At 71.8% G+C, this 57671-nt stretch carries 54 protein-coding genes (1 of these 54 running past the window's edge); 15 read left to right on the plus strand and 39 right to left on the minus strand.

Annotation, left to right across the window (positions count from 1 at the left end):
- Positions 1-48: 48 nt before the first annotated feature.
- The 16 genes from ABH937_RS08905 to ABH937_RS08980 all read right to left on the minus strand — a co-directional run bounded on the left by ABH937_RS08905 (position 49) and on the right by ABH937_RS08980 (position 11928).
- Positions 49-315, minus strand: a complete 267-nt coding sequence (locus ABH937_RS08905) for a hypothetical protein (protein WP_370217787.1) — start codon at positions 313-315, stop codon at positions 49-51.
- Positions 316-334: 19 nt separating this feature from the next.
- Positions 335-700: a hypothetical protein gene (locus ABH937_RS08910; RefSeq protein WP_370217788.1), complete on the minus strand. Its 366-nt coding sequence runs from the start codon at positions 698-700 to the stop codon at positions 335-337.
- Complete coding sequence (locus tag ABH937_RS08915; protein ID WP_370217789.1) at positions 697-2247, minus strand: DNA cytosine methyltransferase; 1551 nt, start codon at positions 2245-2247, stop codon at positions 697-699. The genes ABH937_RS08910 and ABH937_RS08915 overlap by 4 nt, the downstream gene beginning before the upstream one ends.
- On the minus strand, positions 2244-2831 hold the full coding sequence (locus ABH937_RS08920) for a hypothetical protein (RefSeq protein WP_370217790.1): 588 nt from the start codon (positions 2829-2831) through the stop codon (positions 2244-2246). Before ABH937_RS08920 ends, ABH937_RS08915 begins: the two co-directional genes overlap by 4 nt.
- Positions 2832-2948: 117 nt before the next feature.
- A complete protein-coding gene (locus ABH937_RS08925; protein WP_370217791.1) occupies positions 2949-3443 on the minus strand; it encodes a single-stranded DNA-binding protein in 495 nt (164 codons plus the stop codon).
- Positions 3444-3584: 141 nt separating this feature from the next.
- Positions 3585-4016, minus strand: a complete 432-nt coding sequence (locus ABH937_RS08930; RefSeq protein WP_370217792.1) for an NUDIX domain-containing protein — start codon at positions 4014-4016, stop codon at positions 3585-3587.
- Positions 4017-4027: 11 nt separating this feature from the next.
- Entirely contained in the window at positions 4028-4528 is a 501-nt protein-coding gene (locus ABH937_RS08935) for a hypothetical protein (protein WP_370217793.1), read from the minus strand.
- A 12-nt stretch (positions 4529-4540) separates the two neighbouring features.
- Entirely contained in the window at positions 4541-4729 is a 189-nt protein-coding gene (locus ABH937_RS08940; protein WP_370217794.1) for a hypothetical protein, read from the minus strand.
- Between the two features lie 244 nt (positions 4730-4973).
- A complete protein-coding gene (locus tag ABH937_RS08945) occupies positions 4974-7103 on the minus strand; it encodes a hypothetical protein (protein ID WP_370217795.1) in 2130 nt (709 codons plus the stop codon).
- Between the two features lie 96 nt (positions 7104-7199).
- Positions 7200-8891, minus strand: a complete 1692-nt coding sequence (locus tag ABH937_RS08950) for a hypothetical protein (protein WP_370217797.1) — start codon at positions 8889-8891, stop codon at positions 7200-7202.
- Positions 8884-9120: a hypothetical protein gene (locus ABH937_RS08955; RefSeq protein ID WP_370217798.1), complete on the minus strand. Its 237-nt coding sequence runs from the start codon at positions 9118-9120 to the stop codon at positions 8884-8886. The genes ABH937_RS08950 and ABH937_RS08955 overlap by 8 nt, the downstream gene beginning before the upstream one ends.
- Positions 9121-9214: 94 nt before the next feature.
- Positions 9215-9496 (minus strand): hypothetical protein, encoded by a 282-nt coding sequence (locus ABH937_RS08960; protein ID WP_370217799.1) that lies wholly within the window; start codon positions 9494-9496, stop codon positions 9215-9217.
- A 20-nt stretch (positions 9497-9516) separates the two neighbouring features.
- Positions 9517-11031 carry a DUF2637 domain-containing protein gene (locus ABH937_RS08965; protein ID WP_370217800.1) on the minus strand — a complete coding sequence of 505 codons (1515 nt, stop codon included), beginning with the start codon at positions 11029-11031 and terminating at the stop codon, positions 9517-9519.
- A gap of 92 nt (positions 11032-11123) precedes the next feature.
- Positions 11124-11288, minus strand: a complete 165-nt coding sequence (locus tag ABH937_RS08970; RefSeq protein WP_370217801.1) for a hypothetical protein — start codon at positions 11286-11288, stop codon at positions 11124-11126.
- Positions 11285-11683 (minus strand): WhiB family transcriptional regulator, encoded by a 399-nt coding sequence (locus tag ABH937_RS08975; RefSeq protein WP_370217802.1) that lies wholly within the window; start codon positions 11681-11683, stop codon positions 11285-11287. The genes ABH937_RS08970 and ABH937_RS08975 overlap by 4 nt, the downstream gene beginning before the upstream one ends.
- The gene (locus tag ABH937_RS08980; protein ID WP_370217803.1) at positions 11683-11928 is read right to left on the minus strand and encodes a hypothetical protein; all 246 of its coding nucleotides are present in this window, start codon (positions 11926-11928) and stop codon (positions 11683-11685) included. Before ABH937_RS08980 ends, ABH937_RS08975 begins: the two co-directional genes overlap by 1 nt.
- Positions 11929-12699: 771 nt before the next feature.
- Here ABH937_RS08980 and ABH937_RS08985 point away from each other — a divergent pair.
- The 3 genes from ABH937_RS08985 to ABH937_RS08995 all read left to right on the plus strand — a co-directional run bounded on the left by ABH937_RS08985 (position 12700) and on the right by ABH937_RS08995 (position 14874).
- On the plus strand, positions 12700-13062 hold the full coding sequence (locus ABH937_RS08985) for a GntR family transcriptional regulator (protein ID WP_370217804.1): 363 nt from the start codon (positions 12700-12702) through the stop codon (positions 13060-13062).
- A gap of 319 nt (positions 13063-13381) precedes the next feature.
- Complete coding sequence (locus ABH937_RS08990; RefSeq protein ID WP_370217805.1) at positions 13382-14323, plus strand: AAA family ATPase; 942 nt, start codon at positions 13382-13384, stop codon at positions 14321-14323.
- Entirely contained in the window at positions 14320-14874 is a 555-nt protein-coding gene (locus ABH937_RS08995) for a guanylate kinase (RefSeq protein ID WP_370217807.1), read from the plus strand. The genes ABH937_RS08990 and ABH937_RS08995 overlap by 4 nt, the downstream gene beginning before the upstream one ends.
- Before the next feature lie 15 nt (positions 14875-14889).
- Here the strand turns inward: ABH937_RS08995 and ABH937_RS09000 are convergent, their stop codons facing one another.
- The 5 genes from ABH937_RS09000 to ABH937_RS09020 form a co-directional block, all read right to left on the minus strand.
- On the minus strand, positions 14890-15735 hold the full coding sequence (locus ABH937_RS09000) for a DUF1932 domain-containing protein (protein WP_370217808.1): 846 nt from the start codon (positions 15733-15735) through the stop codon (positions 14890-14892).
- The gene (locus ABH937_RS09005) at positions 15732-16373 is read right to left on the minus strand and encodes an HAD family hydrolase (protein ID WP_370217809.1); all 642 of its coding nucleotides are present in this window, start codon (positions 16371-16373) and stop codon (positions 15732-15734) included. The genes ABH937_RS09000 and ABH937_RS09005 overlap by 4 nt, the downstream gene beginning before the upstream one ends.
- A gap of 84 nt (positions 16374-16457) precedes the next feature.
- Positions 16458-17774, minus strand: coding sequence for a hypothetical protein (locus ABH937_RS09010; protein ID WP_370217810.1), 1317 nt, complete (start codon positions 17772-17774; stop codon positions 16458-16460).
- 660 nt (positions 17775-18434) lie between these two features.
- The gene (locus ABH937_RS09015; RefSeq protein ID WP_370217811.1) at positions 18435-18920 is read right to left on the minus strand and encodes a hypothetical protein; all 486 of its coding nucleotides are present in this window, start codon (positions 18918-18920) and stop codon (positions 18435-18437) included.
- Between the two features lie 519 nt (positions 18921-19439).
- On the minus strand, positions 19440-21278 hold the full coding sequence (locus ABH937_RS09020) for a glycoside hydrolase family 15 protein (protein WP_370217812.1): 1839 nt from the start codon (positions 21276-21278) through the stop codon (positions 19440-19442).
- Positions 21279-21526: 248 nt separating this feature from the next.
- Between ABH937_RS09020 and ABH937_RS09025 the strand changes: the two genes are divergently transcribed.
- From ABH937_RS09025 to ABH937_RS09040, 4 genes are all read left to right on the plus strand, one after another.
- Positions 21527-23221: a carbamoyltransferase gene (locus tag ABH937_RS09025; RefSeq protein WP_370217814.1), complete on the plus strand. Its 1695-nt coding sequence runs from the start codon at positions 21527-21529 to the stop codon at positions 23219-23221.
- A 26-nt stretch (positions 23222-23247) separates the two neighbouring features.
- Complete coding sequence (gene gntD, locus ABH937_RS09030) at positions 23248-24258, plus strand: guanitoxin biosynthesis L-enduracididine beta-hydroxylase GntD (RefSeq protein ID WP_370217815.1); 1011 nt, start codon at positions 23248-23250, stop codon at positions 24256-24258.
- A 92-nt stretch (positions 24259-24350) separates the two neighbouring features.
- A complete protein-coding gene (locus tag ABH937_RS09035) occupies positions 24351-24977 on the plus strand; it encodes an SMI1/KNR4 family protein (RefSeq protein ID WP_370217816.1) in 627 nt (208 codons plus the stop codon).
- A 61-nt stretch (positions 24978-25038) separates the two neighbouring features.
- Positions 25039-25731: a ribonuclease H gene (locus tag ABH937_RS09040; RefSeq protein WP_370217817.1), complete on the plus strand. Its 693-nt coding sequence runs from the start codon at positions 25039-25041 to the stop codon at positions 25729-25731.
- A 48-nt stretch (positions 25732-25779) separates the two neighbouring features.
- On the opposite strand, the gene ABH937_RS09045 is transcribed toward ABH937_RS09040, so the two are convergent.
- The 16 genes from ABH937_RS09045 to ABH937_RS09120 form a co-directional block, all read right to left on the minus strand.
- Complete coding sequence (locus tag ABH937_RS09045; RefSeq protein WP_370217818.1) at positions 25780-26565, minus strand: SDR family NAD(P)-dependent oxidoreductase; 786 nt, start codon at positions 26563-26565, stop codon at positions 25780-25782.
- Positions 26566-26665: 100 nt separating this feature from the next.
- Entirely contained in the window at positions 26666-27286 is a 621-nt protein-coding gene (locus ABH937_RS09050) for a class I SAM-dependent methyltransferase (protein WP_280690246.1), read from the minus strand.
- 53 nt (positions 27287-27339) lie between these two features.
- On the minus strand, positions 27340-28377 hold the full coding sequence (locus ABH937_RS09055) for an HAD-IIIC family phosphatase (RefSeq protein WP_280690245.1): 1038 nt from the start codon (positions 28375-28377) through the stop codon (positions 27340-27342).
- Positions 28367-29557, minus strand: coding sequence for an acyl-CoA dehydrogenase family protein (locus ABH937_RS09060; RefSeq protein WP_370217819.1), 1191 nt, complete (start codon positions 29555-29557; stop codon positions 28367-28369). The genes ABH937_RS09055 and ABH937_RS09060 overlap by 11 nt, the downstream gene beginning before the upstream one ends.
- Positions 29554-29877: a hypothetical protein gene (locus tag ABH937_RS09065; protein WP_370217820.1), complete on the minus strand. Its 324-nt coding sequence runs from the start codon at positions 29875-29877 to the stop codon at positions 29554-29556. Before ABH937_RS09065 ends, ABH937_RS09060 begins: the two co-directional genes overlap by 4 nt.
- On the minus strand, positions 29874-30761 hold the full coding sequence (locus tag ABH937_RS09070) for a 3-hydroxyacyl-CoA dehydrogenase family protein (protein WP_370217822.1): 888 nt from the start codon (positions 30759-30761) through the stop codon (positions 29874-29876). Before ABH937_RS09070 ends, ABH937_RS09065 begins: the two co-directional genes overlap by 4 nt.
- Complete coding sequence (locus ABH937_RS09075) at positions 30758-33832, minus strand: type I polyketide synthase (protein WP_280690241.1); 3075 nt, start codon at positions 33830-33832, stop codon at positions 30758-30760. The genes ABH937_RS09070 and ABH937_RS09075 overlap by 4 nt, the downstream gene beginning before the upstream one ends.
- Positions 33829-36303 carry a non-ribosomal peptide synthetase gene (locus ABH937_RS09080; protein WP_370217824.1) on the minus strand — a complete coding sequence of 825 codons (2475 nt, stop codon included), beginning with the start codon at positions 36301-36303 and terminating at the stop codon, positions 33829-33831. Before ABH937_RS09080 ends, ABH937_RS09075 begins: the two co-directional genes overlap by 4 nt.
- 82 nt (positions 36304-36385) lie before the next feature.
- A complete protein-coding gene (locus ABH937_RS09085; RefSeq protein ID WP_280690239.1) occupies positions 36386-37840 on the minus strand; it encodes an NAD(P)/FAD-dependent oxidoreductase in 1455 nt (484 codons plus the stop codon).
- On the minus strand, positions 37833-38867 hold the full coding sequence (locus ABH937_RS09090; RefSeq protein ID WP_280690238.1) for a phosphotransferase: 1035 nt from the start codon (positions 38865-38867) through the stop codon (positions 37833-37835). The genes ABH937_RS09085 and ABH937_RS09090 overlap by 8 nt, the downstream gene beginning before the upstream one ends.
- Positions 38864-40147, minus strand: a complete 1284-nt coding sequence (locus ABH937_RS09095; protein ID WP_370217825.1) for a hypothetical protein — start codon at positions 40145-40147, stop codon at positions 38864-38866. Before ABH937_RS09095 ends, ABH937_RS09090 begins: the two co-directional genes overlap by 4 nt.
- Entirely contained in the window at positions 40132-41172 is a 1041-nt protein-coding gene (locus ABH937_RS09100) for a transketolase family protein (RefSeq protein ID WP_370217826.1), read from the minus strand. The genes ABH937_RS09095 and ABH937_RS09100 overlap by 16 nt, the downstream gene beginning before the upstream one ends.
- On the minus strand, positions 41165-42034 hold the full coding sequence (locus ABH937_RS09105; RefSeq protein WP_280690235.1) for a transketolase: 870 nt from the start codon (positions 42032-42034) through the stop codon (positions 41165-41167). Before ABH937_RS09105 ends, ABH937_RS09100 begins: the two co-directional genes overlap by 8 nt.
- Positions 42031-42768, minus strand: coding sequence for a class I SAM-dependent methyltransferase (locus ABH937_RS09110; protein WP_280690234.1), 738 nt, complete (start codon positions 42766-42768; stop codon positions 42031-42033). Before ABH937_RS09110 ends, ABH937_RS09105 begins: the two co-directional genes overlap by 4 nt.
- Before the next feature lie 551 nt (positions 42769-43319).
- Entirely contained in the window at positions 43320-45731 is a 2412-nt protein-coding gene (locus ABH937_RS09115; protein WP_370217827.1) for a hypothetical protein, read from the minus strand.
- 6 nt (positions 45732-45737) lie between these two features.
- Positions 45738-46844, minus strand: coding sequence for a hypothetical protein (locus tag ABH937_RS09120; protein WP_370217829.1), 1107 nt, complete (start codon positions 46842-46844; stop codon positions 45738-45740).
- 231 nt (positions 46845-47075) lie between these two features.
- Between ABH937_RS09120 and ABH937_RS09125 the strand changes: the two genes are divergently transcribed.
- Both ABH937_RS09125 and ABH937_RS09130 read left to right on the plus strand, forming a co-directional pair.
- The gene (locus tag ABH937_RS09125; RefSeq protein WP_370217830.1) at positions 47076-48008 is read left to right on the plus strand and encodes an LLM class F420-dependent oxidoreductase; all 933 of its coding nucleotides are present in this window, start codon (positions 47076-47078) and stop codon (positions 48006-48008) included.
- 17 nt (positions 48009-48025) lie between these two features.
- On the plus strand, positions 48026-48805 hold the full coding sequence (locus tag ABH937_RS09130) for a class I SAM-dependent methyltransferase (RefSeq protein ID WP_370217831.1): 780 nt from the start codon (positions 48026-48028) through the stop codon (positions 48803-48805).
- Positions 48806-49062: 257 nt separating this feature from the next.
- Here ABH937_RS09130 and ABH937_RS09135 read toward each other — a convergent pair whose 3' ends face one another.
- Complete coding sequence (locus ABH937_RS09135; RefSeq protein ID WP_280690229.1) at positions 49063-50106, minus strand: Gfo/Idh/MocA family oxidoreductase; 1044 nt, start codon at positions 50104-50106, stop codon at positions 49063-49065.
- Between the two features lie 160 nt (positions 50107-50266).
- Here ABH937_RS09135 and ABH937_RS09140 point away from each other — a divergent pair, with 160 nt between their 5' ends.
- The 6 genes from ABH937_RS09140 to ABH937_RS09165 all read left to right on the plus strand — a co-directional run bounded on the left by ABH937_RS09140 (position 50267) and on the right by ABH937_RS09165 (position 56963).
- Positions 50267-51370 (plus strand): hypothetical protein, encoded by a 1104-nt coding sequence (locus tag ABH937_RS09140; protein WP_280690228.1) that lies wholly within the window; start codon positions 50267-50269, stop codon positions 51368-51370.
- A gap of 298 nt (positions 51371-51668) precedes the next feature.
- Positions 51669-52973, plus strand: a complete 1305-nt coding sequence (locus ABH937_RS09145; RefSeq protein WP_280690227.1) for a DUF455 family protein — start codon at positions 51669-51671, stop codon at positions 52971-52973.
- Entirely contained in the window at positions 52970-54340 is a 1371-nt protein-coding gene (locus ABH937_RS09150; RefSeq protein ID WP_370217833.1) for a hypothetical protein, read from the plus strand. Before ABH937_RS09145 ends, ABH937_RS09150 begins: the two co-directional genes overlap by 4 nt.
- Positions 54328-55398 (plus strand): ABC transporter ATP-binding protein, encoded by a 1071-nt coding sequence (locus ABH937_RS09155; protein ID WP_370217835.1) that lies wholly within the window; start codon positions 54328-54330, stop codon positions 55396-55398. Before ABH937_RS09150 ends, ABH937_RS09155 begins: the two co-directional genes overlap by 13 nt.
- A 13-nt stretch (positions 55399-55411) precedes the next feature.
- On the plus strand, positions 55412-56182 hold the full coding sequence (locus ABH937_RS09160) for an ABC transporter permease (protein WP_370217836.1): 771 nt from the start codon (positions 55412-55414) through the stop codon (positions 56180-56182).
- Positions 56166-56963, plus strand: a complete 798-nt coding sequence (locus tag ABH937_RS09165) for an ABC transporter permease (protein ID WP_370217837.1) — start codon at positions 56166-56168, stop codon at positions 56961-56963. Before ABH937_RS09160 ends, ABH937_RS09165 begins: the two co-directional genes overlap by 17 nt.
- 257 nt (positions 56964-57220) lie before the next feature.
- Here ABH937_RS09165 and ABH937_RS09170 read toward each other — a convergent pair whose 3' ends face one another.
- Positions 57221-57671 carry the 3' portion of a TetR/AcrR family transcriptional regulator gene (locus tag ABH937_RS09170; RefSeq protein WP_280690222.1) on the minus strand. The gene runs 299 nt beyond the window's last position, so the window shows 451 of its 750 coding nt (coding positions 300-750); its start codon lies off the right edge, out of view; it ends in the stop codon at positions 57221-57223.

The raw sequence follows: 57671 nt of genomic DNA on the forward strand, positions 1-57671 counted from the left end.
GTGCGGGCGGGCGCCGCCGGGGTGGCTGGCGACGCCCGCCCGGGCGGGTCAGGTGGTGGAGTCGAGGTGGAGGGACAGCTGTCCCTCCACCTCGAAGCGGGGTGCGGGCGGCAGCAGCGCGTCCACGGCAGTGCGGTGCTCCTCGTCCGTGGCGCGGCAGATCACCATGTGGTCGGCGGTGATGAGCCAACCGATGTGACGGGCGCTGGCGGCGGCCTCGGCGGGGCTGTCGTGCAGCGGGATCAAGTCGTCCATGTCGTCGTTGCCGCACACGTCGCAGGTGACGACGTGGAAGGTGCGGGGGCTGATCGGCATCGGTCCTCCTGAGGCCGGGTCAGATCTCGAACAGGGCGCCGGATTCGACCGGCGGCTCAGCGGTCTGCTGGGCCTTTCGGGCGGCGGCGAGGGCGGCCGTGTGGCAGTCGGGGCACCACGCGGCCAGGTCCCGCTTGGGCAGGGCGGCGGCGCGGTGCTGGGGCAGCAGCAGGTCGGCGGCCCGGCTCGGGGCGGCGATGAGGTGGATGCGGGCGCCGTTGCCGTGCCGGGTGCGGTAGCCGCCGTGGGTGTGGGGGCAGCGGCCGCCGTCCTTGTCGTGGTTCTTGCCGCAGGCGCCGCGGCATTGGCAGCGCCCGGACGCGGCTGCCATGACCTGTTGCCACAGGCCGGTGGTGTCCCCGAGCGGCGGGGTGCGGCCGGTCACGACATGCCCCGCTCGGGGAGGTCGTGGCCGGTGACGGCCTCGACCAGGGCGGACACGAGGACTTCGGCGACGGGCGGGGTGACGGCGTTGCCGTACTGGCGGACCTGCTCGCGCTTGTTGCCGAGCACGGTGTAGGCGCCGGGGAAGGCCATCGCCGCGCCGATCTCGCGCGGCTCCAGCATCCGGAACAGCACCTCGTCCACATCGACCTGGGTGTTCCTCAGTAGGGCGTAGCGGTCGTGGGTGGTGAGGGTGCCGACGGGGTCGGCGACGGAGCGCGGGGTGCCGGTGCTGTAGTACGGCAGGAGCAGGGATGCCCAGTCCGCTTTGGCGGGTGGGGTGGTGAGGCCGTGGTGATTGCCGGAGGCGGTCACGGTGGCGAGCGCGTCCAGGACCGGGCGCGCGTCGGAGGAGCCGCCGCGCAGTTCGGTGATGAACGGGGTCCAGGCCAGGCCGGTCTCGTTGCGGGCGGTCTGGGTGCGCAGCGGCTCGGCCGCCGGGGTAGCGGTCTTGCCGTCGCGGCCCTCGGTGGGCACCAGCAACGGGGGCACGGCGAGGCCGTCGTTCTCGCGGGTGGTGCGGGTGGGGGCGGGGTCGGTGACGGGGGTCGCGGTGTCGCGCCAGGTGCCGCCGGCCGGGGCGAGTAGCGGCAGCGCGTACTTCGCCAGCCCCGCCCGGATCCGCTCCACGGTGGCCGCCGCGTACGGGGTGTACTTGCGGCCGGGCTTGCCGTCGCCGATCCGCCGGCCGGGCAGGGCCCAGTCGATGACCGAGGCGGCTGGGAGGACCGGGGGCTCCACCACGCTGTTGCGGCAGGTGACGTTCGGGCAGCGGTACAGGTACTGCTGGCGGTAGCGGCCCATGTCGGTGCGGGGCTTCTTGAACGCCTGCACTGCGCGCACCACCTTCTCGCAGCCGGGGCACCACGCGCTGGGGCGCAGCCACTTGTCCCAGTCCGGCGTGCGGCCCAGGTCCCGGCGCCAGTAGGCGAGGTAGAGCCTGTCGCGGCTCTGCGGGGCGAGGGCGACGGTGCGGGGGCGGGCGTGCATGGAGTTCAGGGCGATCAGGCGGGTGTCGTAGCCGAGGTGGCGGATGTCGCCGACCCACTGGTTCCAGTCGGTCCAGGCGCGTACGTCGATGACGTTCTCGACCACCCCGGCGAGCACCGGGCGTCCGCGTGCGGCCATGGCCTCGAGGTAGCGGGGCACGTCCCACATCAGGGCGCGGGAGCGGTCGGTGGCCGCGTCGGGCAGGGTGTCGCCGAACAGGTCGGGCTGCTTGTCGAAGTCCCGGCGCACCCCGCGGGCGTTGGACCACTTCGGGCACTCGGGGCTGGCCCAGAACAGGTCGGCGGCGGGGAACTTGGCGACGTCGTGGTCGTGCAGGTCGCCCAGGAAGTGCTCCGCCTTGGGGAAGTTGACGGAGTGGCTCGCGATGGCCTTCTCCCAGTGGTTCGCGGCCAGCACGGGGACCACGCCGGGGACGGCGGCGGCGCCGGTGGAGGAGCCGCCGGCGCCGCAGAAGAAGTCGATGTAGGTCAGGCTCACCGCGCGCTCCCGGTCAGCTCGTTGACCAGGTGGGCGTGCCGGTTCAGGAGGTCGACCAGGGTGGCGACGCTCTCCTTGGCCTCGATCGTCAGCAGCGCACCGGGGCCCTTGGCGGCCGGCTCCTCCAGCAGCGCGCGGGGCACGGGGATGAGCAGGGTGGCGGTGGCCAGTAGCGCCGTGCGGGTGAGCCGCTCAGGCTCGACCAGTGGCCGCCAGGATCCGGTGTCGAACAGAGCCGGGCGTTCGGTGCTCCAGTTGGTCAGACCGGCCGGATGGTGGCCGAGCGAGGACTGGCGGATCGGCACGTCCACGCGCAGCACCAGCTTGTACTCCTCGGTGACGTGCGCGGTGACGGCGCCCAGGTCGGGGCGGATGCGCACGTAGCCGGGGGCCATGATCGGGCTGGTGGCGACCTGCCACGCCACGGCGGCGAAGGCGACCTCGTCCAAGGGGTAGCCGTCGTCGATGAACCGGTGGGCGTGCTGGTCGAGGTAGGCGCCGTAGCGGGAGGAGCCGTTGGAGGCGCGCTCGCGGTCGTAGGCGTCATCGATCAGGGCGAGCGTGCGGGGGCTGAACTCGGGCATGCTGGTTCCGATCTCGTTGTGAGCGGGATTGAGCGGGGCCCCGCAGCAGTCCGTCGTCCCGGCCAAGGTGGACGGCTGCCGCGGGGCCTCGCGCTGTACGGCGGGGGCGAACCGCCCCTAGAACGGCGGCTCTTCCCTGAAGCCGGAGCCGCCACCCGCCGGGGCGGCGACCGCAGTGGGGCCGGGCGTGGCGGTGGACCAGGGGTCGGCGGCCGGGCCGCTCTGGGCGGGGCCGCCGGCTGCGCGTTGGGCGCGGGTGACCTTGGCAGTGGCGAACCGCAGGCTCGGGCCGATCTCCTCGACGTCGAGGCCGAGCATGGAGCGGTTCTCGCCGGCCTCGGTCTTCCAGTTGTGCTGCACCAGGCGGCCGGTGGCGACCACGCGCATGCCCTTGGCCAGGGTGTCGGCGACGTGTTCGGCCGTCTCGCGCCAGGCGGTGCAGCGCAGGAACAGCGCGGTGCCGTCCTGCCACTGGCCGCTTGCCTTGTCGAAGGTGCGCGGGGTGGAGGCGATGGTGAAGCGGGCCATCGCGGCGCCGCCCTGGGTGAACTTGAGCTCGGGGTCGTCGGTCAGGTTGCCGACGATGGTGATCGGGGTGTCTCCGGCGGACAACGAAGCCTCCAAGGGCTGGTGGTTGGTCCGGGAGCGGATCCTGTCCGGTCCCCCGCACCGCCCGGGGCGCCGTCGCTGGCTGCGGCGGGTCCGGGCGGCACGGCCGGTCGGGCAGAAGCGTGTTGCTCGGGGCCTGGTGGTCTACCGGGCAGCGAGGAGGTGACGGCGGGCGGCGGCCAGGATCTGGGCGTGGTCGAACGCGAGGTGCTCGGGCAGGTCGGTGAGCGGCACCCATCGCACGGCGGCGGCGTCGTCCCCGGCCAGGGCCTGCGTAATTTCCGGCACCTCGACCAGGTAGGCGGCGCTGACGTACCGGCCGCGGGGGTCGCGGCCGGGCTCGCCGTACAGCCCGATCAGCGTCAGGTCTGTCGCGGCGACGCGGACGCCCGTCTCCTCCCGCAGCTCCCGCGCGGCGGCGTCCAGGGCCTTCTCGCCCGGGTCTACGTGCCCGCCCGGCAGCGCGAGCAGGCCCTGATGGGGCGGCCAACCGCGCTCGATCAGCAGGACGTGTTGGCCGCGGACACACACCACGTCGGCGGTGTACCGGATCGTCTCGAACGTGTCGTTGCTCATGGGGTTCCTCATCAGAAGTGGTTGGTGAAGGTGGACTTGCCCCGGGCGACCTGACGGCCGATCGAGGTGTTCTTGGTGGTGGCGTGGGTGGTGTGGAAGAGCGACATGGTGGTCGCGCCGTTGGCGCGGGCGCGGACCTTGGCGGCGGCGACGGCGGCCACGACCAGGCCAACGAATACGGCCATCCATTTGAGGACGTGGACAGCTCCGGCCATGGCGGGGGCAGCGGCGGCCAGGCCTTCGCCGACCATCCAGAACGCGCCGCCGGCGGCCGCGGTGGCCAGCGAGCCGTAGAGCACGTACTGACGTACCGCCAGCGACAGCCCGGGGTCGGCAGCCGGGGCAGCGTCAGTCTGCGGGGTGGTCGGTGTCGGCTCGGGCGTGGTGGTGGGCTCGGCGACGGGCAGGGCGACGATGCGGCCGTTGACGAGGGTGGCGATGTAGCCGGGCGGCATCAGGTAGGCGTCGGGGTCGGTGGTGGTCGGGGCGGGGGTGTCGTAGACGCTGTCCATGTCGGTCTCCGGTCAGTGGTGGGCGAAGAGGTGGACGAGCGCGGCGAGGAAGGTGTTGACGGGCCCGGCGGCGCCGGTGGAGGCGGCGGTGAAGCCGGACAGCCACAGGACGAGCGCGACTGGCAGGCTGACCCAGCGACCGCGTATCAGGACGGCACTGATGATGATGAAAAGGACGCTGAGCCCGATGGTGACGGCCACGGTGATTCCTCTCGCGGAGCGCGGGTTCGGGGTGTGAAGGGCCCCGCCCGCGACGGGTGTCGGGCGGGGCCGGGTGCTGTCGCCTTGCTGTCGTTGGAGCTGTCGTGTGTGCTGTCGCCGAGCTGTCGTGGCGACTGTCGTCACGACTGTCGCCTCCCAGGTCAGAGGGGGGTTTGCGGCCCTCGGACGGTCCAAGGCCCCTCGTCGGGTGGGTGGGGGCAGTTGGGGCGACAGTGGGCCCGTTTCAGCCCTCGGCGGGCGGCGGGGTGGCGTGCCGGCGGTGGACGTAGCGGGCCTTGTTGCCCTCCCCAGTCCGGACCGCGTCCCCGTTCTCGACCCACTCCTTGAGCCAGCCCGCGATGGTCTGGCGGGTGGTGCCGAACTCGGGCTTGAGGACCTTTTCCATCGCGGTGGCACCGGTGCCCTCGGGCCCGGCCTTCAGCAGGAGCGCCAGGGCGGCCTCGCGGGCGCCGGGCTCTTCGACCGCGGGGGTTTCGCGGCCGCTGGTCCAGGTCGAGGGGTCGGCCCAGTTGGTGGCGGTGGCCTGCGGGCCGGACGGCTCGTCCGCCGGGGGCAGCAGCCAGATGCTCTCCAGCTCGTCCTCGGGATCCTGGGCCGGGCGGTCCCATCCGGCGGTGGCCTTCCACCGCTGCTCGGCCGGGCCGGCGTCGCCGTTCTGGGCGGACGATGTCCCGTCAGGTCCGGTGGTGGAGGCGACCGCGGCCGGCTCGTGCCAGAGGTGGCCGCAGCGGTCCAGCAGCCATCGGTCGGTGTAGTCGGTGCCGGCCGCTGCCAGCGACGGCGCGTCCAGGGTGGGGCGGCGGTGGGCGGTGAGCGCGGTGATCTCCTCGATCTGCTCGGGCTTGATGCGCCACTGGCGGGCCTTGGCGGGCTGGGTGCCCTCGGTGCCCACCAGTAGCGAACCGGGGCCAGAGAAGGAGTCTTCGGCGCGAAGCGCCCGCCAGCCGAAGAGGTGGCCGAGTTCGGAGTCCTCGTAGGCGCCGGTGGCCACCCGGTTGGAGGCCATCTTGCGCACCAGCGGGTCGGGCATGACGTCCTGGGTGACGCGCAGGACGGAGACAACCACGCGGATGGCCATCGCGCGAGCGATTCGGATGACCTCGGAGATACCGGCCAGGACGGCGCGGGCCTCGCGGGTGGCGGCGACCTCGGCGCCCTCGTCCATGACGATCACGATCTCGGGGATCGTCGGTCCGACGGGCAGCTTGTCGTCGTTGGCGTCGCGCATCGCGTCCTGGTAGGCGGTCTTGCGCTTCTTGGCGATCCGCACCGCCGCCGCCAGCATCCGCTTGGCCTCGGCCGGGGTGGAGGCGACCCAGTCGACCCCGGGGACGGGGATGTCCGCGTCGGCCCAACGGGACCCGGTGCGGCCGAGTTGGGCGTCGCGCCAGGCGTTCAGCCAGGGCAGGCCGATCGATCCGGCGTTCAGGTCGATGACCCACACCAGGGTGTCGCTGGTCTGGTTCAGCAGGGCGATCAGGGTGTGCAGCCAGTTCGTCTTGCCCGACCCGGTGGGGCCGGTGACGATCGTGGACGCCTGCCGCAGATCCAGCTCCGCCCGCGCCCCGTCCGACAGGAGTGCGACACCGACCGGGTTGTTCACGGTCGTGATCTCGCCCATGTCCTCGATCGGGAAGGGCAGTTCGATGTCGGCGAGGTTCTTGATGGTGACCTGGATCAGGACCCGGCGCCGGGTGATGCCCGGGGTGATGGACAGGCCGCAGCCCTCGGCCAGGTCGAGGTCGGATCCGAGTTGCTCGGTGCGCTCACTGACTGTGCGGCGCACCGCGCCGGCGGGGAGTTCGATCTCCAGGGTGTATCCGGCGCCGGAGGGCCAGTGTTCGATGCCGAGCACGGTGACGTCGACGTTGCAGACGCGTTTGATTCGCTCGGTCCACTCGGCGGCGAGCTGGCGGCGGGCGCCGATCAGCAGCAGGTGCCGCCTGGCGGCCTGTTCGATCTCCTCGTGCCCCGCGGCGAGCGGGGCGATGGTTCCCGCGACGGTGCCGGCGGTGGCGAGGGCGGCGAGGTGGGGCCAGGTCCAGGGGCCGCCGTGCGCGAGCACGTAGGAGGACCAGCCGCCGGCGGTCAGCCAGCACGAGACCCGGAAGACGAGGGTGGAGCGGGTGAGACGGCGGCGCCATCCGGTGGCCACCGTGGTGAGGGCGATGCTGGCGCCGGCGCCGAGCGCCCAGCCGGCCGGTAGGCCGGTGGCGTGGCCGAGGCCGGTGGTGGTCAGGGTGCCGAGGGTGGCGTTCAGGGTGCCGGACAGGATGCCGTGTCCGGCGCTCCAGTCGATCCGTGTCCCCGGCGCGGCCTTGGCGCGGGTGTTCCGGCTGGTGGTGTTGGTCATGGGCGGGTCTCCCCCAAGGGGTCCGGGAGCGGTCAGGGCGCCCACGCGGTGAGCGTGGGCGCCCTGACGGCTGTTCAGGCGGGTTGTGGGGTGGGTTCAGACGTTCCACTTGCGTTCGGCTTCGACGCCGTTGCGGGGGTTCTCCACGCGCTCGATGTCGACCTCGTGGACGCGGCGGTAGACCTCGCCGACCTCCTCGAGGGACTGGACGACCTTGCCCATCGCGCGGTAGCCCTCGCCGATCTCCTCCACGACGGCGGGGTCGACGGGCAACTGTTCGGCGGACTTCTCGGCCAGCACCCGCAGCACGTCCTGGATCGTGGCGAACGCCACCGGCAGGTCGTCCACCAGGACCTGGAACTCGGACATGAACTCGGGGTCGAAGGTGGTGGCGGCCTGCAACATGACGTCGGCGGCCGAGGAGAGGGAGAACGCGGGGACGGTGGACTGCGAAGCGTCGGACACGGTGACCTCCTGGTTGGTGGGCTTGCCGAGGGTGACCGGGCCGGCCGCACCGGCGGGGGCACCGGCCGTGGCCGGGGTCTTGGGGCCGGAAGTGGTCTGGTGGCCGGGGTGGTTGACGTGCTCGGCGGGCACCGGGACCTGCCCGTCCACGCCCTGGCCGAGGATCGCCGCATCCCGCTTCTCACGGGCACTGCGGGCCCGGTCGGCCAGGAACCGCCAGGCGCGGCGGGTGTGACCGGCAACCCTGCCCCGGTGCCGCCAGTTGAACGCGGCCCCGGACAGCGCGCCGACCAGGCCGGCCGCAGCCCCCGAGCCGGCCATCCGCACTCCGTAGCGCAGCGCGGAGCGTTTCAGCCGCTTGCGCTGATCAGACGTCAGCTGCCGTTCGCCGGTGCTGTTCACGGCGTCGGAAGCGCCGGGGGTCTGCGTGGTGGGGGTGATTCCGGCGCGGCGCTCGGCGCGGGCAATGCCCTTGGCCAGGCGGCGGTTGGTGCGCTCGGCCGCCTTCGCCGCCCGCACCTGCCCCCGCGAGCCAGCGGGGCCTGAGGATCCCGCCGCCCGGGTCCCCACCGGCGCCACGCCACCACGCCGACCGACACCGGCCAGGCCGCCACCGCGCCGACGCTGCCCGGTAGTTGGCCCGCCTGCTCCGGAGCGCTGCCCGGACGTGTCGGTGGACCGCCGGAACATCCCACCCGAACGACCCCCGGCGCCAGCGGCAGCGCCGGGTGCGGTCCGGCCCGTGGCGGGCCCGGACCGGTCCTGAACACCGGCGCGTCCGCCGCCTACCGTGCGCCCGCGTCCACCGGTGGTCGACGCGGGCGAACCGGCTGGCTGGAGCTGCTGGTTGTTGCCTCGGTGGCGGCCGCCCTGCGCGGCCGTCTGGCCGTATCCGCTGCTCGCGGGCCCTTGGCGGTGCTGGGCGCCGCGCCGCGTGGACGGCACGCCCCCGAACATCGCCGACCCGGCCGCCGGGGATGCGTTGCCGCGGCGGCGAAAGGCGGTCGGGGGCCGGCCCGCGCTGACCGCGTTGCGGCGCTGCCTGGACCTGGATCCGGCGCGGGCGGCAACCGTGCCCAGGGCGGCCATGCCGACCACCGCACCGGCCACGGCCAGCGAGCCGGGGCCGCCCATCGACAGCGCGCCGCCGGCCAGGCCGGTCACCGCGTTCACCCCCGCGACCGCCAGCGGTACTCCCGGCACGACAGCCCCCTCCCCGGCGGGAGCGCCCTGCCCCCGCACCGGCGCCGGCGGCACGGGCGCCGCCGGCGGTTGGACGACCTCGACCACCGTGGCGGCGGCCGGGGCATCGACGTCAGGCACCGGAGTCACCCGCACCGTGGCGGGCGTGGTCGGTGGCGAACTCCTGGTAGCGGCGCTCGGTACCCGGCTTCAGGCCGCGCACCCGCACCCGCACCGTGCACTCGGCCACCGGGCACAGGAAGGTGCGGTAGCCGCCGAGCGCGTCCAGCAGGCGGCGCACGGGTCCCGGGCGGCGCGCCGGCGGGTCGTGCGGGAGGTGGTCGTGCATCCAGTCGGGCAGGTTTCCCATGGTCAGCACCCCTTTCCGGGGGAGGGCTCGGTGGTCGGTGGGGGCGGGGTGGGCTGCGGTTGGTGGCCGTAGCCGCCGTTGACGGAGTGGTCGCTCACTGCCGCACCCCCGTGCCGTTGTCGAGCCGGTCGGCGGGGGTCAGCTCGTCGCGCTCCAGCGAGAAGAACAGGACGACCGGCCGCTGGGTGGCGAGCACCGTGGCCGCCTGCTCCAGCAGGCCGGCGAAGACCTCGGCGCGGCTCTGGCCGGGCCGCAGGTAGGTGCCGCCGCTGAGGGTGTGGATGCCGCCGTTCGCCGTCTGGACGGTCAGCACCCAGTGGAAGGCGGTGGTGGTGCCGAGCGGCGCCGTGACGGCGCCGTGAGTGGTCAGGGACATCAGCTGTGCTCCTGTCTGGGTCAGGCGTTGGCGCCGGTCAGGACCGGGCGCGCGGGGCGGTAGCCGGCGGCGATCAGCTCGGCCGCGTCGGCGCGGCGCTGAGAGGCGGTGGCCACCGACACCCCCAGGGCCTCGGCGATGGTCTGCAGGTCGATGGACTCCGCGATACCGGCGCCGTCGGCCAGGATCATCCGGGCGACCTTGCGGGCACCGCGCTGAGACGGCGTCAGACGCGCCTCGTCCTCCATTTCGAGGACACGCAGCTCGATTTCAGCGGCACGCTCGCGCGCTTCAGCCGCGCCCAACCGGGCCTCCTGCGCGGCTTCCTGCTCGGCGATGCGGGCCCGCTCGGCGGTTGCCGCGTCCCGGTCGGCTTCGGCCGCGCGGCGGCGCGCTTCGGCGGTGGCCTCCTCCGTTTCGGCCAGAGCCCGCGCCGTTTCAGCAGCACGCAGCCGGGCCTGTTCGGCGGCCTCCTGCTCGACGGCGCTCGCCTGTTCTGCGGCCACCGCCTCCCGGTCGGTTTCAGCCGCGCGGCGCCGCGTTTCAGCGGCGGCCTGCTCCGTTTCAGCGGCGGCCCGGTCGGTTTCAGCAGCGCGCAGGCGGGCGTCGGCGGCCTCCTGCTCGGCCTGGGCGGCCCGCATGACCGCCTCCGCCTGGTCGGTGCGCTCGGCGGCCTCGGCCTCCCGGCCGGCGGCCACCGTTCGGGCATGGGCGTGGGCCTTGGCAGTGGCGGTCTCCGCCCCGACCTCGAACCCAGCCGCCTCCACCCGACCCACCGAGCGCAGGCGGGCGATCTGCCGGTGAGCGTCGCGCTCCTGTGCACGCTCGGCCAGATCGGCCTCGAAGCCGGCCTGGCGCTCCTCGCGCAGCATCGCCTGCTCGGCGGCCTCAAGCGGTAGCGCCAGGGCCTCGTCCACGCTCAGCCCGAAGCGGGCCATCGTGAGCGGAAGCCGCAGGTCAGCCGGGGCCTGGCCCACGTCGCCGTGGTCGCGCTCCAGCATCACCCGGTAGACCAGCCGCTCGCGCTCCAGCTCCACCGCCCGCGTGTAGGAGGGGATGCCGTATAGGCGCATCCGCCGGTACATCCGCCACGACGGCACAGGGGCCAGCAGCCACCGGTGCACCGGCACCCCCGCCGCAGCATGGCCGGCCTCGATCCGCGCGGTCACGATGACCAGGCGCCGCCCGGCCTCCACCGCCGCGACGAACATCAGCGGCACCACCGCGTGCATCGCGGTGCCGGTCGGATCGGCCAGCCCGGCGCCGTTGGACGCGGCGTTGAAATAGATCGTCGCGCCGGTGAAACCGTGCGCCAGCAACCTGAGCACCGGCCACGGCGTGCCGCGCCGGATCAGGTGCAGATCCATGGCCAGCAGCACCACGATCCCCGCGTCCACACCGACTGGGAACGCGTAGCTGAAACGCCCCAGCCCGTGGCTGAAACCCAGGTGCACCAGCGACGCGTAGGACCCGGTGAAGCCGATCCCCGCGAGCACCGTCCCGCCCGCCAGGGCCACCAGCGTCAGCGCCACCATCACCGCACCCGAAGCCGACCGCGGCGTGCCCGAAGTGTCAGGCGCCGGACCTGAAACCGGATCCGGCGTCCCCGAAACAGCCGTGGCCGCGCTCATCGCCCACCCCCGGCCGCACTCGGCGCCGGCGGGACGGGCGGCTGCGGGTGAAGCACCGCCAGGTGCCGCTCGACCATCGCACCCAACTGCTCGGTACGGGCCAACGCCTCCCGCATCGCCTCACCCGCCTGCGACGTGGCGGGCCCAGCCGCGGCGCTCATCGCGCCACCGCCTCAGCCAGTGTCGTGCGCTTGGCGTAGATGGCCGAGGTCAGGCGGCGGCGCTCGCGAGCGGTCAGACCACCCCAGACGCCCTCCGGCTCCTTGCGCTCCATCGCCAAGGCCAGGCAGCGGCCGCGCACCGGGCACGACCAGCAGATGGCCTTGGCCCGCCGCTCGGCGAACTCCCTTGCTGCGGTGTCCTCGTAGCCGTCCTCGTCCGGGTCGGGCCCGTAGAACAAGCCGGGATCGACGTCGGTGCAGGCGGCGCCGTGCAGGTCGCTCTCAGCGGGTGGGGTGGCCGCAGCCAGCGCCGCGATGACCGCGGTCGTCGGGCGGGCGGTGGCGTGAGGGGTGCGGGTGCCGACCAGGGTCAGCGTGCGGGCAGCGGTCGTCATCACGCGGCCGCCTTCCACGTCAGCACCCGACGCCGCTGGGCGGCGGTACGCATCAGCGAACGGGCATAGCGGGCCTCATCCGGCCGCAGGTCCGGCAGCACGTCGCGGGCGGCCGCCAGGCGGGCCAGACGCTCCTCGGCCGGCTCCTCGTCGGTGCCGGTGAACAGCTCCGTGTCGACACCGAGCGCGAGTTCCGTGAACTCGCGAGCCGTGCAGGCCTCGTGGCCTGCGACAATCAATCGCATGGGTCGTATCTCCGTTCAAGCGGGACGGCCCTGAGCGGCCCCGGTGCACCACCACCGGGGCCGCAGCCGTATCGGAATCGGCGCCCAACGAGCAGCCGCGGAACCCGACGCGCCACCGCCACCCCGACAAGGGGCAGGCGGTGCGCGCCGGGAGCCGTGATCACTGGTAGAGCGACCAGAGTTGAAGGCCCGTCCTACGGGCGTCAGGTCTCTCGGGCCTGGTCCGGTGCTTCCTCTCTGCTCAGCACGAGCAGGGCGGCACCCCCGATCGGGGGCTGCGTGGCTCGCTGCCGCCGGTGACATCACCCGGTCGCCACGGGGGCGGTCTCTCTCATCCCGCCACGTGCATTGGAACCCCGCTGGCTTGCTCCGCAACGCCATCCAGCCGTACGAATCGGCCTGGTCAGCGCCACCGTCCATCCCCACACCCCGCAAAGAGGTGGCACGCCACTGCGTAGAGGGAGAGCACGTATCGCGGCGGTCATCCCCCGGCCTCTCGGCCTAGGCGCCATACCGCGACCGCCGCCCTCGCGTCGGTCCCGCACGATCACTCTTCAGTTCTCAAGGAACAGCCGCTTCCTTTGAGTGGTCACCCACCCTCTGGGCGCGTTCTCACAGGTCAGGCGCCATACGAGGCATGGCGGTGTCCCGTGAGCGAAGCCCTCGTTTCGGGGGCTTGCTCATGAGCAAGCATGCACTAGCGCGCGCTTGCTCACAAGCCCTGTGCGTCAGTGCGTGGTAGTGCGCGGCGGCGCTGGATACGCTCAAGGCATGAGCCTCGCCGCGAACGACCCCACAAAGTTCCCGTCAGAGCAGGTGGCTGCCGAGATCCGCAGGAGGATCAGCGACGGCAAGTACCCGACCGGGCGCCTGCCCTCAACTCGGGAGCTGGCTGCCGAGTTCGGCATTGCACCGCAGACGTTGCGCAACGGCCTGCGGCCCCTGGTCGCAGAAGGCCTGATCTTCTCGGAGGGCAACCGCGGCTACTTCATCACCAAGCTGGTTCCCCGGGACTCTGCCGAAGGCACCGAGGCGGCGCCGACCATGACGGCAGGCATAGGAGAGGAGCTGGCGCGGGTCCGAGAGGAACTGGCGGACCTGCGGGAGCGGGTAGCTGCGCTTGAGGGCAGGTAGGTGCGGACGGCGGCAGGCAGCGTCCCTCGAAGCGGGGTGGCGATCGGGGATGCGAAGCGAACTGAGTGGCATCTGTGCTCCTCCTGGCTGGATGACTCAAGTCCACCGCAGCCAAGGGGAAATCAGTATCACTCGTTGTTACTCAAAACTCACAGAATTAATTTAAACGAGTAGTATCACGAGTTCTATCACGGTTTCCGGTGAGCTCAACGAGCCGCTACACTCGCGGCATCGAGCAGTTTCCTAGGAGGGGAATGTGTCTCGGCAGCACCCAGGTTGGGATCCGGGGATTCTCAAGAAGACGCGAGAAGCTCACGGATTGACTCTAGAGGAAGTTGGAGAGGGGCTCAGGGGGATCAGCGAGCGGCTCGGATTCAACCTTGCCGCGAACTTCCAGACGGTATGGAATCACGAAAAGGGTGATTCGTATCCCCGCCCTGATTACCGTCGCGCCTACCAGCTTCTCTACCACCTCAACGAGGCAGAACTGGGCTTCCGCCGACCGCTCCCCGGAGAGGTCACCACGGTGCCAAACCCTCGTACCCCTGACGCGCTTCCCGATCAGGTCACCGCGATCCGCGAGGCGCTCGGCAGCATCCGAGAGGGCGCAGGGGACGTAGACGCCGAGTCATTTCGGGACCGCGTGATAGATGCTTGGCGACGGCAGGCCAGCGGCGACTCCGCTCAAGGGCCGACCGTAGTACTAGTGGGCGGCTATGCCGGGAGCGGGAAGTCGGAGTTCGCCAAGTTCCTTGGCCGACTGACCGGATGGCCGATCCTGGATAAGGACTCGCTTACCCGGCCGCTGGTCGACCAACTCCTAATCGCCCTTGGCGGCGAAGCCAACGACAGAAGCTCAGAACTGTACCGGGAGAAGGTTAGGCCCCTCGAATATCGCTGCCTCATGGAATCGGCGTGGGATAACCTCGACTGCGGGATTTCCGCAATCCTTGACGCGCCATTCGTGGCAGAATTCTCGCAAGCTGAATGGATGCAGCGGTTCTATAACCGCTGCAGGTCCAAGCGCGTGGCAGTTGCCAGTATCTGGGTTCAGTGTGATCCCGACTCAATGCGTGAGTACATCGAGTTCCGGGGCGCCGCGCGGGACATGTGGAAGATGGAGAACTGGGACCAGTACCTGGCCACGATGGACCTGGAACTCCGGCCGCAGGGGCCCCACTTCGTGGTGGACAACCGCCTCGGTGCCGCGATCGCCGCAGCCGATCAGGCGCGCGATCTGCTGAGCGGGGGCGGACTGTGAACCGCCGGCGGGGCATCATCCTCTACGGCCCACCGGCAGCGGGCAAGGACACGGTGACCCGGGCCCTGCAAGAGCTGGATCCCCGCTACGAGCTCTTCTCCCGAATGAAGTTGGGCTCCGGAAAGTCCGCCGGCTATCGGATGGGTACTCTGTCGCAGCTCGCGGAGCTCGAAGCTGCCGGCGACGTGATCTACCGCAACGACCGTTACGGCAACGTCTACGTGGTTGACCGGCTGGGCCTCGACGCTGCTTTCGCCTCGGGCGTCCCCGTTCTTCACCTGGGGCAGGTCGCTGGGATCGAGGCAGTCCTCGCCGACTATCCGGCTGACTGGATCACGGTGCTGCTCTGGTGCTCACGGGAGCAGACTGCGGCGCGGTCGGCAGGCCGGGGCGACAGCGACACGGGCGACCGCCTGAGCACGTGGGATGCGACGAAGGCTGACATCGACGCTCATCCTGACCAGAAGTGGAACGTATCGCTGGACACCAATGAGCTGTCTCCTCAGGAGGCAGCGGGATACATCAGCGCCGCGCTGTCGCTCCACAGTTAGCTCCCGACAGAGCGTTCATCGCTCCGCGAGACGGTCAAGGGCCTCGTCCGGGGTCAACCCGGCGAGGTCCTTACTGCTCTCCCAACGCGCCAGCGTCTGTGCTGCGGCCCGCAGCAGCTCGTCTGGCAGTCCGTCAGCGGACAGCATGTCGGCGGCCTCGTCCATCTCCGGCCCCCAGCGCCACGCACGCGCCGCGGTCTTGGCGATGTATCCGGTCTCCACCAGGTAGCTGCCCTCGCGCTTGCTCGCCACGTCGAGCAGAGCCGCGTCAACGCCGTGGGCTCGGGCCGCACCGAACGCAATTGCCGCCAGTACGCGTGACGCCTTCTGGTATGAGCTGTACGACAGCTTCAGCGCTGATGCCTGGCCAACATCGCTGCCCAGTACCGGAGTCTTCACCGGGCTGTCTGCGAACAGCTCTTCCAGTAGCGAGACGGCGGCGAGCGGCCCGGAGAGATACAGCCGAGTCCCTTTGCCGCCGATCGGCGGCGAGCCGATGACAGCGCCGTCGACCACCGCACGAGCGGATCCGTCCAGCAGGGCGGCGATGCGCTTCGTCCGCTCCGGGTTGATGGCGTTGGCTTCCACGAACACGCCAGCGAATCGGTGCTCGGCGACGGTACGGGCCAACTCCTCGGCAGCGGCCGGCGGGCAAAGGCTGAGGACAATGTCGGCTTGGTCCAGCAACTCGTTCAGCCCGCCCACGGGCTCCAGTCCAACCTCTTCTGCCCGGGCCACTGTGGCAGTGCTGCGGCCCTTAGGACACCAGAGCACGCGTTCGGCATTCGGCCGAGCGCAGGCGGCGACTGCGGCGCCCATGCTCCCCGGGTGGAGGATGCCGACGGTCAGCTTGCTGGTCATCGCATGCCCTCCGAGAGTCCAAGTAGGAAGTCCGCCGCTTCGGCCGCAGTCTCGGCGATGTGATCCGGGGTCAACCCCGGTGTGGCCCACGCGCTGCCCGCCGAGATCCAGACGGTCCGCAGGCCGGCCGCAGCCGCCCCGGCGATGTCCGTCGCCGGGTTGTCCCCGACCATCCAGGCACCCGCAGGAAGCTCGTATCCGCAGCGCGCGACCGCTACTCGGAACGCCTCGACATCGGGCTTGCGGGCTCCTGCCTCATCTGAGATGCACACCGCGTCGAGCCGGTCGAGGAGGCCCGTGGCGGCGAGTTTGGCTAGCTGAATGTCCGTTGCCCCGTTGGTCAACACCCCGACCGTCCAACCAGTGGACCGCAGCAGATCAATCCGAGCCAGGACCTCCGGGCTGCACACCACCCCTCTAGCCATCCCGGTCACGTAGGCACCCCAAAGCTCTGCCGCCGACTCCGCCAGGCCAAAGGCGCTGCGCAGGTCCTCGAATGTCTCTGCGCTCGCCCGCTCACGAAGCGCTACAGATATGCGATCTGCGGCAGCTGCCGACAGCTGCCGCGCCGCAGCGAACTCGACGACCCAATTCGCCAGCGGGCCGCGCCGGTCTATCAAAGTGTTGTCCAGGTCCATCAGCACGAGCCTACTCATGAGACAGACCCTACTCGCCAGCTGTGGTGATCGCTCCAGACCATGAAGGAACAACTGATAGACACATCAGTTCTTCAGGATGCCACCTGTCACTTTTGCTGCGGCACTAATTCGGTCTCCAACCGATGGATCGACAACAATTGCAATCCCTCCAGCAACGATCATGAAGATGGGGCCCATACTGGCCCCGGAGAGAACCCTAGTCCACTCAAAGGGATGGAGAATAGTTAGCGCCCCTGCCGCCAATACTATCGCAATAGCCACCAGTCGTCGGAGACTGCGAAGTGCTTTTGTTAGCCTGCTTTCACGCACAGTGTCAATAGCCAAAGCACCCCATCTACCATCAACGGCATCAACAAGCGCAACAGCGAAGGACTCCCGCATGTGATCGAGGCCACTAATACCCGTGGCCGCCTCCCGCTTCCAGCTCCTAGCTGCGGCAGCGACACCATCTGCCAGTCTCACAACAGAGTAGTCGGCGACGCGATCCCCAGTAAGAATTGAGTTCTTCCATTGTGTTTCAGAGAATCTGGCGAGGCTCTCCAGCGAGTCAACGATCAGTAGCCTCCCCCGCCCAGCGAGGTAGTTTCCGAAAGCCAGGCTTCGCTGCGACTCCGTGTCACCGCTTTCGAAACCCTCTCGTTCCGCCAATAGTGCGAGTTCGAATAGGCGCTGTATCATTCGGGCGCACGAGGCAGTCGAAGTTGAAACCCTTCTGCGGATAAAGCCGACTATCTCGTCCGAAACTGATGAGACGAGAGGCAGGAGTGCCATAGCAAGTACGCCAGAAAGGCTAACAACGAATACTCTATCCAGCTCCGCAGTGCTGATACTTAACTGCTTCCAGTTCGGCCACCTGCGCCCTGCGACCAGTAGGCCGGATTCGTGGACCGACTTCATCCAGCCGTCCCTATAGCGGAGCAACAATGCAGCACTTGCCACGAGGCACAGCCGCCATAGATACGCGAGCCACCTTGAAGCGCGATCTAGGACTGAAAATACAAATCTGGTTACAAAAAATGCCAACGCAACGACTATTAGAATGGATGTCTGAGATTCTTGAGGCAGAGCATAAAAGTACTTCTGATGCTCCCCCCAAAATGAAAATAAACCGAGCAGCAGCACCGTCCTGACAATCAACGGTTCATGATCTAAGGCGAAATTTTTAACCGACCTACCTCTGGCCGGATCAACCAGGGTCGTCAGGTAGGCCGTAGCGACCGCAGGTCCTATGCGGGCTCTTGTCTCTGTATCTAGAGAAGAAAGCTCTGAAACCTTCGCCCGCTGCCGGTCGACAATGTCCTCGAGCTCCCGAATCTCGATATTTCGCCGTTCTCTAAATCCATTCTGGATCGCCCGAGGGAGATCAATGAGCGCTTCCAATCCCGTGGCTGGCGGGTCGGATTCATCCGGATTAACTAGAAGCCATAAGAATTGGGCTCCCCACCGCAAGAAATTTCGAAGCATACGCGTAATTGCGGCGAGCTTACCGTCGCCCTCATAACTACTAACGGAAGTACTCCTTTCAGTACTTATGGTCTGGGACGACTAAGGATAGTTGGGAGCTGGTGGCCCGTGTAGCCGTTTCGAACTATTTGCTGCGAGAAAATTGGCAGCTGACCGGCAGCGGAGGTTCAGAGCAGAGCGGCCCAAACCGGGCCTGAAGCCGGCCGGTGCGAGGATGCACAGCGACGCGCGTACACGGAGGCGCCAGTTGATCACCACGTCAGAGTTCCGCAACGCTGGCGATACGGCCCGCCTCGTCACAGGCACAGGCACGCGGCGCGGCGCGCGAGGCTCGGCCTTGAAGAAATCCTGGAGACGACCTCGACGCGGCGTCTCAATCAAACGGGGAGGTTTCCTCGCCTGCGGCACATGCACGGCTAGGCCAGCCGAACAGAGATAGACCTTCAGACATACACGCAGGTCGAAGCGCTTTGAATGCCGAAGCGAGCAGGGCTCTTCTACGCACCCGTCCGCTTGGACGGCGATCATGGCGGTGGCGCCAGCGGAGGGTGTGATGCGGACTCGCTGCCTGGGTGGTCAGCCAGTGGTCGGTTGCGGGGGTACTGGCAGTGCTTCGTGGTGGTGCCAGATCAGTGATCTGTCCTCGCTGCGGAGCTCTGCCGAGCCCCACTCCAGGCGGACGACACCGCTGTGCTGGGCGCAGGCGTAGGCCACGAGGACGAGCTTGGTCTCGGGGGAGAGTCGGGCGAGGTCGTTGTGCAGTTCGTCCGGCTCGTCGTGGTCGAGGCCCAGGTCCAGTTCGCCCTGCATCGGATCCGGTCCGTGGCGCCGGATGAGGTCGGCTCGCAGGCCGGAGGCGCGGCGGAGTTTGGCGCTGCTGACGGGTACGTCCTTCTTCGAGTAGCGGAGCGGATAGAGCACGTGGCCGGCCACGACCATGACGGTGCGCGCCTGGAGCCGGACTGGCTCGGCGTCAGGGAGCTCTGCCAGGCCGGTGGCCAGCTCTTCGTACTGTGCGGCGTAGAGCCCGTGCCCGTACGCCTCCAGGGTCTGGGTGTGCACACTCTGATGAGCATCCCTTGCCCGCTCGTGCGCTCGGACGAGGCAAGCCGGAACGATCCGGGTCAGGCTGGGGGCGAGCGGGCCAAAGACCTTCCGGGCCCATGGTGAAGCTGTATCTTCATCGGTCACGAACTCCCCCAGGGCTGGATCCGCTCTGACGATCGTCAGCTCTGACGGTCTGGTGATCGGCGCAGCGCGACAAGGGCGCATAGGGGGATCACTTGGAGCACAAGGGAAACGAGCTTGTCAGCCAGGCCGGGAAGCCGGAGTCAGTACATCACCGCCTGACATCAACGGCGCCGGATGCAGGCGCATCGGGTTGGCCGGCGAGGGAGGCGGAGCGGGCTGACTCTGTCGGGCCGGCCAGGCCGGACGGCCGTTCGATCGAACTTACAAAGCAGATGTCGGCGGTTCGAAACCGTCCGCGCCCACCAGTCGACCAGCCAGAATCCCAGCATCAGCCCAGCTCCGGAGCCTTCCCGAGCTGGGCTGATCGCGTATTCCCTGGTTCCTGGTGCGTCAGCCCAGCGCGCGGTCGAGGTTGAAGGCGGCGCTGATCAGCGAGAGGTGGGTGAAGGCCTGGGGGAAGTTGCCCAGTTGCTCGCCGGTCGGGCCGATCTCCTCGGCGAACAGACCCAGGTGGTTGCCGTAGGTGAGCATCTTCTCGAAGGCGAGCCGGGCCTCCTCCAGCCGGCCCGCGCGGGCCAGCGCCTCCACGTACCAGAAGGAGCAGATCGAGAAGGTGCCCTCGGGGCCGTGCAGGCCGTCCGGGCTGCTGGCCGGGTCGTAGCGGTAGACCAGCGAGTCGGAGACCAGGTCCGTGGTGAGCGCGTCCAGCGTGGAGAGCCACTTGGGGTCGGTGGGCGAGACGAACTTGGCCATCGGCATCATCAGCAGCGAGGCGTCCAGCTCGCCGTCGTCCAGGGCCTGGACGAACGCGCCCCGCTCGACCGACCAGCCGCGCGCCATGATCTGCCGGTAGATCGCGTCCCGGGACTGCCGCCAGCGGGGCAGGTCGGCCGGCAGGCCGCGGCGGTTCGCCATCCGCATCGCCCGCTCCAGTGCCACCCAGCACATCAGCCGCGAGTACACGAAGTTCCGCCGGCCCGCGCGGGTCTCCCAGATTCCCTCGTCGGGCTGGTCCCAGTGCTCGCAGAGCCAGTCCGCCATCGCGCCGACCTCGGCCCAGCGGTCGCTGCTGATCGGCTGTCCCCACTTGTCGTACAGGTAGACCGAGTCGATCAGGGCTCCGTAGATGTCCAGCTGGAGCTGGCCGGTGGCGGCGTTGCCGACCCGGACCGGTGCGGAGCCGAGGTGGCCTTCCAGGTTCGGCAGCTCGTACTCGGGCAGGTCGCTGCGCCCGTCGATGCCGTACATGATCTGCAGCGGGCCGGTCGCACCGGTGCCGCGCATGATGCCGCGCTCGCCGAGGAACCCCATGAACGCCTCGGCCTCCGAGGTGAACCCGAGGCGCAGCATGGCGTAGACGCAGAAGGCGGCGTCGCGGACCCAGACGTACCGGTAGTCCCAGTTGCGCTCGCCGCCGATCTGTTCGGGCAAGCTGGTGGTCGGGGCGGCGACGATCGCACCGGTCGGCGCGTAGGTGAGCAGCTTCAGCACCAGCGCGGAGCGGTTCACCATCTCGCGCCACCGCCCGTGGTACTGCGAACCGGCCAGCCAGTGGCGCCAGAACCGGACGGTCGCCTCGGCCTGCTCCTCCGCCTCGGCACGCGGACACGACCGAGGCCGGACGCCGTCGCCGAGCCGGTCGAGGGCGAACACGTTGGACTCGCCCTCGAGGAGCTTGAAGTGCGACCACACGTCCAGGCCGTCGCTCTCCAGGGGCGCGGTGGCGGTCAGCGCGAGCGTCAGGGACGGGGAGCGGAACACCGCCTCGTGGTCTCCTTCGAGGTGCGTGGTGTGCGTTTCGGTGCCGTAGCCGAAGCGCGGGGCGATCCGCGCCCTGAACGGGAGGGTGCCGCGGACGCAGACCACCCGCCGGATCAGCCGGTGCCGGGACGCCTCGCGCGACTCGTCGACCACGGGCATGAAGTCCTGGATCTCCGCCACCCCGTCCGCGGCGAAGAACCGCGTGATCAGCACGTTCGTGTCGGGGAAGTAGAACTGCCGGGTGCGGGTCGGGACCTCGGCGGCCAGCTCGAACGACCCGCCCCGGTCGGCGTCGAGGATGGACCCGAAGATGCTGGGCGCATCGAAGCGAGGGCAGCAGTACCAGTCGATGGTGCCGTTCGTGCCGACCAGGGCGGTCGTACGAAGATCGCCGATCAGGCCGTGTTCGGAGATCGGTATGTAGCGGTAGCCGTCCGCCTGCTCGAAACCAGCCGTGTCGAACGCCATGCCGGCCTCCCTGCCGCTGCGGCGCGGGCCTGGAGATGAGGACTTGCTTCTCCATGCTAGATCGGTACGACCCGGACCTCGCGCCCTCCGCCCGGGGGGCCGGTGCGACGAAGATCGCCGGATGTCTGTTCCCGTCCGAGCAGACCGTGCAGAATTACCTGACCGATCGTCATCAGGCGCGAGCCCGCCCCACCGGAGCAGAGGCCGGCGCTTGATCGACGCGGCACCGCGCCATTCGGAAGGTCGACGTGAAGATCCTCGGTATCAACTGCGTGTACCACGAGTCCTCGGCCGCTCTCGTCATCGACGGTGACGTGGTCGCCGCCGCCGAGGAGGAGCGTTTCAACCGCGTCAAGCACGGCAAACCCGCGCTGGTCTCCAACGCCGACATCCTGCCGGAGCGGGCCCTGGCCTTCTGCCTGGAGCGAGCGGGGATCGTTCCACAGGAGCTCGACCTCGTCGCGATCGCCTTCGAACCCCGGCTGCGCCGCGACACCTTCCGGCTGGACCCGCTCAGTGTCCCCGGCGACTGGGGCAGCGCCGAGGGCGAGGCGGACTTCGCCGCCGGGTTGGCGCGGATACCCGAGCGCCTGTCCGAGCTGCTCGGCGTCGACTGCGAAGCGAGCATCCGCTGGATACCGCACCACCTGGCCCACGCGGCCTCCGCGTACTACCCGTGCGGCGAGGAGGGGGCCGCCGTCCTGGTGGTGGACGGCATCGGGGAGTCGGCGACGGCACTGCTGGGCGGCGGCAACGGGGTGCTGATCGAGTCCCATGGCGAACTGAGCTATCCGCAGTCCGTCGGCTTCGTCTGGGAGAAGCTCAGCGCCTACCTCGGCTTCAGCCCCTATGACGCCTCCAAGGTGATGGGCCTCGCCTCCTACGGCAACCCGCATACCTACACGGCCGCACTCGCGGAGATCGTCGGCGACGGTCCGCAGCCGGCGGTGCGCAGCGAGGCCTTCGAGTTCCGGCTCCCGCACTTCGACGCCCTGGAGAAACGTTTCGGTCCACGACGCCTGCCCACCGAGCCGCTCCTGGAGCGGCACATCGATCTGGCCGCCGCACTGCAGAGCTGGAACAACCGGACGATCCTGGGGCTCGCCGAACGGACCTACGCCCTGCACCCCACCCGGACGCTCTGCTTCTCCGGCGGTGTGGCGCTCAACTGCACCACCAACTGGCTGCTCAAGGAGGAGGGCCCGTTCTCCCGGGTGCACATCCCCTCCGCGCCGCACGACGGCGGAACCGCGATCGGTGCGGCCCTCGCGGCCTACTACGCGACGCAGCCGGCGTTCCCCAAGCCCGCGACCACCGGCTGCGAGTACACCGGCCCGGAGTTCACCGGCGAGCAGATCCGTGCGGCCTTCGCCCAGGCAGGCATCGTGCCGCGACGCTCTCCCGACATCGCCCGCGAGGTGGCCCGGCGGATCGCCGGTGGCGAGGTGGTCGGCTGGTTCCAGGGCCGGATGGAGCTGGGCCCGCGGGCCCTGGGGAACCGGTCGCTGGTGGCCGATCCACGTGACCCCGGGATGCGGGACATGCTGAACGAGAAGGTCAAACACCGGGAGGCGTTCCGGCCGTTCGCGCCGAGCGTGCTGGCCGAGCGGGCCCGGGACTGGTTCGACCTGGGGCGGGATTCGGACAGTTACCAGTACATGCTCTTCACCTGTCCGGTCCGCCCCGGCCTGGCCGCCCGGATTCCCGCTGTGGTGCACGTGGACGGCACCTCCCGGGTGCAGACCGTGTCCAGGGAGGCCAATCCGCGCTACCACCGGCTCATCTCCGAGTTCGAGGAGCTGACCGGAGTACCGATGGTGCTCAACACGTCGTTCAACGACAGCGAGCCGATCGTCTGCACGCCTGCCGACGCGCTGGCGACCTTCCGGTCGACCCGCATCGACGCGGTGGCCATCGGCGACCACCTGGCGACCCGCGGCTGACGGCTGAAGCCGGAAAGGAGCATTCGGTGCTGCACTTCACCCTGTCCCCCGAGGAGCGGGACCAGGCCCGCGCGGCCGTGGCCGGTCTCGCAGCCGAGCTCGAGGCGCTCGCCGACAAGAGCGGGACCGAGTTCTTCCGGGCGTTGCCGGTGGCGGCGCGCCGGCTGCCGGAGCGGCTTCTCCGCTTCCTGGAGGCCTTCCGCCGCGAGGAGCCGGCGGGCGGCTTCGTCCTCAGCGGCTGGACCGTCGTCGACGACGAGTTGGGCCCCACCCCCGCGCACTGGCGCAAGCCGGCGGGAACGGCGGGCACAGCATCGGTCCATGAGCTCTACCTGGTGCTGGTGGCTTCCGTGCTGGGCGACGTCTTCGCGTGGAGCACCGTGCAGGACGGCAGCCTGGTCCAGGACCTGATGCCGGTGCGTGGCGAGGAGTTGGAGAAGAACGCCGGCAGCAGCGCCAGCGTGCTCGATCTGCACAACGAGGACGCGTTCTCGGCGCTGCGCTGCGACTATCTGGGCCTGCTCTGCCTGCGCAACGACGACCGGATCCCGACCGTCTACGCGCCGCTCGACCCGACCCGGCTCACCGTTGAGCAGCGACGGATCCTCGCGGAGCCGCGCTATGTGCTGGTGCCGGACGAGGAGCACCTGCGGCGGGCCGCCGAGCGCGGTGAGCAGCCGCCCGCGCCGCCGCGTACCGGGGTGCTGTTCGGCGGCGAGTCGGCCCCCTACCTCGCGTTCGACGAGTACTTCATCGAGACCGACCCCGAGGACGAGGAGGCCCGCGCGGCGCTGGCGGCGCTCACCGACCAGCTCCAGCGCGGCCGCAGCGAGATCGCGCTCGCGCCGGGGGAGCTGCTGATCGTGGACAACTACCGGGCGGTGCACGGCCGTCAGCCGTTCCCGGCGCGCTACGACGGGCGGGACCGCTGGCTGAAGCGGGTCAGCGTCACCCGTGATCTGCGCAGATCACGGGCGGCGCGGGCGGATGTAGGGTCGCCGGTGGTCATCACCGGGCTGGCGGGGGCGCTGGGTTGAGTCCCGGCTTCCGGCAGGCGCAGCACGAGCACCCGTTGCGTGATGACCACCTGACCCGGCCGATCGGCCCCGTAACCGCGGAATGGAACGACATGTCCAGCGCACTGGAGCAGTTGCTCACAAGGGCTCGCGGGCCCATGGGGCCTGCCGTCGAGCTCGATTTCGGCCTGGGGGACGGGCCGTTCGCCGAGCTCGGATCGGTCATCTCCGGCATGAACGGCTTCTTCCTCTTCAACGCCGGTGTCCAGGTCTTCCGTGTGGGCGAGGAGGGCCTGGGACCGGACATGGTGGCGTGGAACTCCGGCGAGGCGTGGAAGGACACGTACGAGGGCCTGGCCGACGAGATCTTCTGCTTCGGGCAGGACATCTTCGGTGTCCAGTTCGGCATCGTGGGCAACGAGGACGTGGTCCGGTTCAACCCCGAGACCGCCGAGGTGGAGCGGCTGGGCGGGAGTCTCGAGGACTGGGCGCGCTGGCTGCTCGCGGACCCGGACGTCAACGGCGCGGCGGGATTCGCCCGTGCCTACCAGAAGCGCAACGGCCCCCTGGACCCCGGCCAGCGCCTCGTGCCGCTCGAGTTCTTCGTCGGCGGCGGCGATTACAGCGATGAGAACCTCGTCGTGCACGATGCCGTGACCGCCATGCGGATCCGAGGGCCGATCGCCCGGCAGGTCCACGACCTCCCTGACGGGGCGACGCTCCGCCTCACCGTCGACTAGTGCCGCGTCAGGCACTAGGGCAGGTGCGATCGACCGCCGCCAGGCCTGGCATGATCGGTGCATGGTCGAACGAGTCATCGCAGCCTGTGACGGAGCCGCCAAGGGGAACCCGGGGCCCGCGGCCTGGGCCTATGTGATCGCGGACGGTGCTGGGGTTCCGCAGCGCTGGCAGGCCGGCGCGCTGGGGCACAACACGAACAACGTCGGCGAGCTGACGGCGCTGGAGCAGTTGCTGGGCGCGACGGATCCGGGGGCGGCGTTGGAGGTGCGGTTGGACAGCACCTACACCCGGGACGCGGTGACGACGTGGTTGGCGGGCTGGAAGCGCAACGGGTGGAAGACGGCCGCGGGCAAGCCGGTGGCCAACCGGGAGTTGATCCAGCGCATCGACGCTCTGCTGGAGGGGCGGGACGTCACCTTCGTGTATGTCCCGGCCCATCAGGTGGACGGCGATCCGCTGAACGCGATCGCCGACAAGGCCGCCAGTGATGCCGCTCGCAGCCAGCAGGACGCGGGCGGCACCGCGGCCGACCTCCCGGTGCCGGACCCGGCGTCCGCGACCGCGTCCGCCCCGCGCAGCCGCCGCCCGGCGGCCGCGGCCGGGACGGCGAGGAGCTCCTCGGGCGGTTCGCGGACCCTGGCCGCGCGGTACCCCGGGACCTGCCCCTGCAGCCGGCCCTATGCCAAGGGCGAGACGATCACCAAGGTCGGCACGAGCTGGGGGCACCCGGAGTGCGCGGTCGCCCAGGCCTGAGCGGTCGGCGCCCGCAGGGAGGCGCTCGGGCCGGAGGTGCCGGTGCCGTTACAGGTAGCCGTAGCTCAGCCAGCCGCCGTCGACGACCAGGGTCTGGCCGGTGATGTACTCGGCTTCGGCGGAGGCCAGGAAGCGGACGGGGCCGGTGATGTCGCAGGGGCGGCCGCGGCGGCCGAGGGGGATGCGGCGGACGATGGCGTCCTCGTCGAGGGTGCCGGCCTGGACGGCGGGGTGGGGGGTCTCGATCTTGATCATGCCGGGGGCGATGGCGTTCACGCGGATGCCCTGGGCGGCCCATTCGATGCCCAGGGAGCGGGTCAGTTGGAGGACCGCGCCCTTGCTGGCGGCGTAGCCGGCGCGGCCGGGGAAGGCGGTGAAGGAGAGCAGGGAGGCGAAGTTGATGATGCGACCGTCGCCGCGGCGGAGCATTCCGCTGCTGACAGCACGACACATCTCCAGCGTGCCGAGGACGTTGGTGTCGAGCAGGGCGCGCGAGGTGGCGGTGGGGAAGTCCTCGGTCGGGCCCATGGCGAAGACGCCGGCGGCGTTGACCAGGATGTCGATCGAGTCGAACGCGGTCTCCACCTGATCGACCGCGCGGTGGACCGCGGCCGGCTCGGCCACGTCGCAGCTGACGGCGAGTGCGTCGCTGCCGAGTTGGCGCAGTTCGTCGGCGACGGCGTTCACCTGCTCGGTGGTGCGGCTCAGGACCGCGACCCGGGCTCCCTCCTCGGCGAAGGCGAGCGCGACGGCCCGGCCGATACCGCGTCCGCCACCCGTCACGAGGACGGTCCGGTCCTTGAAGCGCATCAACGAGTTCACCATCGAGTTCATCACGCGGAGTCCTGATCGGGGAGTGCGGCGGGGAGCGGGGGAGTTCGGGTGCCGGGAGCGGTGGTCGTCCGCGCCCGGCCGTTCGAGGGGTGGGACGAGGTCAGCGGCGGCGCAGCAGCGCCAGCCAGTGCCACTGGTCGGGGCGCTTCTCGGTGGGCAGGTTGCGGAACCGGCGCAGTTCCTCGACCCGGAACCGCGGCAGGGCGTGCTCGAGCAGGTCGTCGGAGGTCAGCCGGATCGGGCCGGAGCCGGGGGACATCCGGTCGGAGAAGCCGACGATGACCATCAGCCCGCCCGGCGCCAGCAGCCGGGCGGCCTCGTCCAGGTAGGCCGCCCGGGCCTCCGGGCGGACGTTGTGGAAGACGAACGAGTCGTGCACGACGTCCGCGCAGCCGTCCGGCAGCGGCACGTCGAGGATGTCGCCCTCGACGAAGTCGACGTCGGCAGCGTAGAAGCCGGCCAGCTCACGGGCCTTGGCCAGGGCGGTGGTGGAGCGGTCGATGCCGGTCACCTTCAGGCCGTGCTTGGCCAGGAAGATGGCGTGCACGCCGGGTCCGCAGGCGAGGTCCACCACGCGGGAGCCGTGGGCGAGCGTGCCGTTGATGACGAGTTCCTGGAGCGCCGGGCTGACCGAGGTGGTCACCCAGGAGATCTTGGCGAGGTCGTCGTTGTCGTAGAGCTGGCTGAAGCCGTTGACCCAGCGGTCGGTGAAAGCCTGCACGGTCGTGCTCCATTCAGGAGGAGTTCAAGAGGGGAGGGAGGAGGGAGAGGGGCTCAGGCGAGTCGGCCGAGGTCGAGCTGGAGGTAGTCGGGGTAGTTGCGACCGGTGTCGGGGGCCAGGCGGAGCCTGCGGACGGGGCCGGCGCCCTCGGTCGTCTCCTGAAAGCCGGCCAGCCGGTAGACCAGGTACATCGGACGGTTCACCTCGGTGGGCAGGAAGTCCGCGGTGAGGTGCTCGCCCCGCGCGTCGGCCGACCGGGCCAGGTAGGTGAGGATCGCACCGCCGACGTTGCGGCCCATCACGCGGCAGGACATCAGGAAGAGCCGGATCCGCGACTCGCCCGGCTGCCGGCCCAGCAGCACCAGCCCGATGGTCCCGAGGTCGCCGAACCGGTCGGTCAGCCTGGCGACCAGCAGCGACTGCGAGGGGTCGGTCAGCAGGGCGGACAGCTCCTCGACCGAGAAGGTGAGTCCGGTGGTGTTGAGTTGGTGGGTGCGCTGGGTCAACTCGGCGGCTCGGAGCAGGTCTTCTGAGGTGGCCGGTGCCAACTGGAGCTTCATCTCCAGCGAGCGCAGGAACGCGACCCGCGGGCCGGCGTACGACTCCTCGTACGACTGCCTGGACTGGGCCTCGCGGTAGAGCTGACGCCGCCGACGGGCCTCGGCGCTGACCGACTCGGGGAGCGCGGGGTGCCCGGGCAACTGGTCGAGGTCCGCCGCGTCCAGTCGCCGGACCTGCGGCACGGCATCGGCCACCTCGGCCCGTTCGAAGGCCGAGTCGTCGACGAACAGCAGGCTGTCCAGGCCGATGCCGAGCCGGCGGGCGATCTCGCGGAGCATCTCGGACTTGGGTTTCCAGGAGATCTCCGGATACAGGAAGTACTCCTGGAGACCGAATTCGGCGAGCTTGGCCAGCGCGCGCCGCGGCTCGTTCTTGCTGGCGACGGAGAGCAGCACGCCACGCCGGTCGAGGTCCTCGATCAGCTCACGGACGCCGGGGCGCAGCGTCAGGGCGTCGTTCTCCAGCAGGACGCCGTTCCAGAGCGTGTCGTCGAGATCCCACACGACGCACTTGATCTGGTCACCGGGCATGGCAGGGCTCCTGGGCTCGGGTCGCGCGCCGGCGGGCCACAGCCTGGGCCGAGACCAGCTGCTGGATCAACTGGGTGTTTCCTTCGATGACTTCCATCACCCGCGCGTCGCGGACGTACCGGTCCACCGGGCTGCCTTCGAGCAGGCCGGCCGCGCCGTGGATCTGGGCGGCCGCGCCGGCCGCGGTGGAAGCGGCCCGGGATGCGGTCAACTTGGCCAGCAGCACGTGGAACTGGCTCCATTCGTCGTCCCCGTCCAGGGCGGCCGCGGCCCGCTCGCAGTGCAGCTCGGCGGTCTCGGTGGCCGCCACCGCGTCGGCCAGCAGCCCTGCCACCAGCTGGTGGTCGCGCAGTGGCACGCCGAACTGCCGGCGGTGGCCGCTGTGGTCGAGCGCGGCGTCGCAGGCGCTGCGGGCCAGGCCGAGCGAGCCGAACGCCACGCAGAGCCGGCCCAGCGTCAGCGCGCCGAGCGCGGTCCGGCTCAGCCCGGTGCCGGGGCGCCCGAGCGCCCGTTCGGGCGGCACCTGACTGTCCGTCAGGACGAGCTCGCCGAGCATGCCACCGCGGAATCCCGTGGTGCGGGGGGCGGGCCGCAGCCGGACGCCGGGAGCGTCGCGCTCGATCAGCAGCGCGAGTTCGCCGCCCGCGGCTGTGCCCGCGGCTTTGCTCCCGGTCTTGCTCCCGGTCTTGCTCCCGGTCCTGGCGAAGACCAGGAAGAGACCCGCGACGGTCCCGAAACTGATCCACTTCTTCTCCCCGTTGACCACCCAGCCGGCCGCCGAACCGTCGGCGGTGGTCCGGATGGCCCGCATGTCGCTGCCGGCCTCCTGCTCGCTCAGCGCGAAGGCGCCGAGCAGCTCACCGGTGGCGAGCCGGGGCAGGAACTCCGCCCGGGCCCGGGCCCCGGCCCAGCGGGCGATGCTCAGGCAGACCATGCCGTGCACGGTCAGCAGGCTCTGCAGCGCCGCGGACTCGGCCGCCACCGTCGCGCAGAGCCGTCCGTAGGCGGCGAAGCTCATCGGCCGGCCGCCGTACTCCTCGGGCACCATGGCGCCCAGCGCGCCGCTGCGGGCCAGTTCGCCGATCAGCCGCTGCGGCACCTCGGCCTCGCGGTCGATGGCCGCACCGGCCCCGCGCAGCGCGTCGGCAAGCCCGAGGTCCGGGGCGGCGGGAGCGCTCACCGGTCCTGCTTGCGGCGGACGAAGCCGACGATCGCGGCGATGCTGTCGAAGTTCGCGAGGTCGAGGTCCTCGTCCAGCACCGGCACCGCGAACCGGCGCTCCACGAAGGCCACCAGGGCGACGGTGGCCAGCGAGTCGAGCAGGCCCGCGGTGATCAGCTGGTCGCCCGAGCGCAGTTCGGCCTCGTCGATGTAGCGGTGCAGGAAGCGGGTCGTCTCCTGCCGGATGAGCTCGTCCTGGTCCACGGTGGCCGTGGGGTCGGTCGGGTCGGTCGGGTCGGTCGTGACGTGGTCGGCGCCGATGCTCGCATGGGTGGTCATATCGTCTGCAGCTCCGGGTAGGTGAAGAATCCATGTCCTGACTTGCGGCCGAGGTGCCCGTCCGCGACCATCCGCCGCAGCCGGGCGCAGGGCTCGAAGCGCTCGGGGCGCTGCGGGCCGTCCGAGCCCCCGGGGCCGCCGGCACCGAACTGCCGGGCGAGCACCTCCAGGGTGCGCACCACCGTGTCGACGCCGATCAGGTCGGCCGTGCGCAACGGGCCGCTGCGATGTCCCAGGCAGCCCTGGAACAGGCGGTCGACGTCCTGCGGGCCGGCCACGCCGTCGTCCAGCAGAGCGGCCGCCTCGTTGACGAAGATCATCAGACAGCGGTTGATCACGAACCCCGGTGCGTCGTCCACCACGACCGCGCTCTTGCCCATCCGGGACAGCAGATCGCGCAGCGCCTCGATCGCCCAGGGAGCGGTGTGCGGGGTCCGGACGGCCTCCACCATCGTGGTCAGGCCGACGGGGTTCATGAAGTGCGCGCCCAGCACCCGGTCCGGGTGGTCGGTGGCCAGCGCCAGGCTGGTGACCGGCACCGCCGAGGTGTTGACCGCGACCACGGTGCGGGCGGGCAGCAGCCGGTCGAGGCGGCGGTGCAGCTCGGTCTTGGCGGCCTCGTCCTCGACGATGTTCTCCACCACCAGGTCGACGGCGGCCAGGCCGCCGAGCTCGGTGGCGAGCGTCAGGGTGCCCGTTGCCGCGGGTCGGCGGCCGCTCAGCCGGGCCAGCCGCCGTTCGGTCGCCATCCGCTGCTCGGCGGCGGCCAGGGCCTGCGGGTCGTTGTCGTGCAGGACCACCTGCAGGCCGCTGTCGAGCGCGGCCTGGGCCAGGCTGGCGCCGATCACGCCGGCTCCGACGATGCCAACGGTGTGCTGGTTCAAGAGAGTTCTCCTCGACTGTCGGACTGCCGGCGTTGTTCCTGCCGCCAGTGCTCGATCCGGGCCGCCATGCCGCCCAGCGTCGACTGCTGGAAGACCACCCGGGCGGGCACGTGGGCACCCAGCAGGCGCTCCAAGCCGACGATCACGCGATAGCTCATCAGCGAGTCGCCGCCGAGCTCGAAGAAGTCGTCGGTGGGCTGCGGGTCGGGGGCGCCCAGGACCGTGGACCACAGCTCGGCCAGCATCGGGAGCACCCCGTCGCCGGGGACGGGCGTGGCGTCGGCCGGCTCGCCAGGAGCGGGCATCCCGGTCGACTGCGGCCGCTCGGGACGGTCGGTCACGGCAGCTGCGGCTGGCGCGCCGGTGAACTGACTGCCCGTCAGGTCCGTCAGCCGTTCGGCGATCCGCAGCGGCCGCAGGTCCAGTGCGGTGGGTGGCAGCCCGGCCCGGCGAGCCGGCGCGCCATCGCGCAGCCGCTGCCAGTCGATCTCCACGCCCGCCTGCCAGAGCCCGCCCAGCGCCCGGGCGAGCGCCAGGTCGTCGGCCTCCCGCTGGTACTCCCGGCGCATCGTGGCGAACACCGTCGCACCGCCGAGCGCGGCACCCGACTGGGCCGCCAGCGTGCGCAGTTGACCGGGCCCGATCTCCACCAGCAGGGGGCAGCGCTCGGCGGTGGTGGCCAGCGCCTGCCCGAACAGGACGGGCGAGGTGAGCTGGCGGCTCCAGTAGCCGGGGTCGGTGAGCTCCTCGTCGGCCCACCGGCCGGTCAGGTTGGCGACCATCGGCACGGTCGGGCGGGACAGCTGGTAGCCGCCGAGGAGTTCGGCCAGTTCGTCGCCGGCCGCCCGCAGCAGCGGGGTGTGGAAGGCATGGTTGACCGGCAGCAGCCGGCCCGGCGAGTCGAGGCGGGTGAGCTGTTCCTGCACCGCGAGCAAGCCGGCCCGGGTGCCGCCGAGCACGCAGCCGCGCGGCGAGTTCGCCGCCGCCAGCCACACCTCGGGGCCGGTGAACTCGGCCGCCTGATCGGCCGGCAGGCCCACCGCGAGCATCGCCGACGCGGGCTGCCGGGCGACCAGTTGGGCGCGCTGCACGACCAGGCGCAGGGCGTCCTCGGTCCGGAAGACGCCCGCCAGGGTCGCTGCGGCGAGCTCGCCCAAGCTGTGCCCGGTGACCGCGGCCGGCCGCACGCCGAGCTCCGCCAGTGCCTGGGCGAGGGCCAGCTGCAGGCTGAAGAGCAGGGCGTGCGAGCCGACCGGGTCGAACAGCGCCGAGCCGTCCTGGGTGCTGCGCCCGGCGAGCCGGCGCAGGTCGAAGGCCGCCTCGGGGGCCGCGAGCCGCGGGCCCGGGCCGTCCGGGTAGAGGTCGGCCAGCAGGTCGCGCCCGACCAACTCGCCGCACTGGCGCAGGTATCCGGTCAGCGCGGTGGCGAACCCGGGCAGCCGGCCGTGCAGCCCGGCCGCCATGGCGGGGTACTGGTCGCCCACGCCGGGGAAGACGAAGGCGAGGTCGGTCCGGCCGGGCACGGTGCTCACCGGCTCCCGGTCGGCAGTCAACTGCGCGGCCAGCGCGGCCGGTTCGGTGCCGACCGCGAAGCTGCGGTGCGCCCGGTGCCGGCGGCCGGACTGCGACACGTCGGCCATGGTGGCCGGCTCGGCGCCGCCGGCCAGCAGCGCGTCGCGCCAGGCTGCCGCGGTGCCCGCCAGCCCGGGCGCCGAACCGGCGGAGATCAGCACGACCGAGGCGCGGCCCGCACCGGCGTCCTGCTCGGAGGCCGGACGGGCGGGCGGCGCGGGGGGCTGCTCGACGATCAGGTGGGCATTGGTGCCGCCCAGCCCGAACGAGCTGACCGCGGCTCGGCGCGGACCGTCCGAGGTCCAGGTCTGCACGGCACGGGGCAGGCGGAGCGCTCCGGGGTCGCGGGAGACGTAGTCGGCGGGCAGGCCCAGGTTGAGGATCGGCGGTACGGCGCCGTCGCGCACGCTCAGCACGGCGCGGATGAACCCGGCCAGGCCGGCCGCCTCGCGCAGGTGCCCGACCGCCGACTTGACCGAGCCGACCCAGGGGCCGGGCTGGCTCCCCGACCCCTTGCCGTAGACGACGGACAGCGCGCTCCACTCGACGGCGTCGCCGACCGCGGTGCCCGAGCCGTGCGCCTCGATCGAGCCCACCGTCGTCGGCTCGACCTCGGCGAGCAGCAGGGCGTCCCGGATCACCCGTTCCTGGGCGGTGGCGCTGACCGCGCCGTAGCCGGACTTCGCCCCGTCGTTGTTGACCGCCGACCCGCGGACCACGGCGAGCACGCGGTCGCCGTCGGCCTCGGCGTCCACCAGCCGCTTCAGCACCACGGCCGCAACGCCGTCGCCGGCGACCGCCCCGCTGGCCCGGGACGAGAAGGGACGGCAGATCCCGTCCGCCGAGCCGATGGAGCCCGGCAGGTACACGTAGCCGTACTGCTCGGGCACCCGGATCGCCGCGGCGGCGGCGACGGCCACGTCGGACTCGTAGTCGGCCAGGCTCTGGCAAGCCTGATGGATCGCCACCAGTCCGGTGGAGCAGGCGGATTGCACCGCCATGCCGGGCCCGGTCAGGCCCAGGCGGTAGGAGAGCCTGGTGGCGGCGTGGTCCTTGGCATGGCCGATCTCCAGGGCCAGCTCGTCCGGCTCCTCGCCACGGGCCGCCAACACCGCGCGGACGAGGGCCTCGTGGCGGTTGTTGCCGACGCCGGCGAAGACGCCGACCCGGGCGTCGTCGGAGCCGGGCACCACGCAGCCGTCCTCCAGCGCCTCGGAGACGGTCCGCAGCAGCAACCGGTGCTGCGGGTCGGTGATCCGGGCGTCGGCGATCGACATGCCGAAGAAACCGGGGTCGAAGTCGAAGACCCCCTCGATCCGGCCGGACGCGCCGATCCAGCGGGGATCCGCCAGCTGCCGGTCGGGGACCAGCCCGTGCAGCTCCTCGGCCGGCGCCCGGGTGATGCAGTCGCGCCCGGCCAGCAGGTTGGCCCAGTACTGGTCCACGGTGGGGGAGTTCGGGAACCGCCCGGCCAGGCCGATCACGGCGATGGCGGTCATCGGGCCGCCTCCTGGTCCCGGGCGGCACCGCGCAGCGCGGCACGCCGGTCGCGTTCGGCGGCCGACCTGGCCGGGTCGGGGCGCCGGCTGCCGGCGTCGATCACCATGCCGATGCCTGCGGTGGTGCCGGCCGCCGCGGGGTCGGTGCCGTCGATCAGCGCGGCCTGGCCCCGGATGGTGGGCCGGCGCAGCAACTCGGCGAGGTCGACCGCGACACCGGTCTCGTCGCGGATCGCGGCACGCAGCACCAGCAGCCGCAGCGAGTCGCCGCCCAGGGCGGTGTACTCGTCATCGATGCCGACCTCGTCGGCGTCCAGGACCCGCTGCCACAGCTCGGTGAGCAGCCGTTCGGTCCGGGTGCCCGGGGCGACCAAGGCGGTGGCGCGGCGCGGGCGCGGGCGGCGGGCCGGGCGCAGCGCCTGCCGGTCCACCTTGCCGCTGAGCAGCTGCGGCAGTCGTGGCAGCTGGGCGAAGTGACGGGGGATCATGAAGTCCGGCAGCCGCTCGGCCAGCGCACGGCGCAGCTCGTGGTCGGTCACGGCCGGGTCGAGGGCGACCACGAAGGCGACCAGCACGGCGCCCTGCTGCGGGTCGGGATAGCCGACCACGGCGGCGTCCCGGACCGCCGGGTGCTCCCGCAGCAGGTGTTCGACCTCCTGCGGTTCGACCCGGTGGCCGCGCACCTTGACCTGCTGGTCGGCGCGGCCGCGGTACTCCAGCTGCCCGTCCGGGCGGTGCACGGCGAGGTCACCGGTGTGGAAGAGGACCGGCGCCTGCGGGTCCCCGAACGGGTTGGGCCGGAACCGCTCCGCCGTCCGATCGGGGTCGCCGGCGTAGCCGGTGGCGAGCCCGGGGCCGCCGACCAGGATCTCGCCGACGATGCCCGGCGGGACCCGCTGGCCCTGCCGGTCACAGAGGTAGACCCGCATGTCCAGCGGTCGGCCGATGACGGTGTGGCTGCCGGACGGCCCGTCCAGCGGCCCGCGCCGGTGGGTGACGTAGTCCGCCTCGGTCAGCGTGTAGGTGTTGTGCAGTTCGAGCCCGTGGGCGCGGACCTGCGCCTCCAGGTCGGGCGGCAGCGCCTCGCCGCCGACGAAGACGTGCCGCAGCCGCTCCAGCTCGCCGAAGGCGGGGTGCGCGACGAGCAGTCGCAGCATCGAGGGCACGAAGCTCACCACTGAGATGGACTCCCGGCCGATCAGCCCGACCAGGTACTCGTCGTCGCGTTCGCCGCCGGGCTCGGCCACGATCGCCGTGCCGCCGGTCGCCAGCGGCCAGAGGAACTCGCGGAAGCTGATCGGCGACTTGAGCAGGTGCCGGTCGGCGGCGGTGAGCTGGTACATGCCCTGTTCGAGGAAGATCCGCGAGGTGTGCATCCGGTGCGGCCGGACCACGCCCTTCGGCACGCCGGTGGAGCCGGAGGTGAAGAGCAGGTAGGCCGGGGTCTGCGGGCCGGCCCCGGTGTGCGGGGCGGGGCCGGGGCCGGACTCCTGCGGGTCGGGGACGGCCGGGAACTCCAGTACCGGCAGGCCGAGTTCGAGCGGTGCGCCGCCCGGGCCGTGCAGCAGGGCGGCCGGGCCGCCGCTGTCGACGAACTGCGCCAGCCGGGCCACCGGCAGCGCCGGGTCCAGGTAGAGGATCGCGCCACCCGCCTTCAACACGGCCAGCAGCGCGGTGAACAGGCCCAGGCTGCGCTCTCCGGAGACGGCCACCGGCTGCCCGGTGGTCACGCCGGCCGCCAGCAGGCGGTGCGCCAGACGATTGGCCGCCTGGTCGAGCTGACGGTACGTCAACTCGTCGTCGCGGAAGCGCAGGGCGACCGACTCCGGAGTGCGGGCGGCCTGCTGGGCGAACAGCTCGTGCAGTGTGGTGGCCGGGTACTCGGGCAGTACGGCGGGGTCGGCGCCGTTCAGCGCCGCCTCCTCGGGGGTGAGCAGGTCCAGCTCGGCCAGCAGTCGCCGGGGCTCGGCGGCCACCTGCGCGGCGATCCGCTCCAGGTGACGGGCGATCAGCTCGACGGTGCCGGCGGGGTAGGCGTCAGGGTTCCAGTGGATCCGCACGCTTGCGTCGGGCGCCGTCAGCAGGCCGAGGTCGCCACGGGGCGGCTCCGCCGTGGCGGGGCCGACCACCAGCAGCGGGGCGTCGGAACTCGGCGGGGCTGGGGCGGCCGGGGCGGGAGCGGCCAGCAGCTCCAGCAGCGCGGTCCAGGAGAGCCGCCCTTCGGTGGCCGCCAGCGCCTGGCGCGCCGCCTCGAGAGAACCGGAGCCGCCGAGGGCCTCGGCTCCGTCGGTCGAGCCGATCCGGTAGGGCGCGCCATACCGCTCGGCGAGGATCAGCAGCAGCGCGGCCGCCAGCTGGCAGGGCGGCACGTCACGGTGGGCATCGCGCAGCCGCGCGTACGGCTCCGGCGCCCACGCCCGGCTTTCGACGGGAACGCGGACCGCCGCTCCACGAGTGGGCAGTTCGAGCATGGGACCCTTCCTTGGTGTGCCGTGGTTCGGGGGTTCAGCCGTGCCGGCCGGTCGGCCGTAGGACCTCGTTCGGGTGAGCAGGTCAGCCGTGCAGGATCGTCTGGGCGGCGGCCAGGCCGGTGGCGGCCCCGTAGGTGACGCCGATGATCTTCGAGGAGCAGTCGCCCACGAAGAAGAGGCCCGGCGCGCTGGACTCCATGCCGTCGGACAGCTCGATCGCGGGGAAGACGCGCTCCACCACGGGCGCCGCCACCACGGCCTGAGGCCCGCCGATCCCGGGGGCCAGCTCTTCGAGGCGCTCGACCATGCCGGCGATGTCGGCCACCCGGCGCGGCCCGAGCGCCTCGCGCAGGTCCACCCAGGCCGCGTGGACCAGGCTGGTCTTCGCGTCGCCCTCGCCCTCGCGCCCGAGCAGTTCGGCCGCCCGCTGCACCACGGGCCTACCGTTGCCGAGCGCGGTGATCCGGCGGGCGAAGCCCAACGCGTACTCGGTTCCGTCCAGGCCGGCCGGAACGTCGACGGTGGTGATGATCCCGAAGTTGGTCCGCTCGGTGGGTGTGGTGAGGCAGTGCTGACCGTCCAGCACCACGGCGTCCATGAAGGCGTACTGCATCAGCCGGCCGCCCTCGCAGACGCAGAACGTCCGGACCGACTCGCCCTGCTCGTTGAGGTAGGCGAGCTTGGGGTTGTGGCACGAGGCGGTCAGCGGGGCCGCGATGTCCCGGGGCGCCTCCAGCCGCACGCCCAGGTCGACCCGCAGCGGTGCGCTGTGCGCGACCTCGGCCTCGGTGAGCAGCCTGCGGACCCAGCCGAGGCCGAGCTTGCCGACCGCCACCACCACCGCGCGGGCCCGCAGCACCCCGCCGAACTCGGCCGGCACCTCGACCCGCCACAGCCCGTCGGCCTCGCGGGTCACCCGCCCGGCCGGACAGCCGAGCAGCAGTCGCAGGCCTTGTGCACAAGCCTCGTCGGTCAGCGCGTCGACCACGGTGAGGGCCTCGTCCACGGTGATCGCCTGCGACACCGCGTCGTCGACCAGGGCGAAACCGCCGGCGCCGGCCAGCGTGCTCGCGGCGGGGCGCTCGCCCTGCGCCGGGGGCAGGCCGAAGCGGTACATCGAGGCGTACACCTCCTCGACCGAGCGGGCCGCCCGGTCGAAGTCGCCCAGGGCGCGCTCCAGTCCGCTGTAGGTGCGGAAGCCGCCCTGCCCGTCCCGCTCGATCTTGGAGCGGGACAGCCCGTTCACGTAGCCGAGGTTGATGTCGAAGTGGAAGGCGGCACCGCCGAGTCCGGTCAGGCAGGTGCAGCGGTTGCACTGGAGTCGGAACTTCTCCGCGGCGCGGACGGTACGGCCGTTCATCCGGGCGCTGACCCGGGGGCAGAGGCTGTCGCGCATCGTGCCGCCGGCCTCCAGCAGCGCCACCTTGGCCCCGCCGACCGCCAGCCGCCAGGCGGAGAACAGCCCCGCCGGGCCGGCGCCGATCACGATCGCGTCCAGCGGCTCGGTCTGCGGTGCCGGCGCCACCCAGTCAGTCATCGTCGCCTCCGTGCCAGAGTGTGCGCTCCTGCTCGAAACGGGCCGCGAAGGGGCCGTAGAAGAGGTGGGCGGTGGGTCGGTGCTGCTTCTCGATGCGGTGGATCATCCACTGGCAGAAGAGCGGGAGCAGCTGGACGATGTCGTCCACCCGCTGCCCGGTGAGCCGCGCGTAGCGGCGCAGGGCCGAGGTGGCCGCCGCCCGGAACGCGTTCTCCCGGTGGAAGACCTGGTCGAAGAGCCAGTCGAAGCCGTGCTCCGGATACTCGGGGAAGGCGGCCAGGGCGGCGGTGACCACCACGTTGAGCACGTCCAGCGCCGGCAGGCCGGCCGGCTGGTAGTCCTCCCAGTCGATGGCCGCGAGCCGCCCGTCCTGGTCCACCTGGAGGTTCCACGGGCCGAAGTCGCCGTGCACCGGCCCGACCAGGGCCCGGTCCAGCGCGGCGGCCGTGGCGTCGGCCGGCCGGGGGAGGTCCGGCAGGAAGGCGGTCAGCACCGACAACGGGGTCGGCTTCGCCAGGGCTGGGCCGCTCAGGTGCAGTCGAGCTGCCAACTCCACTGCCTCCAGCAGGAGTCGCGCCCAGCCGGCGGGTCCGGTGGTGGCCATCGCGGTGGGCAGGTCCCGGTCCGGGACATAGCTCATGACGAAGCCGCCGTGGCAGGTGCGGATCGGACGCGGGAGCGGGACGACCGGCTCGCGCAGCGAGTTGAGGATCCGCCACTCGCCGGCCACCATCCGGTCGTCCGGGTCGAGCGCGATCTTGGCGACGTACCGCGGCACGCCGTCCACCGAGGAGCCGACGAACAGCCGCTGGCACGCCTTACGGGCGCTGCGCGGCACCCAGGAGCGGAACCCCAGCCGCTCCGGCGCCACCCCGTCCAGCTCCCGGTGGACCTCGGTCAGCGTCTCGGTCGCCAGCGCCAGGAGCGTCTCGCGGTCGGTCGGCGTCTCGGTCTCGCGCTCGGTCTCGCGCTCGGTCTCGCGCTCGGTCTCGGTCGGGTGCTCGCTCTGGCGGTCGATGACGGTCACCGGGGCTCGCCGATCAGCCGATCGGAGCGCAACGAGTCGAAGGTCTCGGTCACCAGGGTGCCGAAGGACGGCCCGTGCAGCAGCGTCCGCAGCTCGGCCACGCCGTCCTGGCGCTCCTGCGGCCCGACCGCGAGGTACTGCTCGATCCGCTCGTTCATCCCGGTGCGGAAGCGCGCGTAGCCCTCCTCGGAGGCCAGCACCGTGCCGACCTGGTCGACGATCGCGGCGGTTCCCTCGAAGTCGTCGGCCGGGACGCGGTAGTCCTCGATCAGGCCGGAGAAGCGGGCGCCCAGCCGGTTGAACAGGGTGTCGCCCAGCTGTTCCAGATTGACGATGTGGCCGTAGTGCTGCTCCGGCAGCGCCATCGGCAACTGGCCCAGCTGGAGCGACTCGTGAATGGCCGTCAGGCCTGGTGTCAGCATGTAGTGGCGGGTGCCGGAGACCTCCTGGAGGAACTCCGGCTGCGGCATGCACTGGAACTCGGCCCGCCGGCCCGCCACCTCGACCTGGTGTTCGCGGCCCGCACCGAAGGCGCCGCCGCAGACCGCCACCCGCTCGAACTGTGGCCAGTCGGCCAGCAGATCGGGCACCCAGCGGACGAACAGCCGCAGGTAGTCGTTGTGGTGGTCGTAGTCCAGCAGGAAGTTCTTGAAGCCGCCCAGATTGATCACCAGGTCGTAGCGGGACGGCCGGCCCTTGACCACGCCGTGCAGCGTGCCCTCGTCGATGATCGCGCCGCTCAGCCGCATCTGCCGCACGCCCAGCCGGCGGATCTCGGTCGCCCGGGCCGGCACGCCGGGGAAGTTCTGCACCACCGAGGCATCGGCCAGCAGATGTGCGGCGTAGATCCGCTCGTGCGGGGAGAGGCCGGCGAAGTGGGCGTCCAGCGACTCGTAGGAGTCGCGCGGGGCGCTCGCGCAGAGTTCGGCGACCCGCGTGGGCTCCGGAACCTTCCAGAAGCCGAAGAGACTGTCCACCATCAGCACCGGGCGCCCGGCCACCACGGCCCGGAACACCAGCTCGGCGCCCATCACCGAGACGATGTAGTCGCTCTCGCCGAGCAGTTGCTCGAAGCCGCCGAGCAGCGGACCGTCGCCGATCTCGGCGCTCTCCGGGATCTCGATGATCTCGTCGAACGCGTCCGCGTTGCGTCGGGCGAAGTCCGCCGCGACGGTCGTCCCGAGGAAGGTCCGCTGGTGCTCGGAGAGCAGTCGGGAGATCGCGGTGAGTTTGGAGATCGGCCCAAAGCCGCAGCTCTGGGCGCCTAGGACGAAGCGCATGCAGTCACTCCAGGTTCGGAAGCGGGCGCGAGCAGGGCGCACGAGATGGCGTGGGAGTCGATGCCGTAGAAGCGGAAGAGTTCACCCCGGTCGGCCACCGGGGCCCGGCGCCCGTCCACCGCCAGCGGGACGAAGCGGCCGTGCCACCAGCCGGCCAGCGCGAGCGCCGTCCCGGAGGCCAGGCCGCCCGCCGCGAGGTGCTCCTCGACGGTGACCACCACCCGGGCGGTGCGCGCCGCGGCCGCGACCGCGGCGCTCGGGAAGGGCGCGACACAGGTCAGCGCCAGGACCTGGACCGGCAGGCCGGTGGCCCGCACCCGCTCGGCCGCGCGCAGCGCCTGCGGCACGGTCGCCCCGGTCGCCACCACGAGCGCACCGCCGGGCTCGCCGAACGCGCGAGGCCGGTCGACCGAGAACTCCTGGTCGGCGGTGAAGACGACCTCGTCCTCCCGCGCGCCCAACCGGACGTACGCCGGCCCCGGCCAGGCCACCGCCTCGCGCAGCGCCCAGGCGGCATCGTGCACGTCCACCGGGCAGAACACCCGGGTGCCGGGCATCGCGGCCAACGCGGCCAGGTCCTCGGTGACATGGTGGGTGGCGCCGAGCGTGCCGTAGCCGAGGCCGCCGCCGATCCCCACCAGGGTCACGTCCAGGCCCGGTTGGCAGACGTCGAGCCGGATCTGCTCGGCGGCCCGGCGGACCAGGAACGGGGCCATGGTGCCGACCACTACCCGCCGTCCGGTGCGGGCGATCCCGGCGGCCACGCCCACCAGGTTGGCCTCGGCGATGCCCACGTCGACGAACCGCTCCGGGTGGGCGCGCAGGAACCGCATGGCCAGCGCGTGGCCGTCCGCCGCCAGCACCATCAAGTCCTCGAAGCGGTCACCGAGTTCGGCCAGCACCTCGGCGCAGGCCGGGCGCATCGCCTGGAACCGCGGTGCGGCGCGATCGGGTTCGGCCGTTTCCAGGTCGGTGGCCGCCTGGCGGGTTGCCGCCGCGTGGGCAGGCGAGACCAGGTCAGTCATCGGAACCGCTGTCGGCCGTGGCGCCGACGGCTGCCAGCGCCGTGGCCAACTGCTCGGTGGAGAGCCGGCCGACATGCCATTCGGCACGGTGTTCCATGAACGGCACACCCTTTCCCTTGATCGTGTGGCAGAGAATCACCGAGGGCCGGTGCCGCTGAGCCCTCGCGTCGGCCAGTGCGGCCGCCAGGGCCAGGTGGTCATGGCCGTCCACCTCGGCCGTGTGCCAGCCGAAGGCCCGCCACTTGGCCTCCAGCGGCGACAGGTCCAGCACCTCGGCCGTCCGGCCCTCCTGCTGCATGCCGTTGGCGTCCACCAGGGCGACCAGCCGGTCGAGCCGCCGATGGGCCGCGAACATCACCGCCTCCCAGACCGAGCCTTCGTTCAACTCGCCGTCGCCCAGCACCACATGGACGACGCCCTGGTGCCCGTCCAGCCGCCCGGCCTCGGCCAGGCCGGCCGCCACGGACAGGCCGTGGCCGAGCGAGCCGGTGGACACCTCCACGCCGGCGGTCTCCTCGTGCGGATGTCCGGCCAGCGGTCCGTCGTGGCGGTCGAGGTCGAGCACCCCCCGCTCGGCCAGCACGGCGTACAGGGCCCACACCGCGTGCCCCTTGCTGAGGATCAGCCGGTCCCGGGCCGGATCATCCGGGAACGAGGGGCCGAGCCCCATCGCCGCGCAGACGGTGACGAGGATGTCGGCCACCGAGAGGGAGGGGCCCAGATGGACCGGCTGGTCGACGGCGAAGCGCAGGATCCGGCGTCGTACGGCCGCCGCCACCGCTGGGGTTCCGGTCCGGTCGCCCTGGTGGCGACCGGAGCCGAGGGGCCGGTCGGCGTGGACGACCGGAGCGGAACCGCTCACTGCTCGGGGCGCTGGTAGACCGAGACGTGCAGGCCGGACTGGGCGGTGAACGGCTCGCGCGTCCAGCTGCCGAAGCGGTCGACCTTGCGCAGGCCGGCGAGCTGGGCCATCAGGTCCATCTCGGACGGCCAGATGTAGCGCAGGAACGCCGGGTAGAGCTCGACGCCGCCGTTCTTCAAGTGGATGTGCTGCTCGAGGATCCGCTGGGTCGACGGGTCGTGCTTGTCGGCCTCGATGAGCACGTGGTCCAGGCCCAGATCCAGCACGTGTGCCCGGGAGTTGCGCTGGAACCGGGTCGGGTCGGGCATGAAGGCCTCGACCACGAAGTAGCCGCCGGGGCGCAGCGCCGCCGCCGCGCTGCGGAAGCAGGAGAGCTGCTGCTCCTGGGTCTGCAGCGCGTAGATGGTGTTGAGCACCAGGAACGCGAGCGAGTAGTCGGGCTCGGCCTCGAACGAGGAGATGTCCGCCAGGGTGACCTGGATGTCGGCGCCGCCGGGCTTCTGCCGCATCTTGTCGATCATGTCCTGCGAGCTGTCCAGGCCGTGGATCTCGACCCCCCGCTCCGCCAGCGGGATGGCCAGCCGTCCGGTGCCGATGGCCAGCTCCAGGGCCGGACCGTCGCCGGCCAGCTTGTGCAGGAAGTCGACCGCGTCGTCCGGAGCCGGCCAGGGCAGTCCGTCGTAGATCCCGCTCCAGCGCGTGCCGTAGGTCAGCGCATCCCAGTCGGTGTTCACGTTCGCGAGGTCTCCTCTTGGCTCAGGCATGACGATTCGTTTCGGGGGACCCGGGACGAATCACTTGGTGGGGACCGGCTGGGTGTAGTTGTCGCCCCAGCTGGTGTCGGACTGAACGATGACCGTTGCCGCGGTGGCAATCGGACGGTGTGTCACCGAGGGGGCCGCGACGGCTGCCGCGGTACCCAGAATCAGACCCGCAACCGCGACCGCAGAGAAAATCGCCTTAGAAAACATGTGGGTTCCAATTGCTGCTGTGCGAAAGGGATTAGGTGGCCAGATCGGCGTCCGCCGGTTTTCGGCGGGTCAACCTTGAATAGGAATCTAGGCAGTACCTGCGGCGAAATCCACAGGGCAGCGGCGGGGAGAGGATGACAGACGCAAAAAGCGCAGGGCAGCAAATCGGGTTTCCCGCGCAAAACGGGCATAGTGCTGTCGGGAGGCCGTTGAAACGCCCCGATCGGCCCCGAACAAGCGCGATCGCCCGGCCGGGCAGGCCGCTCCGCGGGACCTGGCCACCGGCCGGGCGATCGTGGTCGGACGGGCCCGGCTCAGCCGCCTTCCGGGTCTGCGGGATCGCCGCCCGCAGCCGCTCGCCGCACCGCTCCCAGCCCCGCCGCCGCGCCGGTCGCCCGGGCGCAGGCGTCGTCCACCTCGTGCCGGGCCGGCGTGTGGCGCTCGCTGCCCAGGCTCAGCCGCACGGTGAGAGCTCGCAGCCCGGCGGGCAGTTGCGGCCCCCGGTAGACGCTGCGCACCTCCAGCCCGCGCAGCAGCGGCCCGGTCGCCGCCTGGACGGCCGCCAGCACCGCCGCCACCGCGAGGTCTCCCGGCAGCAGGAAGGTCAGGTCCTGCTCGACGGCGGGGAACCGCGGGGGCGGGGTGACCAGCGGCGGCCGCTCGGGGGCGGCGAGCAGCGCGTCGAGGTCGAGTTCGGCGGCGGCGAAGGAGCGGCCGGCCCCCGCCGCGGCCCGGGCGACCCGCGGATGCAGCACCCCGATCCGGCCCACCGCGGCGTCGTCCACCAGCACGAGGGCGCCACTGCCGGGCTGGAAGCCGGCGAAGTCGGCGGCGGCCAGCGTGAACCCGGTGAGCCCGGCTGCCCGCACCGCGGCCCGCAGTGCCCCGGCGACCTCGCGGACGGCCTGCTGGTTCAGCTCCGCCCGATCACTCGCGGTCGCCTCGACCCGGCCGAGGAGCACCGCCAGCCGACTGGCCTCGGGCCGATCGGTCTGCTCGGGCAGCACCACCGTCCCGGCCTCGAAGAGCGCGCAGCCGCGGGCCAGGCGCAGATTCGCGGTGGCGGCGGCGAGCAGCCCGGGCAGCAGGCTGCGGCGGACCTCCAGCAGCGCCTGCGGCGCCTGGCCCGGCTGGCCGGGGCCGAGCACCGGCAGCAGTCGTCCGTACCAGTGCGGCGCGTCCGTGCGCAGCTCCTCGGGCACCGTGCCGTCCCGCACCGCGGGTGAGACCACCTCGTGGAAGCCCTGGCGGGCCACCGCGTCCCGAGCGGCCTCCCGGCGCACCCTGGTGCGATCGCGGCGTGGGGCCACCGGATCGCTGGGGACCGTGTCGGGCAGCGCGCGGTACCCGTGCAGCCGGGCCAGCTCGGTGGCCAGCTCGGCGGGGCCGGACAGGTCGGGCCGGAACGGCGGCACGGCGACCAGCAGCCGCCGCTCGCCGACCTCCCGGGCGGTCGCGCCGATCCGCAGCAGCAGCGACCGGCACTCGGCGCGACTGAGCGACGCCCCGAGCATCCCGGTCAGCTCCTCGACGTCCAGCAGGAGCTCCCGGCGCTCGATCTCGGGCCCCTCGGCCTGCGCCACGGCCGGCCGGCCGACCTGCGGCGCGGCCTCGCGCAGCAGCGCCACGACCCGCGCCACCGCCAGCGAGGTCGGTGCGGCCCCACCGAGCGCCAGGCCGGCCGGCCCGACGGCGACGATCAACAGGCCGGCCGGCGCGTCCCTGTGCCCGGGCCCCGCGCCGCTGTCGATCCGCACGCCCAGCCGCTCGGGCCAGGGCACCGGCAGCTCGCCCGGCAGCGCGGCGGCCGCGTCGTCGGCCGGCCCGCCCACGGTCACCGCGGTCACCGAGCCCCCCGCGGCCACCGGGTGGGCGCGCAGCCGCACGCCGTACTCGTACTGCGCGATCCGCAGCGCGCTGCGCAGCCCGGGGAACCCCTCGGCCGGCTCGGCGGGCGCGATCCCGGCCAGCGCGAGCCGCCCGTCGTACCCGGCCAGGCGCAGGTCGGCCGGCAGGCCGGCCAGCAGCGCGGCCGCCGCCTGCAGGCCGGGCTCGGCCACCGTCAGCGGCAGTGCCGGCCCTGGCACCGGCCGGTCGCAGTGGCAGGGTTCGGAGCGCGCGAGCCGAGCGCCCTCCGGCAGGTCGAATCCCGCCCGGGCCGAGATCTCGACAGCCAGGCCCCACAGACCGCGGCAGTGGCCCAACTCGGCGGGCACCTTGACGTGCAGGATCTCCTCGCGGCGCCCGTCCGGCAGCAGTGGGTGGACCGGCTCGCCCAGAGCCGCGTCCGCCGGCAGCGGGCACGGCTCGTCGTCGCCGCCGTCCAGGCCGAGCTCGGCCCGGCCGCAGAGCCGCCCGCCGGGCGCGCCGCGCCGGGCGGCGGCCACCTTGCGCACACCGTGCAGCACGTCCGGCGCCGCGGCGCCGACGGGAGCGAGCAGCCGCGCGCCCGCCAGCGCGACCGCCACCACGTCGCCGGGCGCGGGGCGGCGGGCCAGCGTGCCGGGCAGCTCGACGACCTGCGGCTCGGGCACCGCCACGGTCAGCTGCCGGCCCGTGCCGTCGGGGTCCGCCAGCACCCGGGCCGCCACCACCCGGGGGTGCAGCAGGCCCAGCGGTTCCACGGCGGTGACGGTCACGCCGGCCTCGCCGAGCAGGTCGTCGACGGTGCGCGCGGACAGCTCACGGCCGAGGAAGGCGGTGAGCCAGGACAGGGGGATTCTCACGAGCAGTCACCTCGGGGCGAACTGGACGAACTGGGTGAGGACGCGCAGGTCGTTCTGCAGGAAGTGCCGGATGTCGCGCAGGCCGTGCCGCAGCGCCAGCACCCGCTCCAGGGAGATCGCCAGGGCCAGGCCCCGGGTCCGCTGCGGGTCGCAGCCGATCCGTAGGATCTCGGGGACCAGCAGGCCGCCGCCCATGATCTCCAGCCGCCCGCTGCCCCGGCACAGCTCGCAGCCCGCCGTGCCGCACGGGCGGCAGTCGACGTCCACGGCCACGCCCGGCGTGGCGTAGGGGAACGAGCGGAACCGGAACCGGGGGGCGAAGCCCGGGCCCATCACGTCCTCGACGAAGCCCAGGGTCAGGCCCTTCAGGTCGCTCAGCCGGATCCGTGGCCCCAGCGCCACCACCTCGAACTGGTGGAACTGGGTGTGGGTGCGCGGCGTCGGCACGCCGTTGCGGAAGCACGGCCCGGTCACCACGAAGCGCATCGGCTGCCGCGGCCGCTCGCGTTCGAGCACACCGGCCTGGGAGGCGGTGGTGTGGCTGCGCAGCAGCGTGTCGGCCGTGAGGTAGAAGCTGCGGTCCAGGCCCCTGGTCGGATGGTCGGCGGGGACGCCGAGGATGTCGAAGCTGTGCGCCACCGTCTCCACCCAGGGCGAGTCGAGGTGCGCGAAGCCCAGCTCGCCGAAGTGCCGCAGGCACTCCCGGGTGAGCAGGGTGATCGGGTGCAGCCCGCCGAGGTCCCGCTCCGCCGGCGGCACGGTCGGGTCCAGCCGCTCCTGCGCGAACCGGGCCTCGGCAGCGGATCCAGCCAGTTCGGCGGCGGCCAGGGTCAGCCGCTGCTGCGCGTCGGCGAGCGCCTTGCCCAGCTCGGCCCGCCGCTCCCGGGGCAGCTCGCCGAGCCGGGCACGGCAGCGGGCGAGCGGGGCGCGGCGGCCCAGGTGGGCGCGTTCCCAGTCGGCGAGTTCGTCGGGGGTCGGAGTGAGCCGGCGCAGGGCGTCCAGCGCCGCGTCCCGCAACGCGTGCACGGCCGGCAGGTCCGGTGGCGCGTCGTCGCGCGCCGCCGGGTCGGCAACGGTGGCCCCGGCGTACGGGGGATCGGCGGACGACGACAACGGACGGTCCTTTCTGAAAACCTGCGCGACTCGGTCCGGCTCGTCATGGCGGCGCGGTCACCGTGAAACGAGCCGCCCGATACCGCCGGTAATCCTGGAACAGCACCCTGCGGACGGCAAGGGACTCAGCCGGTTAATGGCTGCTTTGTCCGGTTCCTCCGGGGTGGCCAATTATTCCGTGGCAGCCGTCGCCGCTGTTCTTCGCACGGTCCGGCGGTCCACTATGGCGGAATGCAGCTCCGCATCTTCATTGAGCCCCAGCAGGGTGCTTCCTACGCGGCCCAACTGGCCGTTGCCAGAATCTCCGAGGATCTGGGTTTCGAGGGATTCTTCCGGTCCGACCACTATCTGAGCATGGGCGCGGTGAGCGGCCTGCCGGGGCCCACCGACTCCTGGCTCACGCTGGCCGCCATCGCCCGGGAGACCTCCTCGATCCGGATCGGCACGCTGATGTCCGCAGCCACCCTGCGGCCGCCCGGCGTGCTCGCCCTGCAGGTGGCGCAGGTGGACGAGATGTCCGGCGGCCGGGTCGAGCTGGGCCTGGGCACCGGTTGGTACGAGGCGGAGCACCGGGCCGTCGGCCTGCCCTTCCCGGCCCGCCGGTTCGACATCCTGGAGGAGCAGCTGCGGATCATCACCGGGCTGTGGACCACCCCGGCCGGTGAACTCTTCGACTTCGCCGGCGAGCACCACACCCTGAGCGGGAACCCCGCGCTGCCCCGCCCCGTCCAGCGCCCCCACCCGCCGCTGCTGGTCGGCGGAAAGGGCCCGCGCCGCACCCCGGCGCTCGCCGCCCGCTACGCCGACGAGTACAACATCGGCTTCGTCCGGGCCGAGGAGGCCCGCCTGCAGTACCAGCGGACCAGGGCCGCGTGCGAGGCCATCGGCCGCGACCCCGAGGAGCTCTGCTACTCCGTCGCGCTGCCGGTCTGCGCCGCGACCACCGAGGCACAGCTGGCCGACCGCGCCGACCGCCTCGGGCGCGGGGTGGCCGAGTTGCGCGCCACCGGGCTGGCCGGGTCGCCGGCGGAGCTCGTCGACCGGATCGGCGAGTACGCGCGGGCCGGCGCGCAGCGGCTCTACCTGCAGCTCCTGGACCTGGAGGACTGGGACCAGCTGGAACTGTTGGCCCATCATGTGATGCCCCAGGTGTCCGCCGAGTGAAGGAGCGCCAGAGAACCATGACGATCGACACCAGCGACCACTACAACGTGGCCGGCCAGGAGGACGGGCGGCTGTCCAGGACGCCGCACGGCCGGCTGGAGTTCCTGCGCACCCAGGAGCTGCTGCGCCGGGTGCTGCCGCCCGCGCCCGCCCGGGTGCTCGACGTGGGCGGCGGGACCGGCGCGCACGCGCGCTGGCTCGTGGCGGACGGCTACCAGGTGCGGCTGGTCGACCCGGTGCCGGCGCACGTGGACGCAGCCGCGCTGATCCCCGGGGTGGCGGCGGAGGTCGGGGACGCCCGGGAGTTGACCGCGCCGGACCACAGCGCCGACGTGGTGCTGATGCTCGGGCCGCTCTACCACCTGGTGCACGCCGCCGACCGGCAGCGGGCACTGGCCGAGGCTCGCCGGGTGCTGCGGCCCGGCGGGTTGCTGGCCGCCGCCGGCACCAGCCGCTACATCACGCTGCTGGAGGCCGGCAGCGGCGGACGGTTGGACCGGGAGATCGCCGAGCGGGTGGCCCGGACCCTGCGGACCGGCGAGTACGACGGCCATCTCGGCTTCGTCCAGGCCCACTTCCACACCGCCGAGGAACTGCGCGAGGAACTGCGCGAGGCGGGGCTGTCGGAGATCTCGGTCCTCGGTGTCGAGGGACCGGTCTGGTCGGCCCTGGACATGGCCGGAAACGATGCGTTCGACGCGCATGTCGAGGCGGCGCTGCACAGCGCCCGGCTGGTGGAGACCGACCCGCTGCTGGTCAACGCCAGTGCGCACCTGCTGGGCATCGCCCGCGGCTGAGCCCGCGGGCCCGTTGCTCGAACCTCGCCCATCCGGGCGGTCCGAGCAACGGGCCCGCCCGGCGCGTCGGTGACCGGTCAGGGCTTAGGGCCTGTACGGCGGATCTTTCCGGGCCCGCGACGCCGGGCATCCCGGCTGGACGCACGCCCGAATCGCCCAAGTACGTCCAGTACGAGGACGACTCGGGCGCACGCCCAGCCGGGCGCCCAACGCCGCGGGCTCATCCGAAAAGATCCGCCGTACAGGCCCTAGCGGCCCTACCGCACGGCCGCCGCCGACGCGGCCGCGTGCTCGTACAGGCCAAGCACGGCGTCCAGCGTCCCGATCGCGTCCCGCGCGGTGGACAGCATCGGGCGGCCGCTGGTCACGCTCTGGCAGAAGTCGGCGATCTGCCGGCGGTGCGAGATGCCGTAGTAGTCGATGCCCGGCGGCTCGGCGACCGCGGTGCGGGCCTGCTCGGCGCTCACCCGGCGGTACAGCTCCGCCGAGCCCGACCAGTGGTGCAGGGTGCCGGGGTGGTCCAGGTCGAAGGTGACCGAGCCGAGCGCGCCGACCACCTCGAGCCGGGTGCGCCAGTCCACGCTGCTCGCCACGGTCACGTTCATGGTGACCGGTACGCCGTCGGCGGTCAGCAGCGCGCTCAGCGTCTCCTCGGTCTCGATGACGTCGGCCAGCACCTTGGTGCTGGTCACGGCGGCGCGCACGGCCAGGTCGCCGCAGATCCAGCGGACCGTGTCCAGGCAGTGGTAGCCCTGGTTGATCAGCGCCGAGCCGCCCTCGCCGTCGAGCGTCCCGCGCCAGTAGCTGTCCGCGTAGTAGCTCTCCGGGCGGCTGCTCTGCAGGCTCACCGCGACGTAGAGGAGGTCGCCCAGCAGCCCCTCGCGCACCCAGCCGCGCACGGCCGACACCAGCGGGTCGTAGCGGTGCTGGGCCACCACGGACAGCACCCGGCCGTTCGCGGCCGCGCAGTCCACCATCCGCTGGGCGTCCGCCGGCTGAGTGGCCATCGGCTTCTCCACCAGCACGTGCTTTCCGGCCTCCAGGAACGCGATGGCCAGTTCGGCGTGCTGCCGGTGGTCCACCGTGATGGAGGCGCTGGTCAGCGCCGGGTCGTCGAGCAACTCGTGCCAGGCGGCCGACCAGCGCGGTATGCCGTGCTCGGCGGCGAAGGCGGTGGCGGTCGGCTGGTCGCGGTCGCAGGCCCACGCGACGGTCCAGTCCGGCAGCGACCGGAAACCGTCGACGTGGTTGGGAGCCACGCGGCCGCAGCCGACGATCGCATGGGAGCGGGGAATCGCCACTGTCGAATCACTCCTTCGGGAGGCGGATGCCGTCGGCAACTGGCTGACGAGCACTGGTCATATTCCGTTACTGCCTTGTTAGGATCGCGAGCGAGTCGACGGCCATGCGGGCGGTCTGGACTCGTGCGACCATCCACGGCCCGCGGCAGGTGAGGGCGATATGACCAGCCTCGATTTCGGCGGGCCGTCGGATCTGGACGAGCTCCACGCGGTTGTCTACCAACACGTGATGGAGACACGGGAGTTGGACGTCGCCAGCTTGACGGCCGCACTGGGGTGCGGCAAGGAACAGGTCGAGCAGGCCCGGGACACCCTCGTCGAGCTGCAGTTGATCGTCCTCAGCTCACCGGAGGACGGGCGGTGGACGGTGGTCAGCCCCGATGTCGCCAAGGCCCGCGTCGTCGATCCACTGGAGAACAAGATACGACACCAGGCGGCGCTGGCCGAGCGGATGCGCCAACAAATCCACGCGCTCGTCCCGGTCCACGATGCCTATCGCCGCAAGGAGTCCCGGGGCCAGGCGATTGACATCGTGTCAGACCTGACCGTGGTGAATCTATTGCTGAACGCCGAGAGTGACAAGTGTGCCCGGGAGGTCCTCACCCTCCAGCCCGGCGGCGGGCGTTCGCCGGAGCGGCTGGCCCTGGCGCTGGAACGGGACCGGGCGATGCTGGCGCGCGGCGTGCGGATCCGGACGGTGTATCAGCACGCGGCCCGCTACGACCTGCCCACCCAGGGGTACGTGGAGACGCTGACCCGGGCCGGTGGAGAGTTCCGCAGCGTGGACGAGGTGCCCGACCGGCTGGTCATCTTCGACCGGAGCACCTGCTTCGTGCCGATCCGGCCGCTGTGCGAGCGCGGCGAGCTCAGCGCGGACGACCCGGGGCGCGGCGAGGCCGCCGCGATCATCCGGGACCCGCAGGTCACGGCGTTCATGGTTCGGCTCTTCAGCGTGCTCTGGGACCAGGCCCAACCGTTCGACCCGACCTTCCCGCAGCCGAAGTTCATCACCGACCACCAGCGCCGGATGATCCTGCGGCTGATGGCCACGGGCGCCAAGGACGAGGTGGTGGCCCGGCGACTCGGCATGTCGGTCCGCACCTGCCGGCGCCACATCTCCGACCTGACCCAGGCGCTGGGAGCGGAGAGCCGCTTCCAGGCCGGCGTGATCGCCGCCCGCCTGGGCCTGCTGGCGGCCCCGGAGGAGACCGGCCCGGAGGAGGGCGGACCGAAAGCGACCGGCCTGTCGACGGCCGGCGCATAGGTTGACGCCGGGATTCGCGCTGGATGCCCGATTTGCGGGCCTGAGCGCTTGCTGTCTGTCAGGATCTTCGGGACCCGGTCCAGCGGTCGCGGTCGGCTCGGCGCTATAGCCTCCGGGTATCGGTGCTGTCGGGAACCGCCCACTCCCGTGCAGCGCATCCGTCGTTTCGGCTCGAAAATCCCTGGTGCACCGTTGTCGGATTCACGGGCCGTCGCGCGCCGCCTGCTCCCGCCCTCTGCCGGGAGCGGCCCCGACGGCAGCGGCCGAAGACCAGTGCACACGAGCGGCAAGGAATCCTGTGAACTCCGACGCCATACCTGTGACCCCCGCCATCGACTCCCTCGTCATCGGCGAACTCGCCGACTTCGAACTGCGGCTGTACCACGGCGCCCTGCTGGCCGGCCGGCTGCTGGCGGCCTTCGCGCCGCGCCTGGGGGACATCCCGCCCCGGGCCGCCTTGGTCAGTGCCGTCAACAGCCTGATCGGCCAGGCCGAGCTGCTGCACACGCGGATCGGTGAACTCCGGGTCCCGAAGGAGAAGTTGGGCCGTCCCTCGGTGGTGGCCGTCGAGCAGGCGGCCGTTCTGGCCCGGGCCGACGACCCGCAGCGGGCGCTGGCCTGGGGACAGGCGCTGCTCCAGGCGCTGGCCCACCTGCACGCCGCGGCCCGGGACAGCTGCACGGCCGAGACCACCTACCACGACCGGCGGTTGCACGAGCGCTGCCGGGTGCTGGCCCAGGACGGACTGGCCCGCTTCGCCGAACTCGACCTGCCGGCGGTCGACCTGGGCGACTACCTGAGCGCCCCGCACCAGGCCGGCGCCTCGGTCACCCCCACCGGCACCGTCGAACTCCCGCTGGTGGCCTGCCCGGCGCGCGCCTACCCGGCCTGGGCGCCCCGAGTGCCCGCGATCGGCGGCCAGATGCCCGACCCCGACCCGTCCAAGCTGGACGACGAAACGGTCGTCTACCTGCTGCGCAAGGGCGTCCAGATCGAGTTCATCGCCACCGACGTCCCGCTGCGCAGCATGGCGGACTTCGCCGACCTGCCGCTCGGCTTCTACACGGACATGAACCGGCACGCCCACGACGAGATGCGCCACACCCACCTGCTGTTCAGCGAGTTGACCGCGATGGGCGTGGACTACAAGCAGTTCCCCTACCGCGACCCGGACCTCTACGCGGCGATGGCAGGACAGCCGCTGGACCACCGCATGATCGTGCTGAGCCGCACCGGTGAGGACGCCGCCATCGAGGTGTTCGGCAACGCCGTGCCCAAGCTGCGCGCGGCCGGCTACGAGTCGGTCGCGATCATGTTCGACCACGTGCTCGCCGACGAACTCCGGCACGTCACCTATGCCAACCGCTGGCTCGGCCACCTGTACGGCGGCGACGACCTGGCGGTGGAAGAGGCCACCGAGCGCTGCCTGATCCGGCACAACGAGATCGTGGACGAGATCGGTCTGGGCGACTACGCCAAGCGGGAGCCGGACCACATGGCCTTCCGCGGCCGGGGCCGGCCCAACCTGGAGCTGCGCGCGATGGCCGGCTTCTCCGAGCGGGACCTGCAGCGCCTGAGTGCCGCCTCCGGCGGTGGCGAGTGACCGCGACAACCGCGCAGGCCAAGCCGCACGCCAAGTCGGTCTTCCGCAACCACCTGCTGGGCCGGACCCTGGACAACGCCCGGACGGTGCCGTTCTACCGGGAGCACTGGAAGGGCGTGGACCTCGCCGCGGTCCGTACCGTCGCCGAGCTGCCGGTCCTGCCGACCATCACCAAGGCGGCCCTGCGCGAGAGCGATCTGCCCGCCCTGCGCGATGACCTGACGATCAGTCAGGTCGCTCACTCGACCGGCACGACAGGCCGACCCTTCATCCGCTACCGCTCGGTCGAGGAACTCAAGGCGCTCTCCGAGTACTCGGACGCCGTGCGGGCGGCCACCGCGCAGAAGAGCGCTGTGCCGCAACGGCGTTCGATCATGTTCTCGGCCATGCCGATGGCGATCCACGGCAGCGTCGCCGCCACCACCATCACCGACCTGCGGCTGGCCATCGACGCGTTCTCGGACCGCGGCCTGGAGCGCGCGGTCACCACCCTCACCCGGGACGGCCTGCTGCCGGACCAGGACCGGTTCGAACGTCGGATCTGCGGCAACCCCGCCGCGCTGCTGCTGATCACCGACGCCCTGCTGGCCGCCGGGATCGACCCGGCGGAGCTCGGCATCCAGCGCCTGGTGAGCCTGAGCGACGTGTTGCCGCCCGGTCAGCGTCGCACCCTCGTCCAGGCCTGGGGCGGGGCGGAGTTGCGCGACCGGTTCAGCCTCTCCGAGGTCATCGGCGGGTCCACCCGCTGCGCCTCCTGCGAGGCCTTCCACTTCGACCCCACCGTGGTGCCCGAGGTGCTGCGGCTGGACCGGGACGAGCCGGTGGCGGGCGGCATCGGCGAACTCGCACTCACCGAGCTGTTCCCGTTCTCGCAGATCCAGCCGATGATCCGGTACCGCACCGGCGACCTGGTCCAGCTGGTGGAGAGCGACTGCGAGCCGGGCGAGGTCTCGATCCGGCTGCTCGGGCGGATCCCGTTCACCCCGTTCGTCGAATCCGCCGGGCAGCTCGAGTCGGCCGGGCGGCGGCGTCCGGTCCTCTCGCCCTTCCTGCTGGCCGAGGCGCTGGAGCGGCTGCCGGAGGTGGCGCTGGGCGACCTGCGCCCGGCCTCCGCGCGCGGCCCGCTGCGCCAGGGCAAGCCGCTGGCGCGCCTGGAGTGGACGCCCGAGGGGGCCGGCGGCCGGCTCGCGCTGCAGGTCGGTACCGCCTTCGATCCGCGCTTCTTCGCCGCCGAGGCCGCGGAGCTCGGCAAGCGGCTGAGCGCGCTGCTGGAGCAGTCGGTGCTGCCCGGGGTCGAGCGGGCCGAGCTGTCCTTCGCGGTCAGCACGCACCGGGCCCAGGAGGTCGTGCCGCAGTGGATCGAGTAGCCACCGTGACGGGCGCGCGGCCGCGGCCCGGCGACCACGCGGGGGGCACCGCCGGGACGCCGAGGTCGGCCCGCGCCGTCGAGGTGGTCGGGCTGCGCCGGGACTACCAGCGCGACGGTCGCACCGCCACCGCGCTGGACGCCGTGGACCTGCACGTCGACTACGGGGAGGTACTGGGGGTCCTCGGGGTCAACGGTGCCGGCAAGACCACGTTGATCAAGATCCTGGCCACCCTGCTGACCCCCACGGCGGGCCACGCGAGCGTGGCGGGCCTGGACGTGGTGCGCGACCGCAAGGCGGTCCGCCGGCAGGTCTCGCTGGTGCTCGGCGGCGACCGCGGCCTGTATCCGCGGCTCTCCGCCCGGGACAACCTCGCCTTCTTCGGCCTGCTGGCCGGCCTGCGGACCCGTGAACTGCGCTCGCGTTCCGAGGAGTTGCTCGGCCAGGTGGGCCTGCTGCAGGCGGCTGACCAGCGGGTGGAGACCTTCTCCAAGGGCATGCGCCAGCGGCTGCACATCGCGATCGGCCTGGTCTCCCGGCCCCGGGTGCTGCTGCTGGACGAGCCCACCCTGGGCCTGGACCCGGAGGAGGCCGAGCGGTTCCGGCGCAACGTCAGGGAGCTCTGCGGTGAGGGCATCGCGGTGATCCTGACCAGCCACTACCTGCTGGACATCGATCGGATGGCCGACCGGGTGGTGATGCTGAACGACGGCCGGATCAGCCACACGCTGACCATCGAGGAGTTCCGCGCCTCGGCGGACACCGTCGCCACCGTGGCGGTCCGCGGCAGCGGCGTGCGCCCCGAGTTCCGGCTTCCGGCCGCCCTGGCGGTCGACTGGTCGCAGCAGGAGTCGCGTCACGGGGCGCGGCAGGACTCGCGGCAGGACTCGCGTCAAGAGTCGCAGGAAGAGGAGCGCTGGTCGGTGGAGATCACCCTGCCGGACTGGAACCCGGCGCACCTGGCGGCCATCGGCGGGGCGCTGGAGGGTGCCCGGGTGACGGACTTCCAGGTGCTGCCGGTGGCGCTGGACGACGTGTTCTCAAGGATGCTGCGATGAACGGGAGGCCGCTGTGAGCGCCGCCGTGACGATGCTGGGCGCGGCCCGCTTCCACATCAAGGACGTCCGGGCCAATCCCGCCGTGATCGTGCTCGGCATCGTGCAGCCCACGGTCTTCCTCTCGCTGCTGCTCGCGGCCGGACCCGGCTCGACGCCTGGCGGGGTGCCGGCGCTGACCGTGGGCACCGCACTGATCTCGCTCTGGTCCAGCCTGGTCTGGTCCTCCGGGATGCTGCTGCACCGGGAGATCCGGATGGGCACCATGAGCCAGTTGCTGGTCCGCCCGGCCGACCTGCGGGTGGTGGTGGCCGGCAAGGCGGTGGGCACCGCGGTGATCGCGCTGGTCGCGGTAGGCCTGGTCTGCGCCGTGGTGCCGGCGGCCTTCGGCAGCCCGGTCGAGGTCGCTCGCCCCGGCCTGCTGGTGCTGGTGGTGCTGCTGGCGGTGGTCAACGCCGGAGCCTTCGGGCTGCTGCTCGCGGCGCTGTTCCTGGTGGTGCGCTCCGCGGCCCGGCTGGCCGAGGCGCTGATGTACCCGGTCTTCATCGTCGGCGGCGCCCTGGTGCCGTTGGGCGCGCTGCCGCCCTGGGCCCGCTGGCCGTCCGCGCTGCTCAGCCTGCGCTGGCTGCGCGAGGTGGCGCTGAGCGCGGTGGACGGCAGTGCGGTGCGCCCGGTCGCGCTCGGCGCGATCGCGGTGTCGACCGTCGGGTACCTCGTCGCGGGGAGCCTGATCTTCGGCCGCCTCACCGAGCGGGCCAGGGAGAGTGGCAATGTTGACCTCAATTGAGCTGGCCGACCGCTGGTCGCCCTACCGGGTCGCCGCGAAGATGTCGGTGCGGAGCTATCGGGCCCATGTGTCGAATGGGGTGATCGGCTGGAGCATCCTGCCCCGGGCACTGCTCCAGGCGATATTCCTGGTACTGCTCGGTGGTATGCAGGACGGGGCCGCCGGACGAGTTTACGCCGGCCTCGGCGGTATTGCCTTCGCGTTGATTCCGGCACTGGTCACCAAATTGCCGGACGTGGCTGCCGAAGAGAAATACATGGGCACCCTGGGCAGATTGCGAATGGGTCGACTGGGCCTTTTTCGACTGTTCCTGGCGCGCTCCCTGCCCTATCTGGTCGAGGCCTTCGGCAGCTGGCTGGTCGCGTTTCTCGTGGTGCTGCCGCTGATCGGTGACGCAGCGCTGCTGACCCGCTTTCCACAGGCGCTGGCCGGCGCGGTCGTGGTGGCGCTGGCAGGGCTGTCGGTCGGCCTCCTGGTCACCGCCTTCAGTCTGGGCAAACGGGCCGACCTGCTGGCCGGCAACCTGGCCTCGTACGCCTTTCTGCTGCTCGGCGGCGTGCTGCCGACCGTGGCCGCGCCCGGCTGGCTGCGCGTCGTGGCGGACCTGGTGCCCTACGGCGCCGCCGTGTCCTGCTTCCGGCATGCCGTGGCGGGCCGGGCCGATCTGCCGGCGGCCGGCCACGCCATCCTCCTGTCCGGGTGCTGGCTGATTGCCGCCGCACTCGTTCTGCAGTACCAGGAGCGCCGTTTCCGGCGCACTGGTCACGACGATTTCGTATAGCCGACCGAGGTTTGCGAAATCCCCTGATCGAAGGCTTGACGGAGAAATCCAGAACCGGCTAGCCTTCTTGTCAAGCGAAGAGCACGGAAAGGAAAGGAGGGGAATAACATGGACATCCAGAACCTGGTGGTCGAGCTCGTCAAGGAGAGCGACATCGTCGTCGAGGTCGCCGAGACGATGTGATTTCAGTGAATACTGAAGTGCGGCAGTTCCGATTTATCGGAACTGCCGCGCTTTTCTCTTTTCGGGCGGCCGGCTCAGCCGGCCGCGGCCGCCGCGATGGTCGCCTCGATGCCGGCCAGCGCGAGGTCCAGGCTCTGGGCGAAGCGCAGGTCCCGGACGGCGGCCTGGCCGGCCCGTGGCTGGTTGGCCATCAGGTCCGCGTTCTCCACGAAGCCCGGGGTGGCCTGTTCGATGACGCCGTAGAGCTCCCGGTAGAACTCGTCCTCGCTCAGGCCGGAGGCGCGGACCCGGGCCAGCCAGAGCGACTCGATCACCGCGTGGCCGTAGACGAACTCGAAGAGCAGGCCGAGCGCCGCGCCGAACTGCTCGGCGGGCAGACCGCTGTGGGTCATGGCACCGACAGCGCTGTTCGAGAAGAGCAGCGAGTTGGGGCCGAGCGGCAGGAACTGACCGGCCAACTGGGGTGCCCAGGGGTGGTGTTGGTAGCAGGAACGGTACTGGTGGGCCAGCGTGCGCAGGTGCCGG

The organism is Kitasatospora sp. GAS1066B, from assembly GCF_041262605.1.
Classification (GTDB): Bacteria; Actinomycetota; Actinomycetes; order Streptomycetales; family Streptomycetaceae; genus Kitasatospora.

Coding starts and splice junctions, on each gene's coding strand:
- ABH937_RS08905 (WP_370217787.1), bottom strand. CDS start 315: ATGCCGATCAGCCCCCGCACCTTCCACGTCGTCACCTGCGACGTGTGC.
- ABH937_RS08920 (WP_370217790.1), bottom strand. CDS start 2,831: ATGCCCGAGTTCAGCCCCCGCACGCTCGCCCTGATCGATGACGCCTAC.
- ABH937_RS08930 (WP_370217792.1), bottom strand. CDS start 4,016: ATGAGCAACGACACGTTCGAGACGATCCGGTACACCGCCGACGTGGTG.
- ABH937_RS08935 (WP_370217793.1), bottom strand. CDS start 4,528: ATGGACAGCGTCTACGACACCCCCGCCCCGACCACCACCGACCCCGAC.
- ABH937_RS08945 (WP_370217795.1), bottom strand. CDS start 7,103: ATGACCAACACCACCAGCCGGAACACCCGCGCCAAGGCCGCGCCGGGG.
- ABH937_RS08955 (WP_370217798.1), bottom strand. CDS start 9,120: ATGGGAAACCTGCCCGACTGGATGCACGACCACCTCCCGCACGACCCG.
- ABH937_RS08960 (WP_370217799.1), bottom strand. CDS start 9,496: ATGTCCCTGACCACTCACGGCGCCGTCACGGCGCCGCTCGGCACCACC.
- ABH937_RS08965 (WP_370217800.1), bottom strand. CDS start 11,031: ATGGTGGCGCTGACGCTGGTGGCCCTGGCGGGCGGGACGGTGCTCGCG.
- ABH937_RS08970 (WP_370217801.1), bottom strand. CDS start 11,288: ATGAGCGCCGCGGCTGGGCCCGCCACGTCGCAGGCGGGTGAGGCGATG.
- ABH937_RS08975 (WP_370217802.1), bottom strand. CDS start 11,683: ATGACGACCGCTGCCCGCACGCTGACCCTGGTCGGCACCCGCACCCCT.
- ABH937_RS08980 (WP_370217803.1), bottom strand. CDS start 11,928: ATGCGATTGATTGTCGCAGGCCACGAGGCCTGCACGGCTCGCGAGTTC.
- ABH937_RS08985 (WP_370217804.1), top strand. CDS start 12,700: ATGAGCCTCGCCGCGAACGACCCCACAAAGTTCCCGTCAGAGCAGGTG.
- ABH937_RS09000 (WP_370217808.1), bottom strand. CDS start 15,735: ATGACCAGCAAGCTGACCGTCGGCATCCTCCACCCGGGGAGCATGGGC.
- ABH937_RS09005 (WP_370217809.1), bottom strand. CDS start 16,373: ATGGACCTGGACAACACTTTGATAGACCGGCGCGGCCCGCTGGCGAAT.
- ABH937_RS09020 (WP_370217812.1), bottom strand. CDS start 21,278: ATGGCGTTCGACACGGCTGGTTTCGAGCAGGCGGACGGCTACCGCTAC.
- ABH937_RS09035 (WP_370217816.1), top strand. CDS start 24,351: ATGTCCAGCGCACTGGAGCAGTTGCTCACAAGGGCTCGCGGGCCCATG.
- ABH937_RS09040 (WP_370217817.1), top strand. CDS start 25,039: ATGGTCGAACGAGTCATCGCAGCCTGTGACGGAGCCGCCAAGGGGAAC.
- ABH937_RS09045 (WP_370217818.1), bottom strand. CDS start 26,565: ATGAACTCGATGGTGAACTCGTTGATGCGCTTCAAGGACCGGACCGTC.
- ABH937_RS09055 (WP_280690245.1), bottom strand. CDS start 28,377: ATGCCCGGTGACCAGATCAAGTGCGTCGTGTGGGATCTCGACGACACG.
- ABH937_RS09065 (WP_370217820.1), bottom strand. CDS start 29,877: ATGACCACCCATGCGAGCATCGGCGCCGACCACGTCACGACCGACCCG.
- ABH937_RS09075 (WP_280690241.1), bottom strand. CDS start 33,832: ATGACCGCCATCGCCGTGATCGGCCTGGCCGGGCGGTTCCCGAACTCC.
- ABH937_RS09080 (WP_370217824.1), bottom strand. CDS start 36,303: ATGCTCGAACTGCCCACTCGTGGAGCGGCGGTCCGCGTTCCCGTCGAA.
- ABH937_RS09085 (WP_280690239.1), bottom strand. CDS start 37,840: ATGACTGACTGGGTGGCGCCGGCACCGCAGACCGAGCCGCTGGACGCG.
- ABH937_RS09095 (WP_370217825.1), bottom strand. CDS start 40,147: ATGCGCTTCGTCCTAGGCGCCCAGAGCTGCGGCTTTGGGCCGATCTCC.
- ABH937_RS09100 (WP_370217826.1), bottom strand. CDS start 41,172: ATGACTGACCTGGTCTCGCCTGCCCACGCGGCGGCAACCCGCCAGGCG.
- ABH937_RS09125 (WP_370217830.1), top strand. CDS start 47,076: ATGCAGCTCCGCATCTTCATTGAGCCCCAGCAGGGTGCTTCCTACGCG.
- ABH937_RS09130 (WP_370217831.1), top strand. CDS start 48,026: ATGACGATCGACACCAGCGACCACTACAACGTGGCCGGCCAGGAGGAC.
- ABH937_RS09140 (WP_280690228.1), top strand. CDS start 50,267: ATGACCAGCCTCGATTTCGGCGGGCCGTCGGATCTGGACGAGCTCCAC.
- ABH937_RS09165 (WP_370217837.1), top strand. CDS start 56,166: ATGTTGACCTCAATTGAGCTGGCCGACCGCTGGTCGCCCTACCGGGTC.